At 65.0% G+C, this 55704-nt stretch carries 60 protein-coding genes (2 of these 60 only partly in view); 27 read left to right on the top strand and 33 right to left on the bottom strand.

What is annotated here, in order from left to right; genetic code table 11:
• From PAA8504_RS05920 to PAA8504_RS05875, 11 genes are all read right to left on the bottom strand, one after another.
• Positions 1–484 carry the 5' end (the start) of an ABC transporter substrate-binding protein gene (locus PAA8504_RS05920; protein WP_108893231.1) on the bottom strand. It extends 800 nt beyond the left edge of the window, so only the first 484 of its 1284 coding nucleotides appear in the window; the start codon lies at positions 482–484; its stop codon lies off the left edge, out of view.
• Between the two features lie 70 nt (positions 485–554).
• Entirely contained in the window at positions 555–1631 is a 1077-nt protein-coding gene (locus PAA8504_RS05915) for a branched-chain amino acid ABC transporter permease (RefSeq protein ID WP_108893230.1), read from the bottom strand.
• 2 nt (positions 1632–1633) lie between these two features.
• A complete protein-coding gene (locus tag PAA8504_RS22005) occupies positions 1634–1810 on the bottom strand; it encodes a hypothetical protein (RefSeq protein WP_181375709.1) in 177 nt (58 codons plus the stop codon).
• The gene (locus PAA8504_RS05910; protein ID WP_146190455.1) at positions 1807–2022 is read right to left on the bottom strand and encodes a hypothetical protein; all 216 of its coding nucleotides are present in this window, start codon (positions 2020–2022) and stop codon (positions 1807–1809) included. Before PAA8504_RS05910 ends, PAA8504_RS22005 begins: the two co-directional genes overlap by 4 nt.
• A gap of 58 nt (positions 2023–2080) precedes the next feature.
• The gene (locus PAA8504_RS05905; RefSeq protein WP_108893228.1) at positions 2081–3067 is read right to left on the bottom strand and encodes a branched-chain amino acid ABC transporter permease; all 987 of its coding nucleotides are present in this window, start codon (positions 3065–3067) and stop codon (positions 2081–2083) included.
• 145 nt (positions 3068–3212) lie between these two features.
• On the bottom strand, positions 3213–4250 hold the full coding sequence (locus PAA8504_RS05900; protein WP_108893227.1) for a DUF3618 domain-containing protein: 1038 nt from the start codon (positions 4248–4250) through the stop codon (positions 3213–3215).
• Positions 4247–4663, bottom strand: coding sequence for a phage holin family protein (locus PAA8504_RS05895; RefSeq protein ID WP_108893226.1), 417 nt, complete (start codon positions 4661–4663; stop codon positions 4247–4249). Before PAA8504_RS05895 ends, PAA8504_RS05900 begins: the two co-directional genes overlap by 4 nt.
• Positions 4663–5250 (bottom strand): hypothetical protein, encoded by a 588-nt coding sequence (locus tag PAA8504_RS05890; RefSeq protein WP_108893225.1) that lies wholly within the window; start codon positions 5248–5250, stop codon positions 4663–4665. The genes PAA8504_RS05895 and PAA8504_RS05890 overlap by 1 nt, the downstream gene beginning before the upstream one ends.
• Positions 5251–5388: 138 nt before the next feature.
• Positions 5389–5793 (bottom strand): hypothetical protein, encoded by a 405-nt coding sequence (locus PAA8504_RS05885; RefSeq protein WP_108893224.1) that lies wholly within the window; start codon positions 5791–5793, stop codon positions 5389–5391.
• A 193-nt stretch (positions 5794–5986) separates the two neighbouring features.
• Entirely contained in the window at positions 5987–6805 is an 819-nt protein-coding gene (locus tag PAA8504_RS05880) for an ABC transporter ATP-binding protein (protein ID WP_108893223.1), read from the bottom strand.
• Positions 6802–8802 carry an AMP-binding protein gene (locus tag PAA8504_RS05875; protein WP_108893222.1) on the bottom strand — a complete coding sequence of 667 codons (2001 nt, stop codon included), beginning with the start codon at positions 8800–8802 and terminating at the stop codon, positions 6802–6804. Before PAA8504_RS05875 ends, PAA8504_RS05880 begins: the two co-directional genes overlap by 4 nt.
• Before the next feature lie 149 nt (positions 8803–8951).
• Between PAA8504_RS05875 and PAA8504_RS05870 the strand changes: the two genes are divergently transcribed.
• The 3 genes from PAA8504_RS05870 to PAA8504_RS05860 are packed head-to-tail and all read left to right on the top strand — an operon-like array spanning position 8952 to position 11847.
• On the top strand, positions 8952–9587 hold the full coding sequence (locus PAA8504_RS05870; protein WP_108893221.1) for a histidine phosphatase family protein: 636 nt from the start codon (positions 8952–8954) through the stop codon (positions 9585–9587).
• 13 nt (positions 9588–9600) lie between these two features.
• Complete coding sequence (locus tag PAA8504_RS05865) at positions 9601–10662, top strand: saccharopine dehydrogenase (RefSeq protein ID WP_108893220.1); 1062 nt, start codon at positions 9601–9603, stop codon at positions 10660–10662.
• A gap of 54 nt (positions 10663–10716) precedes the next feature.
• Entirely contained in the window at positions 10717–11847 is a 1131-nt protein-coding gene (locus PAA8504_RS05860) for a saccharopine dehydrogenase family protein (RefSeq protein ID WP_108893219.1), read from the top strand.
• 41 nt (positions 11848–11888) lie between these two features.
• Here PAA8504_RS05860 and PAA8504_RS05855 read toward each other — a convergent pair whose 3' ends face one another.
• From PAA8504_RS05855 to PAA8504_RS05810, 10 genes are all read right to left on the bottom strand, one after another.
• Complete coding sequence (locus PAA8504_RS05855) at positions 11889–12443, bottom strand: DUF3833 family protein (protein WP_245897532.1); 555 nt, start codon at positions 12441–12443, stop codon at positions 11889–11891.
• 142 nt (positions 12444–12585) lie between these two features.
• Positions 12586–13752 carry a DNA recombination protein RmuC gene (locus PAA8504_RS05850; RefSeq protein ID WP_108893218.1) on the bottom strand — a complete coding sequence of 389 codons (1167 nt, stop codon included), beginning with the start codon at positions 13750–13752 and terminating at the stop codon, positions 12586–12588.
• Positions 13752–15593: a DNA mismatch repair endonuclease MutL gene (gene mutL / locus PAA8504_RS05845; protein WP_108893217.1), complete on the bottom strand. Its 1842-nt coding sequence runs from the start codon at positions 15591–15593 to the stop codon at positions 13752–13754. The genes PAA8504_RS05850 and mutL overlap by 1 nt, the downstream gene beginning before the upstream one ends.
• A gap of 86 nt (positions 15594–15679) precedes the next feature.
• On the bottom strand, positions 15680–16987 hold the full coding sequence (locus PAA8504_RS05840) for a M16 family metallopeptidase (RefSeq protein ID WP_370739681.1): 1308 nt from the start codon (positions 16985–16987) through the stop codon (positions 15680–15682).
• Entirely contained in the window at positions 16987–18378 is a 1392-nt protein-coding gene (locus PAA8504_RS05835) for a M16 family metallopeptidase (RefSeq protein WP_108893215.1), read from the bottom strand. Before PAA8504_RS05835 ends, PAA8504_RS05840 begins: the two co-directional genes overlap by 1 nt.
• 101 nt (positions 18379–18479) lie before the next feature.
• A complete protein-coding gene (locus PAA8504_RS05830; protein ID WP_108893214.1) occupies positions 18480–18995 on the bottom strand; it encodes a DUF3035 domain-containing protein in 516 nt (171 codons plus the stop codon).
• Between the two features lie 52 nt (positions 18996–19047).
• Positions 19048–19518 carry a signal peptidase II gene (gene lspA, locus PAA8504_RS05825; protein ID WP_108893213.1) on the bottom strand — a complete coding sequence of 157 codons (471 nt, stop codon included), beginning with the start codon at positions 19516–19518 and terminating at the stop codon, positions 19048–19050.
• Positions 19519–19564: 46 nt separating this feature from the next.
• Complete coding sequence (gene purH, locus PAA8504_RS05820; RefSeq protein ID WP_108893212.1) at positions 19565–21151, bottom strand: bifunctional phosphoribosylaminoimidazolecarboxamide formyltransferase/IMP cyclohydrolase; 1587 nt, start codon at positions 21149–21151, stop codon at positions 19565–19567.
• Positions 21152–21173: 22 nt separating this feature from the next.
• Positions 21174–22868: a heparinase II/III family protein gene (locus tag PAA8504_RS05815; RefSeq protein WP_245897531.1), complete on the bottom strand. Its 1695-nt coding sequence runs from the start codon at positions 22866–22868 to the stop codon at positions 21174–21176.
• 72 nt (positions 22869–22940) lie between these two features.
• Positions 22941–24194, bottom strand: a complete 1254-nt coding sequence (locus tag PAA8504_RS05810; protein ID WP_108893211.1) for an RsmB/NOP family class I SAM-dependent RNA methyltransferase — start codon at positions 24192–24194, stop codon at positions 22941–22943.
• A 73-nt stretch (positions 24195–24267) separates the two neighbouring features.
• On the opposite strand from PAA8504_RS05810, the gene PAA8504_RS05805 reads away from it, so the two are divergent.
• On the top strand, positions 24268–24441 hold the full coding sequence (locus PAA8504_RS05805; protein WP_108893210.1) for a DUF1674 domain-containing protein: 174 nt from the start codon (positions 24268–24270) through the stop codon (positions 24439–24441).
• Between the two features lie 22 nt (positions 24442–24463).
• On the opposite strand, the gene dapB is transcribed toward PAA8504_RS05805, so the two are convergent.
• On the bottom strand, positions 24464–25261 hold the full coding sequence (gene dapB / locus PAA8504_RS05800) for a 4-hydroxy-tetrahydrodipicolinate reductase (protein WP_108893209.1): 798 nt from the start codon (positions 25259–25261) through the stop codon (positions 24464–24466).
• A 99-nt stretch (positions 25262–25360) separates the two neighbouring features.
• Here dapB and rbfA point away from each other — a divergent pair, with 99 nt between their 5' ends.
• The 13 genes from rbfA to PAA8504_RS05735 all read left to right on the top strand — a co-directional run bounded on the left by rbfA (position 25361) and on the right by PAA8504_RS05735 (position 36996).
• Positions 25361–25771, top strand: coding sequence for a 30S ribosome-binding factor RbfA (gene rbfA / locus PAA8504_RS05795; RefSeq protein ID WP_108893208.1), 411 nt, complete (start codon positions 25361–25363; stop codon positions 25769–25771).
• A complete protein-coding gene (locus tag PAA8504_RS05790) occupies positions 25771–26496 on the top strand; it encodes a phosphodiester glycosidase family protein (RefSeq protein ID WP_181375727.1) in 726 nt (241 codons plus the stop codon). Before rbfA ends, PAA8504_RS05790 begins: the two co-directional genes overlap by 1 nt.
• A complete protein-coding gene (truB, locus tag PAA8504_RS05785; RefSeq protein ID WP_108893206.1) occupies positions 26496–27398 on the top strand; it encodes a tRNA pseudouridine(55) synthase TruB in 903 nt (300 codons plus the stop codon). The genes PAA8504_RS05790 and truB overlap by 1 nt, the downstream gene beginning before the upstream one ends.
• Positions 27395–27904, top strand: coding sequence for a DUF1643 domain-containing protein (locus PAA8504_RS05780; RefSeq protein WP_108893205.1), 510 nt, complete (start codon positions 27395–27397; stop codon positions 27902–27904). The genes truB and PAA8504_RS05780 overlap by 4 nt, the downstream gene beginning before the upstream one ends.
• Before the next feature lie 124 nt (positions 27905–28028).
• Positions 28029–28298, top strand: a complete 270-nt coding sequence (rpsO, locus tag PAA8504_RS05775) for a 30S ribosomal protein S15 (RefSeq protein WP_108893204.1) — start codon at positions 28029–28031, stop codon at positions 28296–28298.
• Between the two features lie 97 nt (positions 28299–28395).
• Positions 28396–29328 (top strand): NAD(P)H-binding protein, encoded by a 933-nt coding sequence (locus PAA8504_RS05770; RefSeq protein ID WP_108893203.1) that lies wholly within the window; start codon positions 28396–28398, stop codon positions 29326–29328.
• Positions 29329–29530: 202 nt separating this feature from the next.
• A complete protein-coding gene (pnp, locus tag PAA8504_RS05765) occupies positions 29531–31666 on the top strand; it encodes a polyribonucleotide nucleotidyltransferase (protein ID WP_108893202.1) in 2136 nt (711 codons plus the stop codon).
• A 185-nt stretch (positions 31667–31851) separates the two neighbouring features.
• Positions 31852–32331 (top strand): DUF411 domain-containing protein, encoded by a 480-nt coding sequence (locus PAA8504_RS05760; protein ID WP_108893201.1) that lies wholly within the window; start codon positions 31852–31854, stop codon positions 32329–32331.
• A 135-nt stretch (positions 32332–32466) separates the two neighbouring features.
• The gene (locus PAA8504_RS05755) at positions 32467–33033 is read left to right on the top strand and encodes a L,D-transpeptidase (RefSeq protein ID WP_108893200.1); all 567 of its coding nucleotides are present in this window, start codon (positions 32467–32469) and stop codon (positions 33031–33033) included.
• Positions 33034–33267: 234 nt separating this feature from the next.
• On the top strand, positions 33268–34683 hold the full coding sequence (locus PAA8504_RS05750; RefSeq protein ID WP_108893199.1) for a cytochrome ubiquinol oxidase subunit I: 1416 nt from the start codon (positions 33268–33270) through the stop codon (positions 34681–34683).
• A gap of 12 nt (positions 34684–34695) precedes the next feature.
• Positions 34696–35715: a cytochrome d ubiquinol oxidase subunit II gene (gene cydB / locus PAA8504_RS05745; RefSeq protein WP_108893198.1), complete on the top strand. Its 1020-nt coding sequence runs from the start codon at positions 34696–34698 to the stop codon at positions 35713–35715.
• A gap of 22 nt (positions 35716–35737) precedes the next feature.
• Entirely contained in the window at positions 35738–35836 is a 99-nt protein-coding gene (locus PAA8504_RS05740) for a DUF2474 family protein (RefSeq protein WP_108893197.1), read from the top strand.
• A gap of 32 nt (positions 35837–35868) precedes the next feature.
• Entirely contained in the window at positions 35869–36996 is a 1128-nt protein-coding gene (locus PAA8504_RS05735) for a transporter substrate-binding domain-containing protein (protein ID WP_108893196.1), read from the top strand.
• Here the strand turns inward: PAA8504_RS05735 and PAA8504_RS05730 are convergent.
• The gene (locus PAA8504_RS05730; RefSeq protein ID WP_108893195.1) at positions 36962–37861 is read right to left on the bottom strand and encodes a DMT family transporter; all 900 of its coding nucleotides are present in this window, start codon (positions 37859–37861) and stop codon (positions 36962–36964) included. The genes PAA8504_RS05735 and PAA8504_RS05730 overlap by 35 nt on opposite strands.
• A gap of 71 nt (positions 37862–37932) precedes the next feature.
• Complete coding sequence (locus tag PAA8504_RS05725; protein WP_108893194.1) at positions 37933–38589, bottom strand: peroxiredoxin; 657 nt, start codon at positions 38587–38589, stop codon at positions 37933–37935.
• A 240-nt stretch (positions 38590–38829) separates the two neighbouring features.
• Here PAA8504_RS05725 and PAA8504_RS05720 point away from each other — a divergent pair, with 240 nt between their 5' ends.
• Both PAA8504_RS05720 and PAA8504_RS05715 read left to right on the top strand, forming a co-directional pair.
• Complete coding sequence (locus tag PAA8504_RS05720) at positions 38830–39735, top strand: VOC family protein (protein WP_108893193.1); 906 nt, start codon at positions 38830–38832, stop codon at positions 39733–39735.
• A gap of 37 nt (positions 39736–39772) precedes the next feature.
• Complete coding sequence (locus PAA8504_RS05715) at positions 39773–40363, top strand: alpha/beta hydrolase (RefSeq protein WP_108893192.1); 591 nt, start codon at positions 39773–39775, stop codon at positions 40361–40363.
• Here the strand turns inward: PAA8504_RS05715 and PAA8504_RS05710 are convergent, their stop codons facing one another.
• Together PAA8504_RS05710 and msrC are read right to left on the bottom strand one after the other, a co-directional pair.
• On the bottom strand, positions 40364–41023 hold the full coding sequence (locus PAA8504_RS05710; RefSeq protein ID WP_108893191.1) for an RluA family pseudouridine synthase: 660 nt from the start codon (positions 41021–41023) through the stop codon (positions 40364–40366).
• Positions 41001–41450 (bottom strand): free L-methionine (R)-S-oxide reductase MsrC, encoded by a 450-nt coding sequence (gene msrC, locus PAA8504_RS05705; RefSeq protein WP_245897530.1) that lies wholly within the window; start codon positions 41448–41450, stop codon positions 41001–41003. The genes PAA8504_RS05710 and msrC overlap by 23 nt, the downstream gene beginning before the upstream one ends.
• Before the next feature lie 89 nt (positions 41451–41539).
• Here msrC and PAA8504_RS05700 point away from each other — a divergent pair, with 89 nt between their 5' ends.
• From PAA8504_RS05700 to PAA8504_RS05685, 4 genes are read left to right on the top strand one after another with little or no spacing between them, the layout of a single operon-like run.
• Positions 41540–41884 (top strand): STAS domain-containing protein, encoded by a 345-nt coding sequence (locus PAA8504_RS05700; protein ID WP_108893517.1) that lies wholly within the window; start codon positions 41540–41542, stop codon positions 41882–41884.
• Positions 41885–41909: 25 nt separating this feature from the next.
• The gene (locus PAA8504_RS05695; protein ID WP_181375708.1) at positions 41910–42359 is read left to right on the top strand and encodes an ATP-binding protein; all 450 of its coding nucleotides are present in this window, start codon (positions 41910–41912) and stop codon (positions 42357–42359) included.
• A 60-nt stretch (positions 42360–42419) separates the two neighbouring features.
• A complete protein-coding gene (locus PAA8504_RS05690; RefSeq protein ID WP_108893188.1) occupies positions 42420–43994 on the top strand; it encodes a gamma-glutamyltransferase family protein in 1575 nt (524 codons plus the stop codon).
• 10 nt (positions 43995–44004) lie between these two features.
• Positions 44005–44397, top strand: a complete 393-nt coding sequence (locus PAA8504_RS05685; protein ID WP_108893187.1) for a rhodanese-like domain-containing protein — start codon at positions 44005–44007, stop codon at positions 44395–44397.
• Positions 44398–44418: 21 nt separating this feature from the next.
• On the opposite strand, the gene hspQ is transcribed toward PAA8504_RS05685, so the two are convergent.
• Positions 44419–44745 (bottom strand): heat shock protein HspQ, encoded by a 327-nt coding sequence (gene hspQ / locus PAA8504_RS05680; RefSeq protein ID WP_108893186.1) that lies wholly within the window; start codon positions 44743–44745, stop codon positions 44419–44421.
• 80 nt (positions 44746–44825) lie between these two features.
• On the opposite strand from hspQ, the gene PAA8504_RS05675 reads away from it, so the two are divergent.
• Together PAA8504_RS05675 and PAA8504_RS05670 are read left to right on the top strand one after the other, a co-directional pair.
• A complete protein-coding gene (locus PAA8504_RS05675) occupies positions 44826–45707 on the top strand; it encodes an AEC family transporter (RefSeq protein WP_108893185.1) in 882 nt (293 codons plus the stop codon).
• Positions 45708–45778: 71 nt separating this feature from the next.
• On the top strand, positions 45779–46363 hold the full coding sequence (locus PAA8504_RS05670) for a transglycosylase SLT domain-containing protein (RefSeq protein ID WP_181375707.1): 585 nt from the start codon (positions 45779–45781) through the stop codon (positions 46361–46363).
• Between the two features lie 3 nt (positions 46364–46366).
• Here the strand turns inward: PAA8504_RS05670 and PAA8504_RS05665 are convergent, their stop codons facing one another.
• Complete coding sequence (locus tag PAA8504_RS05665) at positions 46367–46978, bottom strand: LolA family protein (RefSeq protein ID WP_108893515.1); 612 nt, start codon at positions 46976–46978, stop codon at positions 46367–46369.
• Between the two features lie 178 nt (positions 46979–47156).
• Between PAA8504_RS05665 and dps the strand changes: the two genes are divergently transcribed.
• Positions 47157–47648, top strand: coding sequence for a DNA starvation/stationary phase protection protein Dps (gene dps / locus PAA8504_RS05660; protein ID WP_108893184.1), 492 nt, complete (start codon positions 47157–47159; stop codon positions 47646–47648).
• A gap of 54 nt (positions 47649–47702) precedes the next feature.
• On the opposite strand, the gene PAA8504_RS22760 is transcribed toward dps, so the two are convergent.
• The 5 genes from PAA8504_RS22760 to PAA8504_RS05635 all read right to left on the bottom strand — a co-directional run bounded on the left by PAA8504_RS22760 (position 47703) and on the right by PAA8504_RS05635 (position 55453).
• Positions 47703–48191, bottom strand: coding sequence for a response regulator (locus tag PAA8504_RS22760; protein WP_108893183.1), 489 nt, complete (start codon positions 48189–48191; stop codon positions 47703–47705).
• Positions 48082–49641, bottom strand: coding sequence for a sensor histidine kinase (locus PAA8504_RS05650; RefSeq protein ID WP_108893182.1), 1560 nt, complete (start codon positions 49639–49641; stop codon positions 48082–48084). The genes PAA8504_RS22760 and PAA8504_RS05650 overlap by 110 nt, the downstream gene beginning before the upstream one ends.
• Before the next feature lie 116 nt (positions 49642–49757).
• A complete protein-coding gene (locus PAA8504_RS05645; protein ID WP_108893181.1) occupies positions 49758–52802 on the bottom strand; it encodes a DNA translocase FtsK in 3045 nt (1014 codons plus the stop codon).
• A gap of 10 nt (positions 52803–52812) precedes the next feature.
• On the bottom strand, positions 52813–53982 hold the full coding sequence (locus PAA8504_RS05640) for an aminotransferase class I/II-fold pyridoxal phosphate-dependent enzyme (RefSeq protein ID WP_108893514.1): 1170 nt from the start codon (positions 53980–53982) through the stop codon (positions 52813–52815).
• 115 nt (positions 53983–54097) lie between these two features.
• Entirely contained in the window at positions 54098–55453 is a 1356-nt protein-coding gene (locus PAA8504_RS05635; protein WP_245897529.1) for an amidase, read from the bottom strand.
• A gap of 34 nt (positions 55454–55487) precedes the next feature.
• Between PAA8504_RS05635 and PAA8504_RS05630 the strand changes: the two genes are divergently transcribed.
• On the top strand, positions 55488–55704 hold the 5' end (the start) of the coding sequence (locus tag PAA8504_RS05630; protein ID WP_108893512.1) for a UbiH/UbiF/VisC/COQ6 family ubiquinone biosynthesis hydroxylase. 992 nt of this gene lie beyond the right edge of the window; 217 of the gene's 1209 nt are visible here — the first part of the coding sequence; it begins with the start codon at positions 55488–55490; its stop codon lies off the right edge, out of view.

Raw genomic sequence — 55704 nt, 5'->3', positions numbered from 1 at the left:
CCGACAGGTCGCCGCCATTCTCGTCCATCAGGTACTTGATCGCGACCGAGGCGCCGTCCCAATAGGTCGCGGGATAGTTGAAGATCCACTTAAAGACTTCGCCCTGCGATGCGCTCGTCCGGCCGTATCCAAGCGTGTGCATCGGGATGCCGTCCGCCGAGACGCGGGGGATCAACTGATAGGTGATGCCCGTCGACAGCGGTTGATACAGCAACGCGCCTTGGCCTTTCGTCGACTCATAGCACTCCACACCCTTCTCGGTGTTATAGCCGGTTTCGCACTCGATCATGTTGATCATCTCACCGCCGACACCGCCGTCGCGCTCGTTGATCAGCGTGAAGTAATCGGCATAGCCGTCGGCGAAGGGGATGCCGTTGGCGGCATAGGGCCCCGTCCGGTAGCTGAGGTTGGGAAACACCAGCTCGGCCATCGCGGGGCCTGCAAGCGTGGCGGTCAAGGCAACCGCCGTGATCAGTCTTTTCATGTCTTTCCTCCCGGTTGCGCCCGTTGGCGGGCGTCTTTCCTGTGGACCGTTTCGGCCCGATGAACCGACCCTAGTGCGGGAACGGCCATATCCGCAATTTTTCCTTCGTCACGCGCCACAGCTGCGCCATGCCGTGCGGCTCGACCACCAGAAAGAAGATGATCAGGCCGCCGACGATCATGAACTCCAGATGCGCCGCCAAGTCGGTGGGCCAGCCCAGGCCGCCTACCAGCACGTTCTTCAAAAGCACCGGCATCAGCACCATGAACGCGGCCCCGAGGAAGCTGCCCAGGATCGAGCCCAGCCCCCCGATGATGATCATGAACAGCACCAGGAACGACTTGTTAATCCCGAACGCCTCGCCCACCTCGACCGCGCCCAGATAGACCGCGAAGAACAACGCGCCGGCGATCCCGATGAAGAAGGACGACACGCCGAAGGCCGACAATTTGGCGCGCAGGGGATCCACCCCGATGATCTCGGCCGCGATGTCCATGTCGCGGATCGCCATCCATTTTCGCCCAATCGACCCGCGGGTCAGGTTCCGGCAGATCCAGGCGCTGGCCAGCACGAAGACAAGGCAGAACAGATAGGTCGCCCAGGCTTGCGTCTCGGGACCGGTGATCCGGAACCCCGCCAGCGTCCGCTCGGGCGCGTTGATCTGCCCCGAGGCCGAGTAGTTGTAGAACCACGGCACCCGGTTGAACAGCCACACCAGGAAGAACTGCGCGGCCAGAGTCGCGACCGCCAGATAGAACCCCTTGATCCGCAGACTGGGCAGCCCGAACAGCATTCCCACCGCGGCGGTGACGAACCCCGCCAAGACAACATGAATGGCAATATTGATGTCCGGAAACGCAGTCATCAGCTTGTAGACGCTGTACGCGCCTACCGCCATGAACCCCCCGGTGCCAAGGCTGACCTGCCCGCAATACCCCGTAAGGATGTTCAACCCCAGCGCCGCGATGGCATAGATCAGAAGGGGAAGGAAAATCGCGTTCACCCAGTAATCGTTGACCACGAACGGCACCACGGCCAACGCGACGACCATCAGCGCCCAGTAGGCCCGCCGATCCAGCCGGATCGGGAACGTCTGGCTGTCGTCGGCGTAGCTCGTCTTGAAATCACCTGCCTCGCGATAAAGCATTCCTATCTCCCTCCCTTCACGCGGGCCGCGCCCCAAAAGCACAGTCCCGCGAATACCATCACGCCCAAGGCGTTCAGCCACGGAACCGTCCCTGCCCGGACCGCCTGCACGATCACCGCGATCAGCGCGGCCACGGCCAGAAGTCCCACAAGGCTCAGCGTCTGGCTCAGCATCTTCACGCGGGCGCCCTCAGACGTTTCCACGCCAGAATCGCCATGGATGCCATCACCAGCGCGACGAACCCCGCCTGTGTCAGCCCCGATTTCGCCGCTTCGCACTGGGCGCCCTCGCAGGCCGCCGCCACGATCAGCGCATCGACGGTCACCAACCCCGCCAATACCGCGCCCGCGCCGAACACCACCAGCCCCATCCAGGTCACGCCCCGCTTCATCCTTGTCCAAATACCCCCGCCGGAGGCCGGGTCGTCGCCCCAGCGACGATCCGCACCGTCAAACCCTTTCGATGATCTTTTCGCCGAACAGCCCCTGCGGGCGGAACACCAGGAAGATCAGCGCCAGCACATAGGCGAACCAGTTCTCGGTCGCGCCGCCCACAAGCGGCCCCACCAGAAATTCGAACAGCTTCTCGCCCACGCCAATGATCAGCCCGCCAACGATGGCCCCGGGGATCGAAGTGAAGCCCCCCAGCATCAAGACCGGCAGCGCCTTCAATGCGATCAGCGACAGGCTGAACTGCACGCCCGATTTCGCGCCCCACATGATCCCGGCAACCAGCGCCACGAAGCCCGCGATGGACCATGTCAGCACCCAGATGAAGTTGAGGCTGATCCCCACCGACAGCGCCGCCTGGTGGTCGTCGGCCACCGCGCGCAGGGCCCGCCCCTGCTTGGTGTATTGCGAGAACGCGACCAGCACCGTCACCAGCACGACCGCGATCAGCGTCGCCGCGATGTCGAGGTTGTCGATATAGAAGCCGTAGCCGAACATGTTGTAGGTCATGTCGTCGATGGTGGTGTTCAGACCTTGCGGCAGCCCGACATCCAGCGTCTTGATGTCCGACCCCCACATCATGTCGCCCAGCCCTTCCAGGAAATAGGCCAGGCCGATGGTCGCCATGAACAGGATGATCGGCTCCTGGTTGACCAGGTGCCGCAGCACCAGCCAGTTCACCGCCCAGGCGAACAGGACCATCACCACCATGGTCAGGATGATGGCGAACAGCGCGGGCACCGACCAGCCGAAGCCGTGGATCTCGGTGCCCAGCGTGGCGTTGATCAGATGCTCGAACGGCACCTGCCCTTCCATGATCCCCACCAGCGTCAGCGCTGCGAACAGGGCCATGACGCCCTGGGCGTAGTTGAAAATCCCCGACGCTTTGAAGATCAGCACGAACCCCAGCGCCACCAGCGCATAGAGAACACCCGCCATCAGGCCGTTCAGCGTCACCTCGATCGCGAACAACAACTGGTCCGGCATCGTTCGACTCCTCCCAAAGTCTCCTCCGGGGATCAGTGTTGCCGCGCCCTATCGCGTAATCAACCGGCAATTACGTCTTGGACGCGATGCCGCAACGGAAAGAGGGCGCCGAAGCGCCCTCTCCCCCACATTCATGTCGGCACCGTCAGGTCCGGGGGTTGCCCAGATCCTGACGCTCCGCCTCGTCCTCGGCCCGGTCCTTCACGCGGCGGGCGGCATCCTCGGCCTCCTTCCGCGCGGCCGAGGCAGCGGTCTCCTCGCCCGGTGCGGTCCGGTCGGCGGCGTCGCGCTCTTCGTTGGCGATGTCGCGCACTTCTTCACCAGCGGCCTGAGCAACCGACTTCGCCTTCTGCGACTCCTCGCGATAGATCCGCTCGGCCTCGTCCATCAGGTTGTCGCTCTGCTCGCCGAGATAACGGTCCTCGGTCCGCGACCGCGGCAGGCCACCCGCTAGCGCGGCCCCCAGCGCAAGGGCCAGCGCCCCGGCGACCAGCGGCTGCTCTTCAAAGAAGTCGGCGGCCCGGTCGGCGCCGCGCCGCGCACCACGACTGGCCGAGTCGCGCGCTTCCATCGCACGGCGGCGGGCGCGGATGACCCGCTCGCGGGAGGCATCGCCCAGGTGTTCGGTGCCCCGCGACAGACGCTCCTGCATCCGTTCGCTGCGCGCACGCGCCGCAGCGGCCCGCGCCGACGCGCCTTCACGCATCCGGTCTGCCCCATGCTGCATCCGGGCACCGGCATCATGGGCCGCCCCCTTCGCACGGTCGCCTTTGCTTGGGCCGTCGTCGAAATCGCCGGGCGTGACGAACTCGTCCGGGTCGGGACGGGTCCAGTCGGGCTCGGCCCGCATCTGCGGACGGGTGGCCGGGTGCAGCGGCTCGTTGACGTCCGACGCACGCGGCAGAGCATGGTCCACCGGCCTGCGGTCATCGGGGTCGCGCCCCTGACCGAAGATCAGCCAGCCAAGGCCCACGCCGGTGACCGCCAGCGCCAGCGGATTTTCCTTCACCGCGCGCTGCACGGACCGGCCGATCTCGCCGCCATTGCCGCGCAACGTGTCGGTGATCTGCTTGACGATGTAATTCGCGTCGAACCGATCCGTCAGTTCGCTCAGCGTGGAATCCAGCCCCGAGCGTTCCTCTTCGATCTCGCGTTCGATGTCTTTCGAGGATCTGTCGCTCATTTCGTCGCCTCCCGGACGGTGTTGGCATCACGCTGCACATTCGCGGCGGTGCGCGTCGGCGCGAGACTGCGCGCCTTCAGGTCGCTGCGCCCCTTGGACAGGAAGATCATCGCTATGATCGCGAACACGACCGCCACGATCAGCGACGCCCAGCCGGCGCCAAGGCCGGTCAGGTTGGCGACCCAGCCGACCAGCGCGGCCGACAGTGTGTTCAGCGCCACGATGGCGAAGACCAGCGCGACCGCCAGCGCGATCAGCGCGCCCACGGCCTTGTTGATGTTCTCGCTGACCTCGGTGCGGGCCAGGTCGACTTCGCTGCGCACAAGGCTGGACACATGGGTCAGCGCCTCGCGCACCAGCGTCATGGTCGACTGGTTCTCGGTGCGGGGGGTGGTGTCGTTATGGTCTGACATCACGGAAGCTCCCTCGTCGGGCCGCCGGTCGAGCCTGGCGGGTTGGGCGCGGCCGCCGGAACGGGGTCACGCGGCGGAAGGGGGGCGGCGCCGTGACGCGATCCCTCGTAGCTGCTGCCCGATCCGCCCATGCCGGATCCGCTGCCGTCGCCCACGTAATCGGTCTTGGGGCTACGGTGGCTGCTGGCTTTGGCGAACCGCGACGCAGCGAACCCAAGAAGGGCTGCACCGCCAAGGAAGGCCACCGGATTGCGGCGGGCGAAATCGCTCGCGTCATCCATCAGCTCTCCAAGGTCCTTGCGCTCGATCGCCTCCGAGACGTCGGCCATCGCATCGGCGACCTGCCCGAACGTCCGTTCCTGCGGCGATCCATCGCGGCTTGCCTCGGCCGCCTTGCGCAACGCATCGGCAACGTTGCCCGCTTCGGACGCCACGCGTCCTTGCGCGTGATCGGCCTGACGGCCGGCTTCGTCCCTGACGGTGCGGTACGCTTCGTTGCCCGCATCGCGCGCATCGTCAGCCATGGTGTGGGCCTGCCGTTGCGCCTCGTCGCGCCCGGTCTGGCCTCCTGAACTTGTATCACTCATCACTATCTCCTCTAGCCCGTTTACCCCGGCCGTCGGGAACTCGATAAAAATCGGGGTCGAATGGCGGCCCGGTACGCTATGATGGGGCAACCCGTCGCACCGGCACTTGTTCCGGCGCAGCGGATCACCCGGCGGAATTCAGTATTTTTCGGTGCCCGGCGTGCTGGTATCGCGGCCCGGATTGGGCCCGACGGCCGAGGGGCATTCGCAATCGCCCAGAAGCTCGGTCGCCTTGGCCGACCGCTCGCCCGGTGCCTGATCCTCCAGCGCGGCGCGCGCCGCTCGCAGGCCCCAATCGATATCGCCCTCGACCCAAGCAGGGCGGTTGTCGCCGCCCGAATGGAAATCGGTTTGCCGCGCATTGCGGCTTTCGCGGGCCTTGCGCCCGAACGCGGACATCACCGCCTCGCGCTCTTTCGGGTGCAACCCATTCAGGTCTTCTTGCGTGAACTTCGCGACCATCTCTCCCGCCCAGTCGGGCAGACCGCGATCTTCGCCCAGAATGTCGGCGAGGGTTTTCTTTGCCCAGGTCAGATCGGCCATTGTCGTATCTCCTTCGTGGTTCGAAGGGACAACGCATCGACGGGCCTGTTGCGTTCCGGGCGCAGGCCGCGGCGCGGCACCCTGTCCCGACAGATGTCCGACAAATGCCCGACGGGCGTCCGGCCGTTGCCCGGCAAAGGCCCGACGCAGGCCCGACGGATGTCCGACCCGCGCCCGGCGAAAATCCGACGGGTTATTCGTGCGCCACGCCCAGATAGGCGTCGATGACTTCCTGATTGTTGCGCACCTCGTCAGGGGTACCGTCGCCAATCTTGCGGCCATAATCCATCACAACGACCCGGTCCGACAGGTCCATGACGACGCCCATGTCATGCTCGATCAGGGCAATGGTCGTGCCCATTTCGTCATTCACATCAAGGATATAGCGGCTCATGTCCTCCTTCTCCTCGACGTTCATGCCGGCCATGGGCTCGTCCAGAAGCAGAAGATCGGGCTCGGCCGCCAGCGCGCGCGCCAGCTCGACCCGCTTCTTCAGACCGTACGGCAGCCGCCCCACCGGGACCTTGCGGATGTGCTGAATCTCCAGGAAATCGATAATCCTTTCAACACGTTCGCGGTTCTCGTTCTCCTCCCGCTCGGCCTTGCCGAACCACAGGGCCTGGCTCAGCATCCCAGCTTTCATGTCATTCAGCCGCCCGGTCATCACGTTGTCCAGAACGGTCATCCCCTCGAACAGGGCGATGTTCTGGAACGTCCGTGCGATCCCGTTGCGCGCCACCCGGAACGGCTTCATCGGCTTGCGTTTCTCGCCGCGGAACCAGACTTCGCCTTCCTGAGGCACGTAGAACCCGCTGATAACATTCAGCATACTGGACTTGCCCGCGCCGTTCGGTCCGATGATGGCGCGGATTTCGCCTTCGCGGACGTCGAAGCTGATGTTCTTGATCGCCTCCACCCCGCCGAAGCGCAGCGTGATGTTGCGCAAGTCCAGCATGGTGCCGCCGATGGTGCGGCCGTCCGCCGTGACATAGCTGTCCTGGGTGTCTTTCATTCCGCGGCCTCCCGCACATTCGTCCCCGTGGGGAAGGTCTTGGCGTCCTGGATCTTCAGCGTCGCCTTGATCTTGCCCTTGCGCCCGTCCTCGTAGGTCACTTCCGTCTCGGTGTAGATCTCGTCCTTGCCGGAATAGAGCGCGTCGACCAGCTCCTCGAACTTCTCGCCGATCACCTTGCGCCGGACCTTCTGGGTGCGCGTCAGCTCGCCGTCATCCGCATCCAGCTGCTTGTGCAGCACAAGGAAGCGGTGGATCTGGCAGCCTGACAGCATGTCGTCCTGGGCCACGCTTTCATTCGTCTCGGCCACGTGCTCGCGCATCATCTCAAGCACTTTGGGGTGCTGCGACAGCTCCTGATACGAGCCATAGCTGATATTGTTGCGCTCGGCCCAGTTGCCCACGGCCGCCAGGTCGATGTTGAGGAACGCCATGCAGCGGTCCTTCCCGGCGCCGAAGACCACGGCTTCTAGGATATTGGGGAAGAACTTCAGCTTGTTCTCGACATATTTGGGCGCGAACATCTGGCCCGTCGACAACTTGGCCACGTCCTTGGCGCGGTCGATGATGCGCAGATGGCCCGAACCTTCTTCGATGAAGCCCGCGTCACCGGTGGCGACCCATCCTTCGGGGTCCTTGGTGTCGGCGGTGGATTCAGGGTTCTTGTAGTATTCGACGAAGGTGCCGGGGCTGCGATAGAAGACCTCACCATTGTCGCCCAGCTTCAGCTCGACCCCGGGCGACGGCACGCCCACGGTATCGGACCGCACCTCGTTGTCGGGCTGCTGGGTGATGAACACCGTCGCCTCGGTCTGCCCGTAGAGCTGTTTGAGGTTGATCCCCAGCCCCCGGTAGAAGTCGAAGATCTCGGGGCCGATCGCCTCGCCTGCGGTATAGCCCACGCGGATGTTCGAAAAGCCCAGCGTGTTCTTCAGCGGGCCGTAGACCAGCGCCTCGCCGATCCGGTACTTCATCCGGTCGGACGCGCTGACCTCTTCACCGTCCAGGATCTTCGGCCCGACCTTCTGCGCGTGATCCATGAAGTAGTGGAACATCCGCCGCTTCAGCCCGCCTGCGTCCTCCATCCGGATCATCACGTTGGTCAGCTGAGTCTCGAACACGCGGGGCGGGGCGAAATAGTAGGACGGCCCGATCTCGCGCAGGTCCTGCTGCATCGTGTCGGGGCTTTCCGGGCAGTTCACGCAGAACCCCGCCCAATAGGCCTGCCCGACCGAGAAGATGAAGTCGCCCACCCACGCCATCGGCAGATAGGCCAGGATATCTTCCTTCTCGGTCAGCTTGTCGAAGGTGCAGGAATTCTTGGCCGTCTCGATCACGTTGCGGTTCGACAGGACCACGCCCTTGGGGCGCCCCGTGGTTCCGGACGTATACAGCATGATGCAGGTGTCGTCATAGCTTGGCGCGCTGCGCCGCTTGTCCAGTTCGGGCCCCAGACGATCCTTGGCATCGCGTCCGGCCTGCTGCACGTCGGTATAGGGCATCAGTTTGGCGTGGTCGTACTTCCGAAGGCCGCGGGGATCGAGGTAAACGATCTTGCGCAGGGGCGTGCCGTCCCCGGCCGCATCGGTGATCTTGTCCACCTGCTCCTGATCGCCGACAATGGCCATGACGGCGCCGGAATGCTCCAGCTGATAGCCGATCTCCTCGACGGCGGCGTCCTGATAGATCGGCACGGGGATGGCACCGGCGGATTGGACCGCGACCATCGCCCAGTACAGGCCCGGACGGTTCCGCCCCGAGATGATGACGTGTTCGCCAACCCCCAACCCCTGGTCGATCAGACCAAGTGCCAGGGCCTCGATCTCGGCCGCAGTCTCGGCCCAGGTCCAGCTTTGCCAAATCCCGAACTCTTTCTCGCGATAGGCCGCGCGCGTGCCATATCGCTGCGAATTCCGCGCCAGCAGCGCGGGGATGGAGACCTCTGCCTCGCTCACCTTAACTCCTCCCTCGACCGACGTTCCGGTCCTGCCCGCCATTTCGGCATCACTTCTGACAGCCTGCCGTTATTCCCCGCGCCGTCAAGCGCCGCGGTCGTCGTGCGACCCTACGGCACCCGATCGATGCAACCGCACCTTGGCAAGCCGTTCCATGCCGGATACCCCGCACCCATCCCAGAGGAGGCACCATGGGCGAGATCGTTCTGGTCCGGCACGGACAGGCCAACAGCCACGCCGACAACGAGGCGGATTACGACCGCCTGAGCCAGCTTGGCCATCAACAGGCCGCGTGGCTGGGCCAATGGATGCGTGAAAATGAAAGGCCGTTCGACAAGGTCGTCTGCGGCACCCTGCGCCGCCATCGCGAGACGGCCGACGGGATGGGCGTGAACGCCACGCAGGATGCTCGCCTGAACGAGATGGATTATTTCAACCTCGGGCAGGCACTGGAAGCCGCGCATGGCGTTCCGGTGCCAAGTCAGGCCGGGTTTCCCGAACATGTCCCGCAGGTCCTGCGCGCGTGGCACGCCGCCGAGATCCAGGGCGACGAGAGCTTCGCCAATTTCGAGGCGCGGATCACCTCCGTTCTGGTGGAGGCCGCCGAGCCGGGGCGACGCGTGCTGTGCGTGACCTCGGGCGGCGTGGTCGGCATGGCGCTGCGCCATGTCCTGGGGCTGGATACCGACAGGTTGGCGCATGTCCTGATGCCAATTTTGAACACCTCGATTCACCGCTTCCACGTTCGGCCTCAAGGCATGATGATGTCGCAATTCAACGTGGCACCGCACCTTGACGGGCGGCCGGACGCGCGGACGCATTACTGAAAGGTCGACGCCAATGCCCCACTTATGGATCCGGGCCGAAAGCCGTCCGAACGAGGATCGCGTCGGCATCACGTCCGACGGCGTCGCGCACCTGATCCGGCAGGGATTCCGCGTCACGGTGGAAGACAGCCCGTCCCGCACGCTTCCGCTTCGACCCTATCTGGACGCCGGGGCGGAGCGCGCCACGGCCGGGTCATGGCCGGACGCCCCCCGGGACGCCTACATCTTCGGCCTGAAGGAGCTGCCCGATGACGGCACGCCCTTGCCGCATACGCACATCATGTTCGGCCATGCCTACAAGGGCCAGACCGACGGCGCCCGGCTGCTAAGCCGGTTCGCCAATGGCGGCGGACGGCTACTGGACCTGGAATACCTAACGGACGAGGACGGCCGGCGCGTTGCGGCCTTCGGCTATTGGGCCGGCTTCGTGGGGGCCGCCGTGTCAGTCATGGCGTACGCCGCCCAGATGCAGGGCACCCCCTGTCCCCCGATCGCGCCCTATAGCTCGGCCGAGGCGCTGGTCGCCGAGCTCGACCACCTGCTGAACCGAGACGCGATCCCCCGCCCGGATGCCCTGATCGTGGGGGCGAAGGGGCGCGTCGGCACCGGGGCGGCCGATCTGTGCGACCGTCTGGGGATCGGAACGACCCTGTGGGATGTCGAAGAGACGCGACATGGCGGCCCCTTCCCCGAGGTTCTGGACCATGCGATCTTCCTCAACTGCATTCTGGCCGGGCCCGGCTGCCCGGTCTTCGTCCCCGAGGACACCCCGACGCGCCCCCGCACGCTGGGTGTGATCGGCGACATCGCCTGCGACCCCGCGTCGGATTTCAATCCGATCCGGGTCTACGACCGGGCGACTGACTGGTCCGCCCCCGTGGTGCGGGTGTATGAGACGCCCCCCCTGGACGTGATGGCGATCGACAACCTGCCATCGATGCTGCCGGTCGAAAGCTCGGTCGACTTCGCAGGCCAGCTTCTGAAGCATCTGGCGACTTTGGGGGTACCCGAGGGCGATGTCTGGGTCCGGGCAGACAAGACGTTTCGCGACCATGTCGGACGTCTGGCCCCGTAGAATCGCGGCCCTTCGGGGAGGGTATTTTTTACAAGGATGAAGAAGGGGAGCGACATGACCATCCACTGGTGCGGTACAGGGCTGTCGACGGTACCGGGATTGCGCAGGCTGATCCTGGACGGGCACGGGGTCACGGTATGGAACCGGACAGTCGACAAGGCGCAGGCCGCAGTCGGCGATCTGACCGATGCCATACGCCCCTTCGACATGGCTGATCTCACGGCGGCACTTTCCCCTGGGGACGTCGTGGTGTCGATGCTGCCGGCGGACCATCATGTCCCGCTGGCCACGGCCGCGATCGACGCCGGCGCGCATTTCGTCTCGTCTTCGTATATCGCACCCGAGATGCGTGCGCTGGACTCTGCGGCGCATGAAGCGGGCGTGGCGGTGGTCAACGAAATCGGCCTAGACCCGGGGATTGACCACTTGTTCGCGCATGACCTGATGCGGGACTATCACACCGATGCGACCTTCGATCCGGCGAACCAGTTGCATTTCCTGAGCTATTGCGGCGGCGTTCCAGCGGTCGCGAACGAGTTCCGCTATAAGTTTTCCTGGTCGCCGCTGGGCGTTCTGAAGGCCCTGCGCTCCCCCTCGCGATCGCTGAAAAACGGGCAGGTGCGGGACGTCGCGCGGCCGTGGGATGCCCTGTCGACCTTCGAGGCGCCGTTGCCCCGGCCCGAGACATTCGAGGTTTACCCCAACCGCGATTCCCTGCCCTTCCTGGCCGAATACGGCTTTGATCCAGCATGGGACACGCGCGATTTCGTGCGCGGCACCCTTCGTCTGGGGGGCTGGTCCGACGCGTGGCGCCCCATCTTCACCGAGGTCGAGACCGCGAGCGAAGATCGCCTGAGGGAAATGTCGTCCCAACTGTGGGCCGACCATTCCTACGGCGACGGCGAGGCGGATCGCGTGGTCATGGTCGTGGACCTCCGCGCGGCGCGAGACGGGCGGGATGTTTATCATAAGACATGGGTGATGGACGCCCACGGTGACTCACGCGGCAGTGCGATGTCGCGCCTGGTGTCCCAACCCGTTGCACGCGCGGTTGAGGGGGTCGCAGCGGGAACCTTCCCCCCAGGCGTTCAGGCGGCCCCGTCGGGGAAGGACGCGGTGGATGACTTCATCGCCTTGGTCCGTGAGAACGCGCAGCATGTGGACCGCGTAGACCGCTTAGCTTAGCGGACCGGGCGTCACGCGGACAACCGCCGGCCGGAACCATCCTAGTCCGGCCGGATCGTCGCAATCAGTTCGGCGACCAGAAGGCCGCCCTTGCGAAACTGGCTGCGGTTCAGAATTGTCCCCGCTTCGGTGAGGTACATCCAGTCGACAACCTTCAGCTTGTGACCGCCCGCATCTTGCGGAAGCACGATCGTGTACTGCATCTGCATGACCGGACCGACAATGCTACCCTTGCCGACGCCTTCGGTATCCTCGGCCTCAGCCTCGATCAGGCCGGTATCGGACAATCTGAGATGCCATTCACGGTGCTGCGCCGCCCCGCCGTCGAACATGAAGTCCAGCGCAATGAACCCCGCCTGACCCGTCCATGTGCCGTGCACCTCGCCCCTGAACCGCGAGGTCATGCGCCCGGTCGGACCGAAGATCGCGCCATCGCAGATCATCTTGCCGCTTAGATGGGTGCGTGGATCGAAATCCGGGCCCAGGCCCAGATACTCGTTCGGGCGTTGCCCCCCGAACGACAGAAATTTCCATCGCACGAACAACGCTGCCAGGACGAGGCCCAAGACAACAGTCAGGTAGACAAACGCTTCCATAGTGTCTCGGCGATCAGGGACAAATACGGGGTTGATTCAAGACGCATATGTCTAATGACATGAAGGGACGTTGTGTTCCCCGTGAACGAGAATTCCAGGTCGATCCGCCTTGGCACCCCAGCCGGCCCGACCTGCTCGCCCTTCAGTCGCGCGCCAGCGCAGTCGGTTGATCGCTGACAGAGTCCTCGAAATCGAAGTTGTGCAGGCGCCCGGCCCGCTTGCCGGCCTTCTCGGACGAGATCCGGATTTGCTCGACATCCTTGCGCGCCTGCTCGAAATGGCGGTCGAGATTGCCAACCCGGTCGCCCAGGCGGTCGATGTCGCCGTGCAAAAGCGCAAGCTCCTTGCGGATCGCGCCGGCCTGATCGCGCATCCGGGCGTCCTTCAGGATCGCGCGCATGGTGTTCAGGGTGGCCATGCAGGTCGTGGGCGACACGATCCAGACCCGCGCCTCGAACCCTTCGCGCACAACGGCAGGCAGGCGGGCGTGAAGCTCGGCATAGACGGCTTCGGAGGGCAGGAACAGAAGCGCGCCGTCCGCTGTGTCACCGGCGATGATGTACTTTTCGGCGATGTCGCGGATGTGCTTGCGCATGGCCTGACCGAACTGGGTCAGCGCGCGTTTTTGCGCATCCGGGGTCTCGGCGGAGACATAGGCCTCGTACGCCTCCAACGGGAACTTCGCGTCGATCACGATGGGGCCCGGGGGCTGCGGGAGGTGGATCAGGCAATCGGCGCGGGTGCCGTTGGGCAGCTTGGCCTGCCACGTATAGGCGTCCGGCGGCAGCGCCTTCGACACGATGTCGTGCAGCTGTATTTCCCCGAACGCCCCGCGGCTTTGCTTGTTGGACAGGATATCCTGCAACGACAGCACGTCGCCGGACAGTTTGGTGATGTTGTCCTGCGCCTTGTCGATGACCGCCAGCCGTTCCTGCAGCTGCGTCAGCGAGGTCGACGTGCGCTGCGTCTGTCCGTGCAGCGTTTCGCGCAGGCGCAGGTCGCTTTCGGCCATGCGTTCGCCCATCTGCCGCTGCACCTCGGCCAGGCGGCTTTCGACAGTCTGCAGCATCCTCAGCTGGGCCTGCGAGGTCGTATCGCTGACGGTCTGGAGGGATCCTGAAAGCTGCGACTGCCCCGCGCCCAGGGACTGCATGTCGCGGCCCATCCGGCGCAGCTCCTCGGCCAGCGCGTCAGCGGTCCGGGCCGAACGGCTGGCGCGCCAGATCGATGCGAGAAGGAGGAGGACGACCAGACCGAGGCCGATCACAAGGATCGGGTCTGCCAGTGCGCGGTCGAGCAGGGGCTGCATCAGGTGCGCCCGAACAGGCGTTCGATATCCGACAGCCTGAGTTCGACATAGGTGGGGCGGCCGTGGTTGCACTGCCCGGAATGGGGCGTGGCCTCCATCTCGCGCAGGAGGGCGTTCATCTCGTCCCCGCGCATCCGCCGCCCCGACCGGATCGAGCCGTGGCAGGCCATCCGGCTGAGCACCGCCTCGATCCGCTGGGTCACGCCGATCGACGCGCCCAGATCGTCCAGTTCGTCCACGATGTCGCGCAGGATGGCTTCGGCGTTCACTTCGCCCAGGATGGCAGGCGTTTCGCGCACCGCCACGGCACCGCCGCCGAACGGCTCGATCGTCAAACCGGCGCGGGACAGGTCGTCCGCGATTTCCAGCAGGCGGGCGGCGTCCCCTTCGCCCATGTCCACGATCTCGGGGATCAGCAGCGCCTGGGCCGGGACGCCATTCTCGGCCATCTGGCGCTTGAGCTTTTCATATACCAGACGTTCATGCGCCGCGTGCTGGTCGACGATGACCATGCCGTCGGCCGTCTGGGCGATGATGTAGTTCTCGTGCACCTGCCCGCGTGCGGCGCCCAGGGGGAACTCGGTGGGGTCGCGTTGCGGGGCGGCATCGGGGGACTTGGGCGGTTCGACCACGTCGTCCACGCGGGCGAAGACATTGGCGGTCTCGGCAAAGCCTTGCTGCGGCGCGGGCCTTGGGATCGAAGCGGATCGGGGGCGGTCCATCTGATAGACGCGCGGTTCGGACGGTTCGGGGCGGAAGGCCCCCAATGTCGCGGCCCCGACGGTGGTCGAGGCGCGGTGCCCCGCCTGCCCCAGCGCGTGCTTCAGGGCCGAGACGATCAGGCCGCGCACCACGCCGGGCTCGCGAAAGCGCACCTCGGTCTTGGCGGGGTGGACGTTCTGGTCGACGCGGGCCGGGTCGACCTCGACGAACAGGGCGGCGACGGGATGGCGGTCGCGGCTGAGGAAGTCGGCATAGGCCCCGCGCAGGGCCCCATACAGCAGCTTGTCCCGCACCGGGCGGCCGTTCACGAACAGGTATTGGTGTGTCGCCGCCCCGCGCGAGAATGTGGGCAGCGCGGCATAGCCCGTCAGCGTCACGTCCTCGCGCACCGCGTCGATGGGCAGCGCGTTCTCGGCGAAGTCGCGTCCGATGACCTTGCCCAGCCGGGTGTGCAGCGCGTCGAACAGGTCGCCCGTCGCGGGGTCGACGCGGAACACCTCGCGCCCCTCGCCCCCGCCCGAGACGTCGCGCAGGCAGAAGCCCACGAAGGGCTCGGCCATGGCCAGCCGCTTGATGACATCGCCAATGGCCTGCGCTTCGGCGCGGTCGCTGCGCAGGAACTTCAGGCGCGCGGGCGTCGCGAAGAATAGGTCGCGCAGTTCGACCACCGTGCCCTTGGTGATCGCGGCCGGCTTCACCGGGTCGGTCCGGCCGCCGGTGACGGACAGGCACGCGCCATCGCCCCCGGCCTCGCGTGATGTCACGGTCAGGCGCCCCACGGCGCCCAGGGAAGGAAGCGCCTCGCCCCGGAACCCGAAAGACCGGATGTTCAGCAGGTCCGACCCGTCGATCTTCGAGGTCGCATGGCGGCACAGCGCCATCGGCAGCTCATCCGCCCCCATGCCGCAACCGTCATCGCTGACGCGGATCAGGGTCTTGCCGCCATCCGCATAGTCGATGCCGATCCGGGTCGCCCCGGCATCCAGCGCATTCTCGACCAGTTCCTTCACGGCCGAGGCAGGGCGTTCGACCACCTCACCCGCAGCGATGCGGTTGATGGCCGATTCGTCCAACTGCCGTATGACAGGGCGGGAGATATTGCGGTCGTGAGCGGTCATGGCACTATCGATAGCACGCCTGAACGGACCGCGAAATGTGGAAAACTTTGGGTATGGCACCCGGGCCAAGCCGGGTGCACCGGGTGTCAGCCGTCTTCGCCCAGGCCCTCGGGCTGGCCGACGACGACGAAGGACAGGTCTTCGGGGCGATAGATCCGGGCCGCGACCCGGCGGATATCGTCCAGCGACACCGCCTCGATATTGTCGTTGCGGGTGTCGATATAGGACGTCGGCAGCCTGTCCATCTGCATCCCCACAAGAATCGACGCGATGTTCGCGTTGCCGTCGAAGCGCAGCGGATACGCGCCGGTCAGGTAGGTCTTGGCCTCGTCCAGTTCTTCCGCCGTGATCCCGACGGCAACGTTGCCCCATTCCGCCTGAACCACGTCGACCAGCTCGCCCACGCTGCTGTTGGCCGAAGCCGCGCGCCCGCCGACATATTCGGCGTATTCCATCGGGGCAAGGTAGGTGCCGATCCCGTAGGTCAGGCCACGTTTGACGCGCACTTCTTCCATCAGGCGGGAGTTGAAGCCGGAGCCACCGAAGATCTCGTTGGCGACATATGCGGCGAAGAAGTCCGGATCGTCGCGTTCTATCCCCTCGTGGCCGAAGACGACGACCGATTGCGGGGTGTCATAGCGCACGACCTCGACGCCCGGATCAATGTTCCAGCCGGCATCGCCCGGTTGCGCCACGTCCGACGATTGCGGCAGATCGCCCAGTAGGTCGTCCAGAAGCGTGCCCAGATCCTCGGCCGTGATATCGCCCACCGCCGCGACATAAAGGTTGTCCTTCACCAGCGTATCGCGGTGGGCCTGCACAACGTCTTCACGGGTCAGGGAAGCGGCCGTCTCCGCCGTGCCCTCGACCGGGACGGCATAGGGGTGATCGCCGAATGCCAGTGCGTCGAAGGATTGCTGCGCGATGGCGTTGGGATCGGTGGCGTCGCTGGCGATGGCGGACAGGACCTGGTCCTTGACCCGGGTGACGGCATCCTCGGGGAATGACGGCTCGACCAAGGACCGGCGCAGAAGGTCCACCGCCTCGTCCCGGTTCTCGGTCAGGAACCGCGCCGAGACACTGACCGCGTCGTCATAGGCGTTGTAACGGAACGAGGCCGCCAGCGCATCACGGGCGGCGGCGAAGCCCTGCGCATCCAGATCTCCGGTGCCTTCTTCCAGCAATCCCGCCATCAGGTTGACGGATCCACGCTTGCCCGCGCGGTCAAGCGCCGCGCCGGGCGAGAACCTGATTTCCAGCGCGGTGAAGGGGATCGAGGGTTCTTCGACCAACCAGGCGTCGATCCCGCCGGGCGAGGTGACCTCCTGCACGTCGACGGCGGCGAAGGCGGGCAGGCTGGCGACCGAAAGGGCCGCGGCCAGGACGAAACGGATCATTGCACGGTCTCCGTGGTGTCGGGTGTCGGGGCGGGCGCCTCGGAAGAGGTCTGGACGGGCTCGTCCGGCGCGGCGTCTGGGGCGGTCAGATAGCCGGTGACGGCGCGGTCGCGGTCGAACACGCGGCGCCCGGCCGCGACGATCTCCTCGCTCGTGATCTCATCAAGGATACGCGGCCAGTCTTCGATATCCTGCAAGGTCAGGCCAGAGGTCAGCGCACGACCGTACCGGTTCGCCAACGATTGTGGGCTGTCGGCCTCGTAGATCTCGCTCGCCCTGATCTGGGTCTTGATGCGTTCGAGCTGTTCGGGGTCGACCCCGTCTTCAAGGAAATCCGCGATTTCGCGGTCCAGCGCGGCCTCGGCCTCTTCCAGCGACACGCCGGGGGCGGGCACGATGACCAGTCCGAAGGTCGTGTCGTCCAGCGAAGTGCCGTTGTAGAACGCACTGGTGTAAAGCGCCTCGCCCGACCCGAATTGCAGGCGGCTGTTCAGCTCGGAGGACTGCCCCGACCCCAGCACCTGCGCCAGAAGCGTCAGCGCGGCGGCCTCGCGCTGATCGCCTGCGTCCCGTTCGGGGGCGAGGTAGGTGCGGATGACGTAAGGCTGCGCGATGCGCGGATCCTCGTAGGTCAGGCGACGCTCGGCCCTTTGCGGCGGCTCCTGCGGGCGGGTGCGCTCTTCCAAATCCGCGGATGGGTCGAGCGGGCCGTAATGCTCCTCGGCCAAGCGGCGCACCTCTTCGGGGGTCACGTCGCCCGCGACGATCAGGATCGCGTTGTTGGGGGCATAGAACCGCTCATAGAAGGACACCGCGTCCTCCAGTTCCAGCGACTCGACCTCGTCCATCCAGCCGATCACGGGGCGGCCATAGGGATGGTTGAGGTATTGCGCCGCGTCGCGCTGTTCCGAGAACAGGGCGGCGGGGTCGCTCTCAACCCTCTGGTTGCGTTCCTCCTGCACGACGCGAAGCTCGGTCGCGATGTCGCGATCGTCTAGCTGCAGGTCGCGCATCCGGTCGGCTTCCATCTCCATCATCAGTTCAAGCCGATCCGAGGCGACGCGCTGGAAATATCCGGTGTAATCGTAGCTGGTGAAGGCGTTGTCGGTGCCGCCCTGCTGGGCCACCACGCGGCTGAACTCGCCTGGCTCCAGGTCATCGGTGCCCTTGAACATCAGGTGTTCCAAGTAATGCGCCACGCCCGACACGCCCGGCTCCTCATCCGCCGAACCGACGCGATACCAGACCATGTGCACCACGACCGGGGCACGATGATCCTCCAGCACCACCACCTCCAGACCGTTGTCGAGGGTGAAGCTCGACACCTCGGCGGCCTGGGCCGTCAGCGTCGTCGTGGCAAGGGCAAACGGAGCAAGCAATCGCAACATCTGGAAAACCTCTCAGGGGACGTCTTCCTTGGCAGTTAGGTCTTTTCGCGCCCCCCTGAAACCCGGGCAACGCGGTCGTGAACCATGTGTCAGGCGCGCGCCTACTCGGCCCCCTCGGGCGGTGCCGCGGGTGTGCGGACGCCAGCCTGCCGCAGGCGCTGCAACTCGTCATACTGGTCCAGCGACTGACGCGCGTACGCCCGGAAATAGGTGTTCACGTTGAACACCTGCTCCAGCACGCGACCGGTGCGTTGGGTCCGAAACTCGCGATCTTCCAGCGCGAGTTGCCCGCGTATGTTCTCGTTCACGCCGAAGCGCGTTGCATACTGAATCAGCTGCGGGCCCTGCACCGGTCCAGCGGCGGCGCCGGGCCGCCCGCCAAGCGCCGCGACCGCATCGGCCACGGGGTTCTGGTCGCTGCGATTTGCACCGCCCGGGGTCGGAGGCGGCAGCGCGCTGAGGTTCTCGGGCTGTTCAAGCGGGCGGTTCGGGACGATCCCGAACTCGTCCGGTCCGGGGCCGTCGTTCGACAGACGCACAAGGTCCGGCTCTCCACTGCCGCACGCAGTCAAGGCAGCCAGTGCTACGAATGCCGCTATGCGGTTGAACGATCTCATGTCCGTCTCCCCTTGCCTCAGCACAGGGCTTTATCCGATCCGATCCCCAAGGTCACGCGGTCTTCGATCGGCCGGTGAACAGGATCAGCCCGAAAGCGCCTGCGAAAATTGCGATGTCGGCGACGTTGAAACTGTAGGGGTTCTCGATACCGCAGCAGGACATGTTGAGAAAATCAGCCACCGCCCCGTACAGCAGGCGGTCCACGATATTCCCCGCAGCGCCCCCGACCAGCAGCCCGCCCGAGGCCATACCCCACGAGCCCGGTCGTTCACGATACAGCCACACGACCACCCAGGCCGAGATCGCCAGCGCCACGCCGATCAGGATCCACTTCGTGGTCGCATCATCGCCGGCAAGCAGACCGAAATTCACGCCTTGGTTCCACGCCATCCGAAAGACCAGGAAGGGCGGCCAGACCTCGTATGTCCCGCGGGAGATCAGTCCCATCGCATGGACCACCAGGATCTTCGTAAGCTGGTCCAGCGCGAAGACGATCGCAGCGGTGCGCCAAAGAACCCTCATGCGCTCCCCCGCCCCGTGCCAAGGAGGTTTATCGAAGACCAGGGCATCAGTGCCGGAAATGCCTTTGCCCGGTGAAGACCATCGCAAGGCCCGCATCGTTCGCCGCCGCGATCACCTCTTCGTCGCGCACCGATCCGCCCGGCTGGATCACGGCGGTCGCGCCGGCCTCGGCCACGGCCATCAGGCCATCGGGGAATGGAAAGAACGCGTCCGACGCCACGGCCGACCCCTTGGTGCGCGGCACGTCGAGGCCCAAGGCCTCGGCCATGTCTTGCGCCTTGCGGGCGGCAATGCGGGTCGAATCCACGCGGCTCATCTGGCCGGCGCCGACGCCGACGGTCGCGCTGTCCTTGGCATAGACGATCGCGTTCGATTTGACGTGCTTCGCGACCGTCCAGGCGAACAGCAGATCCACCATCTGATCCTTCGTCGGCGCGACCTTTGTGACGACCTTCAACGCATCCTCGCTCATGCGCCCGGTATCGCGGTCCTGCACCAGATACCCGCCCGAGACCTGCTTCCACAGCAGCCCCCCCACCGTCGGATCGGCCAGCCCCCCGGTCGTCAGAAGGCGCAGGTTCTTCTTCTGCGCGAAGATTTCGCGCGCCGCATCATTGGCACCCGGAGCGATCACAACCTCGGTAAAGATGCCGGTGATCGCCTTGGCCGTCTCCTCGTCCAGGGCGCGGTTCAGGGCGACGATTCCGCCGAAGGCCGAGGTGCGGTCGCAGTCGAACGCGCTGGCATAGGCCTGGGCCAAGGTGTCGGCCTGCGCCACGCCGCAGGGATTGGCGTGCTTGACGATGACGCAGGTGGGCTTGTGGTCCCTGAACTCGCTGATCAGCTCGAACGCAGCATCGGTGTCGTTAATGTTGTTGTAGGACAGCTCCTTGCCCTGGTGCTGCACCGCCGTCGCAACGCCCGGACGGTCGCTTCCGTCGGTATAGAACGCAGCCGCCTGGTGCGGGTTTTCGCCATATCGCATGGTCTGCTTCAGCGTGCCCGCAACCGCGCGGCGGCGCGGCGCGGGATCGTCCAGCGCGCCGGCAAACCATGAAGATACGGCCGCGTCATAGGCTGCCGTGCGGGCATAGGCACGCTGCGCGAGCGTTTGGCGGAAGGACCGGCGGGTCTGGCCGTCGTTCTGCGAAAGCTCGGTCAGGAGGGCGTCGTAATCCTCGACATCCACGACGACCGAAACGTAGTCGTGGTTCTTCGCGCCCGCCCGGATCATCGCGGGGCCGCCTATGTCGATATTCTCGACCGCCTCGGCATAGTCGGCGCCGCGGGCGACCGTTGCCTCGAACGGATAGAGGTTCACCACCAGCAGGTCGATCGCGCCGATGCTGTGATCCTGCATCGCCTGCGCGTGGTCCGGATCGTCCCGCAGCGCCAGCAGGCCGCCGTGGATCGCCGGGTGCAGGGTCTTCACGCGGCCGTCCATCATCTCAGGGAAGCCCGTCGCGTCGCTGACGTCGCGCACCTCGATCCCCGCATCCCTCAAGGCCTTGGCCGATCCGCCGGTCGACAGGATCTCGACCCCGCGGTCGGACAGGGCACGGCCCAGATCGATCAGGCCGGTCTTGTCGGAAACGGACAGAAGGGCACGCTTGAGGGGGACGAGTTCGGGCATGGACGCTCCTTCTTCCCGGGGATCAGGCCAGCACGGGATAATCCCCGTGAACGATGTCGCGCACGGCATCGGGGGTTTGGCGCGCTTTTGCAAGGGTCCAGCTGATCCGCGTGGCGTAATCCATGGCCGTTGCGCGCAGGACGATCTGCGATGTCGGCGTCGGTTCAAGCTGTCCGACATCCAGATAGACCGACGGCACCAGCGACAGGGCGGCCGACCCGGTGTGCCGCAGGATCCACAATTCGCCCGATTTCAGCATCAGCTCGAAGGACTGCCCGTCCTCGGCGATCCGCGCCGCGACGTCGGGATGCAAGTGGAAGCGTACGCTGAACGGGATGCCGCCGCCGGTCTCGTCCAAGGCGCGGTCGAAGGCGCGCTCGTCCTCGCGCTCGACCGTGGCGATGACGTCCTCGCCCTGAAGACCGCGGCCGTCATGGCTGAGGTAGATCTGGCGCACATGGGTCAGGCCGTGGCTGGCGACATAACCGTCATGCCCCGCGATAAGACCGGTCGAAAGATCGCTGCGCCGCCTTTCCAGTCGGACGTCTCCGGGCGCCTCGACGATCAGGTCCCCCTCGCCCAGCCGGGCCGAGGACAGCCCGTCCAGGGCCAGTGTCGAATGGGACGGCGTCGCCCGCCCCGCCCGGCGCCACCGGTCCCCGAAGGTCCGCCCCGAGCCGCAATTGACGATCAGAGGTCGCCGGCCTGACGTCAGCTCGAACCCCAATGTCGAGGCATGGGCCTGCGGGGACATGGGTCCCGTGGTGGGCGGTGCGGCATCCAGGATCAGCGTTGTCCGAGCATGCGACAAACGGGCATATCCCATCGCGCGATCCGACAGCGGCGTCGGGCGAACCCCCGACATCGACAGCGCCTGATCCAGTAGCCCCGGCGCACCGCGTCCGCCACCGTGGAACCGCGCCAGCGTGCCGTCGGCATGGCGCAGGGTCCGCAGCACACCGGCCATCCGTTTCAGCGCATCCTCGAGCGCATCGGGGGGCGTGACTTCGGCCTGGAGAAGATCCGCCTTGATCCGCGCAAGCTGCGCAAAGACGCGCGCCAAGGCTTCAGGGTTGCGCGACGGGATGCCGCCCTCGGGCGTGACGGCGGACGCGATCTCAACCTCCAACGCAGCCAAGGCGGCCCCGCGCGACGGCGCCAGTCCTTCAAGCGTGACGGTCGCCAGAAGCAGCCCCGCCAGCGCCTCGAACCGGCGGGGGCCGGGCCGGACGCGCCGCCAACTGCGGGCCAGTTGCCGGGCCTGAAGACGAAGAAAGACCCGCGCAGTGCGGTCGCGCGGCTGATCGCCACCCATCAGCATCTCGGCATGGTCGATCCAGCGCATCACCCGCCGGCCAAGGGTATCGGACCGCCAGGCCGGGCCGTCCTGCTGGCCGAACCGCGCGATCCAATCGTCCAGCCAGCGTTGTGCGGGTCCCTCGCCCGCCCCGGTCGCGGCCAGATCGTCCAGCCACCCGAAGCCGTGCAGCAGATCGACGAAGGCCGGTTCGGGGATCGGCAGGTCCCAGATCGGGGTCTCGGGCGCCTCGACCGTATAGCCCAGGAACATGAATTCGCCCGCCAGCATCCTCTGGCCGCGATGGACGCGTCCGACGCTGCGCGGGCCAGGAATGTCGATGAAGCTCGCCGGAACACCCTGCAGACGCTCGGTCCACAGGCGCAGCCTGTCCAGTCGGGTCAGATGCGTGGGGGCCACGTCCTCGTGCCTTCTCTCACGTCGCTCGATGGTACGAGCGTATCGCGAAAGGTACGTCCTGTCATGGGTAGTTCAGTCCGGGCGGCGCAGAACCGCCACGAAAAAGCCGTCCATGCCCCCCAGTTCGGGCCAATAGTCGGGGCGAAGACGCAGACCCTCCGGCCCGATCCACGCGGGATCGATGCCCGGAAGGCGCAGTGCATCGGTATCCACGATCAGGTCGGGGTGGCGGGACAGGGCGTCGCGCACCTGCTCCTCTCCCTCGTCGATCAGAAGGGAGCATGTGCAGAAGACCACCCGTCCGCCGGGCCGCACAAAGGTCAGCGCACGGTCGATCAGACGTTCTTGCAGCTTGAACAGGGCCGGGAAGTCCTCACCCGTCTTGGCGGCCGGCAGGTCGGGGTGGCGGCGGATCGTGCCGGTCGCGGAACACGGCGCGTCCAACAGGACTGCATCGAACGGCCCGCCCTCCCACTCCAGCGCGTCGGCGACCACGGCTTCGGCCTGCAGCCCGCAGCGCGCCAGGTTCTCGGCTACGCGCGCCATGCGCCCCTCCGAGATATCAAGGGACGTAACCTCGGCCCCTGCGGCCGCGATCTGCAGGGTCTTGCCGCCGGGCGCCGCGCACAGGTCCAGAACCCGTTCACCGGCCTGCGGGGCCAAGGCCCGAACCGGCACCGCGGCGGCGGCATCCTGCACCCACCACGCCCCGTCCGCATAACCCGGCAGGGCCGAAACCTGCCCCGCCGCCTGCATCCGGACCGAGCCGGTGGGCAGAACCTGCCCCGACAGCCGCTCGGCCCATCCGTCCGCATCCTCCTTCACCGAAAGGTCCAGCGGCGCGCCGCGGGCGAACGCGACCTCCATCCCGGCAACGGCGTCTTTCCCGTAATCCGCGATCAGCGGCTTGCGCAGCCATTTCGGCAGGCGCGGCAAGGGCAGCTTGTCCCAGGCTTCCGGGCCTTGTCGCAGGACATTTCGCAGCACCGCGTTCACAAGGCCCGCCTGCCCTTCCTCGGACGCGCGGACCAGATCGACCGCCGCGCTGACGGCGCCATGTTCGGCACCGCCTTCGACCCGGATCTCGCACAGGGCCAAACGCAGGGCGTTCAGCGTGACAGGACGGGGCTTCATGCGCAGGAACGGTCCCAGCGCACGATCGGCCCGGTCCTTCCAGCGCAGGGTGGTCAGTGCCAGACGCTGAGCCCGCGCCCGCTCAGGGCCCGGCAGGGGGGCCAGCGTCTTGTCGGTGACTTCGGACATCAGGCGGCCGTTCTCGGTCACCTCCATCAGAAGCGTGAGGGCGGCATTCCGGGTGCGGTCCATGGGGCAGCCTTGTTGAGCGGATCGAAGCGCGTATATGACTTGGAACCGCCCGAAAGACCAGTGAGGCCCCGCCATGACTGACCGCGACACCCTTCCGCCCGAGGCCCTGCGCGCCCTGGAAGAAGCCGAGGCGCGCAAGAAAAAGCAGGGCGACCTGAACCTCCCTCCCGAACTGGGCGGGCGTGATGGCCCCGAGCCCGTGCGCTATGGCGATTGGGAAAAGAAGGGCATTGCCTACGATTTCTGAGCGGTCCTGGCTTTCGGCGGGCCTAGCGCAGGCCCAACACGTCCAGCATGTCGTAATGCCCCGGCGCCTTGCCTACGGTCCACAGGGCCGCGCGCAGTGCACCCTTGGCGAAAAGCTGGCGATCAGTGGCCGCATGGCTGATCGTGATGGTCTCGCCCGGGCCCGCGAAGATCACGTCATGGGCGCCGATGATGTCGCCGCCGCGGATGGCGTGAAAGCCGATATGCCCGGCCTCGCGCGGGCCGGTGATGCCGTCGCGCGCCCTGTCGGCCATGCCCGACAGGCTGATCCCCCGCCCCTCGGCCGCAGCTTCGCCTAGCATCAGCGCGGTACCCGAGGGGGCGTCGACTTTGTGGCGATGATGCGCCTCGACGACCTCGATGTCATATTCGACGCCGAGGCTGGCCGCGACCTGCCGAACGAGCTGCGTCAGCAGGTTGACCCCCAGGCTCATGTTCCCGGCCCTGACGATCGCGATACGATCCGCGCAGGCGTCGAGCTGGGCGATATGGCTGTCGTCGAAGCCCGTGGTGCCGATCACGTGTGCGACGCCGGCCTCAGCCGCGGATTTCGCAAGGGCCACGGTCGCATCGGGCGCGGTGAAGTCGATCACCGCATCCGCCCCCGCGATCCCCTTGGCGGGGTCGTCAGTCACCGTCACGCCCGAACCGGCCGGCAGGATCTCGCCCAGATCACGTCCGACCCAGTCATGCCCGGACCGTTCGATGGCGCCGTGCAGCGTTGCGTCCTCGGTCTCGGACACGGCGTCGACCAGCATCCGCCCCATGCGGCCCGATACTCCGGTAACGGCGATCTTCATGCGGCATTCCCTTCGATCCTTCGCCCCGCAGCTAGCGCGGATCCCGCGCATCCCGCAACGCCTGTTGCGCGTCGCGGTCCAAGCCAATATCTGCGCCCCATGGCCAAGAACCGATTTTCCGAGGGCGCAGGCCCGTCGCAACGTCAGCTTCGCGTGGGCGAGCTGATCCGCCGCACGCTGTCCGACGTGCTGAACCGGGGCGACATCCACGACCCCGACCTGAACCGCCTGTCGATCACTGTCAGCGAGGTGCGGACGTCGCCCGACCTCAAGATCGCGACCCTGTATGTCCTGCCGCTGGGCGGGAACAATCGAGAGGAAGCGATCCAGGGCTTGAAGCGTAACAAGCACGAGCTGCGCCGCGCCCTGTCGAAAGAGACCACGTTGAAGTTCACGCCCGATCTGCGGTTCCTGATCGACGAGACTTTCGATCGGCTGGACGAAACGCGCGAGTTGTTCGCCCGCGACGACGTGCGCCGAGACCTTGACGAGGGAGAGGACGAGGCATGATCCGCCTTGCACTTCTGTTTCTGCTGACCGCCCTTCCCGCTGCGGCCGGAACCTGCCGGGACGTAGCCTTCGACGGTGCGTCCTTCACGGTGTGCGAGATCGACCCGGCCGTCGAAGATGTGCAGTTGTTCCTGTATCAGGACGACGGATCGCCCTTTGCCAGCTTTCGCGCGGTCAACCGGGCGCTGGGGCAGGACGGCAAATCGCTGGGCATCGCGATGAACGCCGGGATGTATCACGCCGACCGCTCTCCAGTCGGGTTGTATGTCGAGGATGGCGCAGAGGCTGCGGGGTTGGTGACGAATGCCGGGCCGGGCAATTTCGGCCTGCTTCCGAACGGCGTCCTGTGCCTGACCGAGGGGGCTGCGCGGGTGATCGAAAGCCGTAGCTTTGCGGCCAGCGACCCCGATTGTCGCGATGCCTCGCAATCCGGGCCCATGCTGGTCCTCGACGGCGACCTGCACCCGCGGTTCATACCGGACTCGGATTCGACCTATATCCGAAACGGGGTCGGCGTCGGGGCGAATGGCACGATGTATTTCGCGATCTCGAATGAGAAGGTGAATTTCCACCATTTCGGTCGGCTGTTCCGCGATGGGCTGGACGTGCCGAACGCCCTGTATTTCGATGGCAACATCTCGCGGCTGTATGATGCCGATGGCGGTCGACACGATGCGGGCTGGCCCATGGGGCCGATCATCGGCACCGTGACCGGGGGGCGCTGATGGGACGGCGCAGGAAGGGACGCGAGATCTCGGGCTGGCTGGTCGTCGACAAGCCTGCCGGGATCGGATCGACCGACATCGTGAACAAGGTGCGCTGGGCCTTCGATGCCAAGAAGGCGGGCCACGCGGGCACGTTGGACCCGGATGCGACGGGCGTTCTGGTCGTGGCGCTGGGCGAGGCGACGAAGCTGGTCTCCTCGATCACGGACATGCTGAAGGCCTACGAGTTCGAGGTCCGTTGGGGCGCCGAAACCGCGACCGACGATGCTTCGGGCGAGGTTCTCGAGACGTCCGAGGCGCGCCCGACCGCAGACGCAATCGAGACCGCCTTGCCGACCTACCGTGGCGACATCATGCAGGTGCCGCCCGCGTTTTCAGCCGTGAAGGTCGACGGGCAAAGGGCCTATGATCTGGCGCGGGCCGGCGAAGAGGTGGAGCTAGAGGCGCGCGATCTTTACGTCGACGAACTGACGCTGGTCGAGACGCGGCCTGACGCGGCGACGCTGCGGTTGGTCTGCGGTAAGGGCGGCTATGTCCGGTCCATCGCGCGGGATCTGGGACGCGACCTGAGCTGTCTGGGGCATGTCGGCTGGCTGCGGCGCGTGTGGTCCGGACCGTTCGAGGTTGCGGACGGCGTGACCCTGGACCGGATCGAGGACCTGGCCCGCACCCCCGAGCTCGACGCGCTGTTGCTGCCGGTGGAAACGGGACTGGCCGATCTGCCGGAATGCCGCGTGACCGAGATGGCGGCGACGCGCATCCGCAACGGCAACCCGGCCGAGGTCATCAGCTCGGACGCCGAGTTCGGCGATCTGGCCTGGGCCTCGCAAGGGGGGCTGGCCGTGGCGCTGGGGCATTACCGGGCCGGGCATTTCCACCCGTCGCGTGTCCTGAACCGGTGATCGAACGGCATCACGTCAAGGACGACGCGGAAAGCGTGGCCACCTATTCGGACTGCGAACGGTATCGCTATGCCCTGACCCGCGTCTGGCGGCCAGAGGATGGCAAGGCGCTGTTCGTGATGCTGAACCCCTCGACCGCGACCGAGGTGCAGAACGACCCCACCGTCGAACGCTGCGAGCGGCGGGCGCGGGCGCTGGGGTTCGGGGCCTTCCGGGTCTGCAACATCTTCGCCTGGCGCGACACCGACCCCAAGAAGATGCGCCGCGCGGACGACCCCGTGGGCCCGGCGAACGACGCGGCCATCTTGGAGGGCTGCCGTTGGGCCGACACCATCGTCTGCGCATGGGGCACCCACGGCGCCCATATGGCGCGCGGCCCCGAGGTCGAAGCGTTGATGCGTGGCACCGGGCGGACCCTGCATCATCTGGGTCTGTCGAAGGACGGGCACCCCAAGCACCCGCTTTATATCCCCTACGCGACCCAGCCCGTGCCCTGGCGCGGCTAGATCGGGGGTTTTCACGGCGCGGGAATCAGGCTATGCGCCCGCTTCGCCGCGGTTGCGGCAAAGGGCCCGTGCTGGACGACATCCCGGCCGGTGCCGACACACCAGACCCGAAAGGAGACGCCCGATGTCGATTACGCAAGAAGACAAGCAGAAGGTCATCAGCGATTACGCGACGAAGTCCGGCGATACCGGCTCGCCCGAGGTGCAGGTCGCGATCCTGACTCACCGCATCGCCGCGCTGACCGAGCACTTCAAGACCCACAAGAAGGACAACCACTCGCGCCGTGGCCTTCTGAAGCTGGTCGCCCAGCGCCGCAAGCTGCTGGACTACACCAAGGCGAAGGACGAGGCCCGGTATCAGGACCTGATCAAGCGCCTGAACATCCGCCGCTGATCCGCGCGCGATGTCGACCCGAAGGCCGCCCCCCGTGGGCGGCTTTTTTCGTGTCTGGCCCATGGAACGGCGCGGGGCTTCGTGGAAGGGTCATGACATGACAAGGGTTCTGCTTCTTGGCGGCAGCGGCACCATCGGACGTGCGACGGCCGCCGAATTGCTGCGCGCGGCCCACGAGGTCCGCGCGGTCCTGCGGTCCGGCACCGTTCCGGGGTGCGAGGTCATCCACGCCGATGCAATGCGCGATGCGCTGCCCCTTGCCGGAATCGACGCGGTGATCTGCTGCCTTGCCTCGCGCACCGGGGCGCCGGACGATGCCCGCGCCGTGGATCGCGATGCGACGATCGCCGCCATCGACGCGGCCGAGCGCGCCGGGGTTGCCCAATTCGTCCTGCTGTCGGCGATCTGTGTCGAGCCCCCTGTACTGGCCTTTCACCACGCCAAGCTTGCCGCCGAAGCGAGGCTTAGAGCGTCGTCCATGAACTGGTCCGTCGTGCGGCCGACCGCCTTCTTCAAATCTCTGTCGGGTCAGGTCGCGCGTGTGGCGGAGGGCAAGCCGTTCCTCGTGTTCGGGGACGGGAACCTGACGGCGTGCAAGCCGATCTCGGACCGCGATTGCGCGGCGTTTCTGGTGGATTGCCTGTCTGATCCCGACAAGCGGAACCGCGTCCTGCCCGTGGGCGGCCCCGGACCGGCGATCACCCCCATGGACCAGGCTGCGATGCTGGGCCGGCTTCTGGGCCGCGAGGTTGCGGTGCGCCGCGTGCCGGTCGCGCTTCTGGATGGCGTGGCAAGCGGGCTGTCGCTGATGGGGCGGGTATCGCCCCGGCTTGCCGCCAAAGCCGAACTGGCGCGGATCGGGCGGTTCTATGCCACCCGGTCGATGCTGGTACATGACGGCGACCGCCCCGCGCCCGAGTTGACGCCGGAATATGGGGACGACCGGCTGGAGGATCACTACGCCGCCCTCCTGAAGGGCGAAGTCTCCGACGGGCTTGGGGCGCATCGGGTTTTCGGGCGGGGAACGTAAGTCTGCCGTTCCCCGCCGTGTATCAAGTCATCCCGGATCACACCTGCTAGCGTTCAGCGCCGTTTTGATGTAGGGGCGGCGCATCTGAGACGTGACGCTTCGATCCCGGCGCATGAGATGATGGAGGGATCGGCGGCAATACGGCCGCCATGCAAACGGACCGCCGGAGAGGGCTCCGGTCGGCCCAGACAGGATACGACAGATGTTCAACGAGACAAAGAAATCGATGCAGTGGGGCGAAGAAACCCTCACGCTCGAGACAGGAAAAGTTGCGCGCCAGGCCGATGGGTCTGTGATCGCGACGCTGGGCGAGACCAGCGTCATGGCCAACGTGACCTTTGCGAAGGAACAGAAGCCCGGACAGGACTTCTTCCCGCTGACGGTTCATTACAACGAGAAATATTACGCTGCGGGCAAAATCCCCGGTGGGTTCTTCAAGCGCGAAGCGCGTCCGACCGAGAAAGAGACGCTGACCTCGCGCCTGATCGACCGCCCGATCCGTCCGCTGTTCGCGCCGGGCTTCAAGAACGAAGTCCTCGTGATCTGCACCGTGCTGAGCCACGACCTTGTCAACGATCCCGACGTGGTCGCGATGATCGCGGCCAGCGCCGCGCTGACGCTGTCGGGCGCGCCTTTCATGGGCCCGATCGCCGGCTGCCGCGTGGGCTATGAGGGCGGCGAATACGTCCTGAACCCCGAGATCGACGACATGCACAAGCTGCGTGAGAACGTCGATCAGCGCCTCGACCTTGTCGTCGCGGGCACCAAGGACGCCGTGATGATGGTGGAATCGGAAGCCTACGAGCTGACCGAAGAAGAGATGCTGGGCGCCGTGAATTTTGCCCACCAGCAAATCCAGCCGGTGATCGACCTGATCATCGACCTGGCCGAAGACGCCGCGAAAGAGCCCTTCGATTTCCAGCCGCCCGACTACTCGGCGCTGTATGACACCGTGAAGGCCGCGGGCGAGGACAAGATGCGCGCCGCCTTCGCGATCACCGACAAGCAGGAGCGGACGACCGCCATCAGCGATGCGCGCGCCCATATCCGCGGACAGCTGACCGAAGAGCAGTTGGCCGACGAGAACCTCGGCTCGGCGTTCAAGAAGCTGGAATCCTCCATCCTCCGCGGCGACGTGGTGAAGGGCGGCAAGAGGATCGATGGCCGTGCGACGGATCAGGTCCGCCCAATTGTTGCCGAAACCGGCCTTCTGCCGCGGACGCATGGCTCGGCCCTGTTCACCCGGGGCGAGACCCAGGGTCTGGTCGTGACCACGCTGGGCACTGGCGACGACGAGCAGATGATCGACGCTCTTCAGGGCACCTACAAGTCGAACTTCCTGCTGCACTACAACTTCCCCCCTTACTCGGTGGGCGAAGTGGGCCGCTTCGGACCTCCGGGCCGTCGCGAGATCGGTCACGGCAAGCTGGCGTGGCGTGCGCTTCAGGCGGTTCTGCCGGCGCCGACCGACTTCCCCTACACCATCCGCGTCGTGTCCGAGATCACCGAATCGAACGGCTCCTCTTCCATGGCGTCGGTCTGCGGTGGGTCGCTGTCGATGATGGATGCGGGCGTGCCGCTGAAGGCCCCCGTGGCCGGTGTGGCGATGGGTCTGATCCTGGAAGATGACGGCGACTATGCGATCCTGACCGACATCCTGGGCGACGAGGATCACCTCGGCGACATGGACTTCAAGGTTGCCGGCACCGAGAACGGGATCACCTCGCTTCAGATGGACATCAAGGTCGCGGGCATCACCCCCGAGATCATGCAAAAGGCGCTGGCGCAGGCCAAGGCCGGCCGGATGCACATCCTGGGCGAGATGAACAAGGCGCTGTCCTCCGCGGCCGAGTTCAGCCAGCACGCTCCCCGGATCGAGACGATGCAGATCCCCGTGGACAAGATCCGCGAAGTCATCGGCTCGGGCGGCAAGGTCATCCGCGAGATCGTCGAGACGTCCGGCGCCAAGGTCGACGTCAACGACGACGGCGTGATCAAGATCGCCAGCGCAAATGGCGACGCGATCCAGCGGGCCTACGACATGATCTATTCGATTGTGGCCGAGCCGGAAGAGGGCAAGGTGTACAAGGGCACGGTCGTGAAGATCGTGGACTTCGGCGCCTTCGTGAACTTCTTCGGCAAGCGCGACGGCCTGGTCCATGTCAGCCAGATCGAGAACCGCCGCCTGAACCATCCTTCGGACGTCCTGAAGGAAGGCCAGGAGGTTTGGGTCAAGCTTCTGGGCTTTGACGACCGTGGCAAGGTGCGCCTGTCGATGAAGGTCGTGGACCAGGAGACCGGACAGGAAGCCAAGGCGGAAGAAGAAGCCGAAGGCTGATTCTTCCGCCTTGTGGAACGACAAGCGGCCGGCCCCCGAACAGGGGCCGGTCCTTTTTCTATCGGCGATAGCCGACCGAAACGTGATCCCGGCGGAGGTGAGGCCCGCTTGCCGGTTTCCGGGACGGCCTTTATCCCTTCACCAGCGCCAGGTATTCGAACAGGCCCGTGAAGGAGAAGACCGATATGAGACCCAGCACGACGACACGCCGCGCCCTTCTGGGCAGCCTCGCCGCGCTTGGTGGCGCCGCTATCCTGCCACGGCTCGGTGCCGCGGCCGTTCCATCCATGCACGTCGTGAAGGACCCGAATTGCGGGTGCTGTTCGGCCTGGATCGACATCCTCGAGCGGGACGGCTTCAAGATCACCACCGAACCGTCGACGGGTACTGCTTTGAGCCGCTACAAGCTGGAAAACGGGATCCCGGCAGATATGGCCTCGTGTCACACCGGAAGGATCGACGGATACATGATTGAGGGGCACGTTCCCCCGTCCGATATTCGCCGCCTTCTGAACACGCGTCCCGACGCGGTGGGACTGGCAGTGCCGGGGATGCCCTATGGCTCTCCGGGGATGGGACCGGAAACGGCGCGCGATGCCTACGATGTACACCTGATCCGCACAGGGGGCGAGACCGAGGTTTTTGCCCGTTATTCGGCCGCCTGACCGCAAACCGGATAGCGGCACTGCCCGGCCGTACCATTTCAGATGCAGGCTTCACGTTTTCGTGGCAGATGTCCTGCAACCGGGACGCATGGTTTACGTTGCATCCAAGGGCTTAACGACAAAGGGACGATCCATATGAACAGGCGTGACTTCGTTTTGACGGGACTTGCCACCTTCGGCGCGGCCCTGGTGGGCGGCCCCGCCATGGCGCAGCAGCTTCCGCCGCATCTGCAGCCCGCTTTCGTGACGCTGCGCCATTCGCTTCCGCCTGGGGAAGTGCATGTTTTCCCCGATCACTTCCAGCTTTTCTGGACGATGCCGAACGGTCAGGCATGGCGCTACGGCATCCGGGTCGGCCGTGAAGGCCTGTACGAGCCGGGGCAGTATTACGTCGGCGCAAAGAAGGAATGGCCCTCGTGGACGCCCACGCCGGACATGATCAGCCGTGAGCCCGAGAAATACGCACAGTACTCCGACGGAATGCCCGGCGGCCCGGACAACCCGCTTGGGGCCCGCGCGCTTTACCTCTTCCAGGAAGGCCGCGGCGATACCTATCTGCGAATTCATGGGACGCCCGACATCAACACTATCGGGCGCGCCGTCTCGAACGGCTGTGCTGGCCTGACCAACGAGCATATCAAGCTGCTATACGAGCAGGTGCCAATGGACGCGCGTGTCGTTCTTTATCCGAAAATGGTCTGAACGATCCGGAATTTTCGGGCGGTCAGCATCGTCGAGTAGGGCCGGCACAACAGCACGTGTCGGCCTTTTCCATTTCCGGGTTCTCCGGAAAACCCCTTGCCCTCGTGTCAATCCGCGCAAGAACAGCAGGGAAAACCCGACACGGTGTGACATTGCGCGCCGCAAGGTGCTGTTGGACGGAACGCCCGGGCCGCATAAGTATTCCGTGTTCCCATTCGTGAAGCAGGTAAGTCCATGGATACATTTCTCGGTCTCGACGCACTCGTTCTGGCCCGCATCCAGTTCGGCTTTACCGTCGCTTTCCACTTCATCTTTCCGGCGTTCACCATCGGTCTGGCCAGCTATCTGGCCGTCCTGAACGGCATGTTCCTTTGGACGAAAGACGAGGCGTATCTGCGCCTGTTCAAATTCTGGGTGAAGATCTTCGCGATCTCGTTCGCGATGGGCGTCGTGTCGGGCATCGTGATGTCGTATCAATTCGGCACGAACTGGTCGGTGTTCTCGGATCGGGCGGGCCCGGTGATCGGCCCCTTGATGGCATACGAGGTTCTGACGGCGTTCTTCCTAGAGGCGGGGTTCCTGGGGATCATGCTGTTCGGCCGCGACAAGGTCGGACCCGGCCTGCACATGACGGCGACCTGCCTCGTCGCGTTCGGAACGGCTGTATCGGCCACGTGGATCCTGTCGGTGAACAGCTGGATGCATACCCCTGCGGGCTTCGTCATGGGCGAGAATGGGCAATTCCTGCCGGACGACTGGCTGGCGGCGATCTTCAATCCGTCCTTTCCCTATCGTCTGGCGCATACACTGACGGCGGCATTCCTTGGCACCGCGTTCGTCGTCGGCGGCGTCGGAGGGTGGCACTTGCTGCGCGGGCGGCACGACAACCGTGGCGTGCGCACGATGTTTTCGATGGCCATGTGGATGGCCGCCGTCGTCGCCCCGCTGCAACTGGTTCTGGGACACGAGCAAGGTCTGAACACCTACGAATACCAGCCGACCAAGGTACTGGCGATGGAAGGTCACTTCGAAAGCTATGATGACGGCATCCCCCTGATCCTGTTCGGCATCCCGGATCAGGAGGCGGGCGAGATGCGCTACGCGGTCGAGATCCCGCGGATTGGAGGGCCGATTCTGGGAAAGGGCCTGGATGCCTCGATGGATGGCCTGGACACAGTGCCGCGCAGCGAAGAGCCGCCCGTCGCCATCGTCTTCTGGTCGTTCCGCGTAATGGTGGGTATCGGCATGGTCATGATCGGCGTCGGACTTTGGTCCCTGTGGTCGAGGTGGCGGGGTCGGCTTTACGACGACAGATGGCTTCATCGCGTATCTGTCCTGATGGCCCCGTCGGGGATCGTCGCCATCATCGCGGGCTGGATCACGACCGAGGTCGGCCGACAGCCCTATACCGTCTACGGCCTGATGCGAACGTCCGAGTCGATGTCGCCCATCGGGGCGCAGGCAGTCGGCACCTCCTTGATGGCGTTCATCGTGATCTATTTCGCTGTGTTCGGGGCCGGCATCATCTATCTGCTGAAGCTGATGCTGAAAGCGCCCGAGAAGGGCGAGTCCGAAAAGGACAGCGACGGCCCGATCCGTACCGCGGGCATCACGCCCGGCACCACGCCTGAAGTCAGCCCGGCCGAATAAGGAGCGCACGGAATGGAGATCAGCTTTGACTTGACGGTCGCATGGGCCCTGCTTCTGGCCTTCGCCGTCTATGTCTACGTCGTTCTGGACGGGTTCGACCTGGGGATCGGGATACTCTACCCCGCCTTCCCGAGGAAAGAAGATCGCGACCTGATGATGAACACGGTCGCGCCCGTCTGGGACGGGAACGAGACGTGGCTTGTCTTGGGCGGTGGCGGCTTGTTCGCCGCCTTCCCACTGGCCTACGCCATCATCATGCCCGCGCTGTACCCGCCGATCATCGCGATGCTTCTGGCGCTGGTCTTCCGCGGTGTCGCGTTCGAGTTCCGCTGGCGTGCGGGTAACAGGTTTTCGGAAAAGTTCTGGGACTGGGCGTTCATCGGCGGGTCAACCGTCGCGGCGATGGCGCAGGGGATCGCCCTCGGCGCCCTGCTGCAGGGGATCGAGGTCGACGGCCGGGCCTATGGCGGCGGCTGGTGGGACTGGCTGACGCCGTTCACGCTGACCTGCGGTCTGGCCGTGGTGTTCGGCTACGGCCTTTTGGGGGCGTGCTGGCTGAACTGGCGGACCGAGGGGTATGTCAGGAAGCATTCGCGCAACATCGCACGGATCCTTGGGTTCGTGACCGTGGGCTTTATCGGGATTGTGTCCCTGTGGACCCCGTTCCTTGAGGCTGCGTATTTCGAACGGTGGTATTCCTGGCCGCAGATGCTGCAAGTGGCGCCGGTGCCGATCCTGGTCGTGCTGTTCATCCTGTTCCTGGGCAAGGAACTGTACAACGAAAGCAACGACTGGATGCCCTTCGTGTTGACGCTGGGTCTGTTCCTTCTGTGCTTCATCGGGCTTGGCGTGTGCATGTGGCCCTATGTCATCCCCACAAGCGTCACGATGTACGATGCCGCAAGCCCGTTCAAATCGCAGCTTTTCATGTTCGTGGGGGCGATCATTCTGGTGCCCATTATCCTGGGCTATACCGCGTTCGCTTATTACGTGTTCCGCGGGAAGATCAAACCGGGGGAAGGCTATCACTAGGCGCTTTGGAAAGAAGCCTGCCATGTGGTGGAAACGGATCGCGTGGTTCGCAGCGCTATGGACCGCTAGCGTCGCGGTCCTGGGGGTGATCGCCTATTTGATCCGGCTGATGATCCTCTAGCAAGGGACGCGGGGCGCCCTAGGTCGGGGCGAATGATAAAGCTGTTCGCCCGTGCCGCCGCCCTTCTGTTTCTTCTGACCGTGCCGGTTTCGGCGCAGGACGAGACCCCGTCGGACACTCAACCCCAGTTGGCCGAGGCCGTCGAGAGTGCGGCCGGCGCGAGCCTGATCGTGGCCACCCGCGAGGCGCCGCCCTTCGCGTTGCGCGGGCCAGACGGCGAATGGACCGGCATCGCCATCGAGATGTGGGAGGCACTGGCCGACGAGCTGGACCTGGCCTATGATCTGCGCGAGACGACCCTGGCGGACATGATCGAAGGGACGGCAGAAGGGCAATATGCCGCTTCCGTCGCCGCCCTGTCGATCACCGCGGATCGTGAGTTCCGGGTGGATTTCACTTATCCCTATTACAGCACGGGCCTTGGCATTGCGATCAATCCGATCTCGACCGGGGGATGGTTGCAGGTCGCGCGCAATTTCTTCTCGTGGCAGTTCATGGTGGTCTTGGCGGGCCTTTCGGCGGTTCTGCTGACAGCCGGCGTCGCGATCTGGTTCTTCGAACGCAAGGGCAACGAGGAAGAGTTCAGCCGAAAGCCCGTGAAGGGTCTGGGCGACGGGTTCTGGTGGGCCGCCGTGACGATGACCACCGTGGGCTATGGCGACAAGAGCCCGCGGACGATCGGCGGTCGGATTGTCGGGCTGATCTGGATGTTCACCGCAATGATCATCGTGGCCAGCTTCACCGCTGCCATCGCCGCATCCCTGACCGTCGGACAGCTTGGCAGCGGGATAGAGGGGGCGTCCGATCTGGACAGCGTGCGCGTTGGCGTCGTGGAAAGCTCGACCGGCGCCGAGGAGCTTGCCCGCCGCCGGATCGATGCCCGCGGGTTCGAGTCCGTGGCCGAGGGATACGAGGCGCTGCTCGAGGCGCGGCTGGACGCCTTCGTTCATGACCGCCCGGTCCTGTCCTACGTCGCGCGGGACCAGTTCGACGGGCAGGTTCGCGTACTGGATCAGGACATCGGGCGCGAGCAGTACGGGATCGCTTTGCCCGAAGGCTCGGACCTGCGCGAACCGCTGAACCGCGCCCTGCTGTCATATATCAACTCGCCCCGGTATGAGGAGCTTATAAGGCGCTACCTCGGATCGGACGGCGGGTGACCCGTGACAATGCCCGCCGCCGTTGGTCCCATAGGTAGACGGCCAGGGTGACGACCACGATGGCGCCGCCGATCAGTCCGCGGGGGCCCACCGCCTCGCCCACGCCGATCCAGACGACAATGGGGCCCAGCACCGTTTCCAGAAGCAGGACCAGGCTGACATTCGCCGCGACCGTATAGCGTGAGGCCAGGTTCATCGTGGTGAACGAGATCGGCAGGATCACGGCCCCCGTGACCCAGATCGCCGGTAGCCAGCCTTGGGTCTGCGTCATCGAGTCGGTCAACAGGAAGGCCACAACGCCCGAAAGGCTGGCCCCGAGGCCAACGGTCAGGAAGATCGACAGGTCGGGCCGGGCACGAAACAGCGTGAAGCTGCCCGACAGGGACACCGCCACAGCCAGACCGCAGAGCGCCCCCAGAAGCGCCGAGCCTTCGGTGGTGAACTCGGCCGAGACCGACAGGCCGATGCCCAGCAGCACGACGAAGGCGGCGATCAGAGTCGCTTTTTCGATCCGGTCTCCGAGGAAGATCACCCCGAACAGGGCTGCGACCAAGGGGACCATCGCCACGGCGAACAGAACCACGGCCACCGGCGCGATGGCGATCCCGGTGGCGAACAGCGCGGCGTTCGACGCTTGCAGTAGCGCCGCCAGAACCCCGGTCCCGGTTGCAAGGGCGGCCACATCGGCACGGTGGCGGCGAGAGAGGACGATCCACAATGTCAGCAGGACGGCGGCCTGTAGCAGACCGCGCCACGCGACCATCTGCGTCGCCCCCAGACCCGAAATCCGCATGAACAGCGTATCGGGCACGATGACCAGGGCGCCGAAGAGGGCCAGCGCCAATCCCTTGTTCGTGGTGTCCATCCATGGCCCTTACGCGACACGCCGACCCCCGGACAGGGGACGGCGTGCAAAATCGAGGCGTCGTTGTCGGATCAGCCGGGCATCTTGGCCGTGCGGATGTAGGGCAGCTTTTGCTCGAACCCGCCGAACTTTTCGCGCGCTTCGTCGTCCGAGATGGCAGGGGTCAGGATAACTTCGCCACCCTTCTGCCAGTTGGCGGGCGTCGCGACCTTGTGCTCGGCATTCAACTGGATGGAATCGAGGGCGCGCAGGATCTCGTCGAAGTTCCGGCCCGTGGTCATCGGGTAGGTCATCGACAGCTTCACCTTCTTGTCCGGCCCGATGATGAACACGGTGCGGACGGTGGCGTTGTCGGCCGGGGTGCGGCTACCGGGTTCGCCATCGGCCTCGGCGGGAAGCATGTCGTAGGCCTTGGCGATCTTCATCTGGGGGTCGGCGATCAGCGGATAGCTAACGCTGTTGCCCGTGTAGGAGGCGATGTCGGACTTCCACTTGTTGTGGTCCTCGATCGGATCGACGGAAATGCCGATGATCTTGGCGCCACGCTTTTCGAACTCGGGCGCCAGACCGGCCATCGTGCCAAGCTCGGTCGTGCAGACCGGGGTGAAGTTCTTGGGATGGCTGAACAGGACGGCATAGCCATCGCCGATCCAATCGTGGAAATTGATCTCGCCCTCGGTCGTGTTGGCGGTAAAATCGGGGGCAGTGTCGTTGATACGCAGGGCCATTTGGCACCTCCTTCTCGAATGATCTGTTTCTCAGATAGCCACGGCCTGTCGCTCAGACAGGGGCAGCGGCAGGATAAAGACGGCTGTTTTGCCTTGCGGTCATGGGTTGGACCGGGCGTTCGGCATAGTGTTGTGAAAGTAAACTTCATTCTGCGCGGTCACGCACCAAGTCCCTGCCGACAGCGGCATTTCGTGCGCAGTTCAGGCGGCCTATCTGAGACCTGAACAAAGGAGGCTGCCATGCTGGATCAGATCAACGGATTGCACCACGTCACGACCATCGGCGCCGACCCGGTGGCGATCGACCGTTTCTGGACGCACGACCTGGGATTGCGGCGGGTGAAGAAGACCGTGAATTTCGACGCACCCGATGTCTATCACCTGTATTACGGGGACGATCTGGGGCGGCCGGGCACTGCGATGACCTACTTTCCGTTCCCCGGCGCGGGCAAGGGAACGCGCGGCGCGGGCGAGGTGCACGAGGTGCGTCTTGCGATCCCCCAAGGCGCGGCGGCCTTTTGGGCCGACAGGCTGGGCACCAAGGTCGAGGTCGACGCGTTCGGCACGCCGGTCGTGCACGTGGCCGCCCCCGATGGCGACTTGTTCGCGCTGGTCGAGGATGACGATCCCCGCACGCCCTTCACCGGAACGGTCAGCACCGATCATGCGATCCGAGGGTTTCACTCGGTCGCCCCGCTTGTGAACGACGCCGCCCCGACCGCCGAACTTCTACGCTTCATGGGCTATGAGGAAACGGCGCGCGCCGGCGATACGATCCGGATGACCCGCCCTGGCGGGGTGGCGAATGTGGTCGACCTGATCGAACACCCCAACGCCCCTGCGGCGCGGCAAAGTGCCGGCTCCGTCCACCACATCGCCTTTTCCGTCGACGACCGGGCCGCGCAGCAGGCCGTGCGCACAGCCTTGGCTGAACAGGGCTTTCAGGTGACCCCGGTGATCGACCGCGACTATTTCTGGGCGATCTACTTCCGCACCCCCGGCGGCATCCTGTTCGAGGTGGCCACGAACGAGCCCGGCTTCGACCGTGACGAGGACCCCGCATCCCTTGGACAGGCCTTGAAGCTGCCACGTCAGCATGAACACCTGCGGCCTCAACTTGAACGACATCTCGTTCCCCTCGATTGAGGCACTAGGTCGCGGATTTGAACAGAGGGGGACAACCATGAGCTATGAGGCACTCCGCGACGCGGGCACCGCGCCGAAGCTTGCACTGACGTTTCACGGAACCGGCGCCGATGCATCGCAATTGCACGGCGTTGCGCGGACTTTCCTGCCGGAGACGCATATAGTCTCCCCGCAAGGGGACGTGGACGAGAACGGCGCCGCACGCTTCTTTCGACGGACCGGAGAAGGCGTCTATGATATGGAGGATCTGGCGGTCCGCGTCGCCGCCATGGCCGAATTCGTTCGCGGCGAGGTCGAGCGGACCGGCGCGGTTCACGTAACCGGGCTGGGGTATTCCAACGGGGCCAACATCTTGGCCGCCACAGCGATGGCGCATCCCGACCTCTTCGACACCATGGTCCTGATGCACCCCCTGATCCCGTGGCGCCCCGAACCGCAACCCGACATCGCGATGACACGCGTGCTGATCACCGCGGGCCAGAAGGACCCGATCTGCCCCGCCCCGTTCACGCAGTCGCTGGCGGAATGGTTCACCGCCCAAAAGGCGGATTGCATCCTGGCTTGGCATCCGGGCGGTCACGAAATCCAGCAGTCCGAGATCGACGCCCTGCATGATTTTCTGGTCTGACTAGAACGGCGCGGCGTCCTCGAAGGTCATCCATCGCCCGCCTGTGGGGTGACGTACCTCGAGGCGTTCGGCATGCAGCATCATGCGGGAATGATCCCGCGCCGCGCCTTCGGCATAAAGGGTGTCGCCCAGTATCGGGTGGCCCAGGGTCAGCATGTGGACCCGAAGCTGGTGGGACCGGCCGGTCAGCGGGGTCAGCGCCACGCGCGTTTCGGCGACACCACGCGTGACAACGGACCAGTCGGTCTGTGCTGCGCGCCCCTCCTCGTGATCGACGCGCTGCCGGGGACGGTTTTCCCAATCGACGCGAAGCGGAAGGTCGATCCGCCCCTGATCCTCGGGAATGACGCCCGCCACCCGCGCGACATACAGCTTGCGGGTCTGGCGATTTTCGAACTGCAGTCCCAGATGCCGTTGCGCGTTCGGATTTCGTGCGAAGATCATCACGCCCGATGTGTCGCGGTCCAGACGATGGACGAGCAATACGCCGGAATACTCGGCCTGCAGGCGCGCGATCAGGCAGTCTGCCAGCGCGGGCCCCCGACCGGGGACGGACAGAAGCCCGTCAGGTTTGACCACTGCCAGAAGATCATCATCGACATGCAGAACGTTCAGGGGATCGGTGGGCGGGTCGTACTCAGGCGCGGGCAAAGGTGGCATCGAGAATACCCTGCAAAGCCTCCGAATCGGCATGGGTGAAGGCGTCGATCCGGTTGCTGTCGATGTCGAAGACGGCGATCACTTGCCCATCAGCGTCGAAGACCGGCAGGACCAGCTCGCTTTTCGTGGAAGAGGCGCACGCGATGTGACCGGGGAAAGCCTCGACATCCGGGACAAGCTGAACCTGTCTCGTACGGGCGGCGGCCCCGCAAACGCCCCGATCGAATGTGATGGTCAGGCATCCGTGGCCGCCCTGATAGGGGCCGATCTTCAAAAGCTCAGGGGCAACGACGCGGTAGAAGCCCGTCCAGTCGAAGCGGTCGTCCGAATGATGCACCTCGCACGCAACGGTCGCCATGAGCGCGACCGGATCGGTCTCGCCCTCTGTCAGGCTTGCGATGCGGCGCGCCAGATCAATATAATCCACTGCTTCTTCCAGAAATCCGTATTCAGTTAAGCTGCCGTTAGCATGATCTACGCATGATTGGCCATGCGGGACATATTCCGGAGAATGGCATGAAACTAGAAACGGAACCGATGCAGGAGGCGCTGATCGTTCGTGCGCTCGAACCTCGGCTCGACGCGGCGGTCGCGGTGCAATTCAAGGACGCGATCCGGGGCATCGCCGGGGACGCGCCTGACCGCGTCATCCTGGACCTGGAACGCGTCACATTCTTAGACTCGTCGGGCCTGGGGGCGGTCATCGGGGCGATGAAGCTGCTTTCCCCCGACCACAGGCTGGAACTTGCGGCGCTGAACCCGGCGGTCGCGAAAGTCTTCAAACTGACGAAGATGGACGCCCTTTTCACGATCCATGAAACAGCGCCGAAAGGCCCGGCAGAGCCTTTCCATGCGAGCTGAGCAGCATTTGCGGATTCGCCAGCGAATGTCATCCAAAACCCCCGGCAAACACTTCGAACTGCGGGTCCTTTACCCCAACCGGACCTTTGCGGTCCGCGAGGCGCTGGCGACAACCATGCAGGCGCTTGAAGGGTACGGCCTTTCGCCCTGCGACAGCGTCAACGTAGAACTCGTCCTTGCCGAGGCACTGAACAATATCGCCGAACACGCCTACAAGGATGACACCCGCGGGATGGTCGAACTTCAGATCGCCCATCGCGACAATTCGTTGGTGTGCGTCATCATCGACGACGGTGCGCCGATGCCCAACGCGACACTGCCCGCATGCACCCTGCCCGAGGACGATATGCCCGAGGGGGGATTCGGTTGGTTCGTCATCCAGTCGCTCAGCCAGTCCGTCCAGTATCAGCGGGTGAATGACCGCAACCACCTTGTGATCGAAATGGCGCTTGACCGATCCATGACATCAAGCTGATCCTACCCTTCCCTTTTCGCGGACAAGCCCATAGCGTCGCGCGAAAACAAGGGACAACAGATGCGAGACCTTCACCTGCCAGGCCGGTCTCCGGTCTATGCCGAGAACGGGATGTGTGCGACGTCCCACCCGCTGGCCGCCAAGGTCGCGATCCAAACATTGGAAGCCGGCGGCAACGCGGTTGATGCCGCGATCGCCGGCGCTGTTCTTCTGGGGATCGCCGAGCCGCAGATGACGGGCATCGGTGGCGACTGCTTTGCCCTGATCGCCAGCCCCGATGGGACGGTTACCGCGCTGAACGGATCGGGCCGTGCACCGCGCGCGCTGGACGCCGAGGCGCTTCGGGACCGCGGATTGTCGGCAATGCCTCTGAGCGACGCAGCCGCAGTCACCGTACCGGGGGCCATCGACGGGTTCTGCCGGCTGTCCGAGGACTTCGGCAGCGCGGGCTTGGCCATGTCCCTTGCCCCCGCGATTCACTATGCTGAAGCCGGAATTCCCGTAGGCGACCGGGTGGCCTTCGACTGGGCGCTCGATGCCGGGACGCTGACCGGGGCAGCGCGCAGGCACTATCTTGTCGATGGCGCAATCCCAACACCTGGCACCGTCTTCCGCGCGCCTGCGCAGGCTGATGTCCTGCGCCGGATCGCGATGGACGGCCGCGACGCCTTCTACGAGGGTGAGATTGCCGAGGATATGGTCGACAGCCTGCGCGCCCTTGGCGGCACGCATACGCTGGACGACTTTGCCGCCTGCAAGGCGGAGTATACCACCCCGGTCTCGGGACAGTATGGCGGATACGACCTGGTCGAGCATCCACCCAACGGGCAAGGCGCGACTGCGATCCTGTTGGCGAACATTCTGGCCCATTTTGACATCGCCGGAATGGATCCCCGCGGCGCCGAGCGCGCGCATATCGAGGCCGAGGCCGCGAAACTGGCCTATGACGCGCGCAACCGGTTCATGGCGGATGCCGATTACGTCACCCGGATGGGCCACATGCTGTCGCCTGAAACGGCCGAAGCGCTGGCCAAACTGATCGAACCGAACCGCGTCCTGCCCGACGCACGCGCGGCCAGCGGGGCCGTCCACAAGGACACGATCTACATCACGGTGGTCGACAAGGATCGCATGGCGGTGTCCCTGATCTATTCGATTTTCCACGGGTTCGGGTCGGGCTTGGCGTCGGACAAATTCGGCATCCTGTTTCAAAACCGCGGCGCTGGTTTCACCCTGGAACGCGGTCATCCGAACGAGGCGGCCGGCGGCAAGCGGCCCATGCACACGATCATCCCAGGTCTTCTGAAGCACGCAGGACGGGTAGTTGCCCCGTTCGGCGTCATGGGCGGTGCGTATCAGCCCACTGGGCATGCGCGTTTTGTCAGTAATCTGGTCGATTTCGGCATGACACCGCAAGCCGCCATAGACGCCCCGCGCAGCTTCGCGGACGGGTCGGTCCTGAATGTGGAACGTGGATACAGCTCGGACGTTCGGCAGACGCTGGCCGAACTGGGTCATACCGTCCAGGTGCCAGAGGTGCCGTTGGGCGGGGCGCAGACGATCCTGCTGCGCGAGGATGGCGTGCTGGAAGGCGGGTCAGACCCGCGCAAGGATGGCTGCGCCCTGGGGTATTGAGGAGGATCGGATGGCGATCACATCTGTTTCCGAACTCGTGGCGCAAGCGAAAGCGCAGATTGAAACTCTCCCCCCCGATGCAGCCAAGGCCATGGCCGACTCGGGCGACGCGATTCTCGTCGACATCCGTGATATTCGCGAGTTGGACCGCGAGGGGCGCGTTCCAGACGCGGTCCATGCCCCGCGCGGCATGCTGGAATTCTGGATCGATCCCGAAAGCCCGTATCACCGCCCCATATTCGCCACCGAAAAGCGACTGATCCTGTTTTGCGCCGGGGCCATGCGATCCGCTTTGGCGGCGAAGGCCCTGATCGACATGGGCGTTGCGAACGTAGCCGAGATGGACGAAGGGTTTTCCGGTTGGCGGGACCGCGGCCTGCCGATCGAGCGCAAGTCGGAATAGTCTTCCGACTGCGCGCCCGCGTCAGTTCAACTGGTAGTGCAGGGGATAGGTGCCGTCCTCGATCTCACCAAAGAAATCGGGCAGATCGGGATGCCCCACGGGTTCGCCCGAATAGTCCGCTTCGAGGTTCTGCTCGGAAACGTAGGCGACGTAGTAGCTTTGGTCGTTCTCGGCCAACAGGTGATAGAATGGCTGATCCCGGGCAGGACGCGCTTCCTCGGGAATGGATTCGTACCATTCCTCTGTATTCGCGAAGGTGGGATCGACATCGAAAATGACACCCCGAAAGGGGTGCTTGCGATGGCGGACGATCTGCCCGAGATGGTAGCGTGCACGTGTCTTCAACATGGCGTATCCCCTAGCCCATGAAGATGGAGAACACCAATCTGGATGTCCAATAAATCCCTTGGTATCGCCGGAAACACACTGTGAACCTCGTTCTTACAGTCGGCGAAGTGGTCGCACCCGTCTTCATCCTGGCCGCAATCGGTTTCGTCTGGGTAAAGATGGGTTTCGAGTACGAACTGGAATTCGTCACCCGCATGTCGATGACGCTGGGGGTGCCCTGCCTGATCTTCACGTCCCTCATGCGGACAGAGATCGACCCGACCGCGCTGACCGCCGTGTTCATGGCGGCTGCCGTCGCCTACGCGGGCGTGACGATCACCATGCTTGCCTTGGCGCTGCTTCTGAGGCTGGACATTCGGACCTATCTTGCGCCGCTGATCTTCGGGAACACCGGTAACCTTGGCTTGCCGCTTGCCCTGTTCGCGTTCGGAGACGAGGGGCTGGGTTATGCGGTCGTGATCTTCGCCGTCATGGCCGTCTATTCCTTCACCGCAGGCGTCTGGATCGTGTCGGGCGGTGGATCGCTGACCCGGGTCCTGCGCGAGCCGATGGTCGCGGGCACGCTTCTGGGCGCGCTGTTCCTGTGGCAGGGGTGGGAAACACCGGTCTTTCTGACCAACACCTTGGCCCTCATCGGCCAATTGGCGATCCCCCTCATGCTCATCACGCTGGGGGTCGCCGTCGCCCGCCTTGCCCCGCAAAGCTTCGTCCGTCCGACGCTTCTGTCGGTCGTCAAGGCCGGGGCTTGTATCGGTATCGCCGTCGTCGTGGGGCGGACGTTCGATCTTCCGCCGGTCGCTTTTGCCGTCCTCGTGATACAGGTCGCGACACCCGTGGCTGTGACATCGTATCTGCTAGCCGCGAAATACGGCGCCGATTCCGACGCGGTCGCTAGCCTTGTCGTGGTCTCGACGCTGGCCTCCGTCATCTATTTGCCGCTCGTTTTGGGCTGGACCATCTGACGGGGTAGGCGCGCGCGCCTACCAGTGCTATAATTGTCTAAAAAAGACCAACAAGCATCGAGCGGTTTTACATGAGCAAACACATCCGTGCGCTCGTCCTTTTGCTGTTTGTCGCGTCATGCGGCAGCACCGAAAGCACGGCGCCCCGCAATCTCGAGAACGCATGCGATATCGTGTCCGAGCGTCCGCATTACCTGCGTGCCATGCGCAGGACCGAGCGCCGCTGGGGCGTGCCCGTTCCCGTTCAAATGGCGACCATCCACCAGGAATCGAAGTTCATCGGCAATGCCCGAACACCGCTTCGGTTTACCCTCGGGGTCATTCCCATGGGGCGGCAAAGCTCGGCCTACGGCTACAGTCAGGCGCTGGATGGGACGTGGGAAGAGTACAAGGATAAACAGGATCGTCGCCGCGCCAAGCGCGACGACATCGACGATGCGACCGATTTCATGGGCTGGTACATGGACCAGACCACGAAAAGCCTTGGGATCTCCAAGTCCGATGCCCGCAATCAGTACCTCGCCTATCACGAGGGGCGGACCGGGTATTCCCGCGGCAGCTACAACGCGAAGCCTTGGCTTTTGACGGTGTCCCAGAGGGTTCAGTCGCGCGCCCAACTTTACGAAGGCCAATTGCGCAGCTGCCGCAGACTTTGAGCGTTATTGCCCGCCGCGCGACTGGACCTCTGTCGGGATCGAGAAATAGCTGGCGGGCAAGCTGCTGACGCGTTGCAGGCTGCCCAAGGCAGTCGTCGTGCGATTCCCCTGCCCATCGATTACCACCCACTGGCGCAACGTCAGCGGGTCGCCGGTGAACACCAGTTCCAGTTGGCCGTATTGCGGGCGCTGGGGGTCCTGAGCGGTGACGATCGTCTTGTTGCCGTCCTGACGGTGGCCCTGGACCATCCCCGCGCGCCCAAGGTTCACGTTCCGGTCGAGGATGATCGACAGCGGCGTCTGGCTCAGAGGGTAGGTTTCGGGGTTCACGCTGTTCGATTTCCCGTCGAAGATTGCGACAGATCCGCCACCCGCCATCACCAGCGTTTCCTCGGGCGGATCATAATCGAAGCGCATCCGGCCGGGGCGGTTGATGTACAGCGTGCCGGTGGAGATCGTTCCATCCCCGTTGATCTGGGTGAACTGCGCCTGCGCAGCGGACAGGCCGTTCAGGTACTGGGAGAGCTGCGACAGAGGGATCGGCGCGGCTGCGGCTGGAGCCGCAATCAGGGCCGATGCGCCAGCGGCGGCAAGGAAGGTTCTGCGGTCGAGCATGTGTGGGCTCCGTTCGTTGGATTGGCCCTCGATATAGGCGGCCTGCGCCGGGACGCCAAAGGTCATCGCATAACAGCCACCCGTCATGGGACGGAACCGAAGCCCGGCCTTCGATTTAACAAGACGAAGGACGCGTCATTTTACGCGCCCAACCGAATTCAAATCGTAGGAGGCAAACATGCCTGAAGCATTCGTTGCTGGTCTCAACGACAACACCCGCTCGAAGATCATCGACCTTCTGAACGCCCGGCTGAGCGACGTGATCTCGCTTGCCCTCGCCACCAAGCAAGCACACTGGAACTTGCGCGGGCCTGGTTTCATCGGCGTCCACGAGCTTCTGGACGACGTGGCCGATCGTTTGCGGGAATCCTCGGACCTGATCGCCGAGCGTGCGGTCATCCTCGGCGGGTTCGCCGACGGGACCGCCGAAGTGGTGGCCGAGAAAACGACGATGACGCCGTATCCGCTGGGGGAGAAGGACATCCAGATCCATCTCGAGGCTCTGCGCGAACGGTTCCTAGATGTGGGCGAGAAGATCCGGGGTGCATTGGAAGAGGCCGGTGAAATCGGTGACGACGACACCGAGGATCTGTTCACCGAGGTCTCGCGTCAGATCGACAAGGACGCGTGGTTCATTGCGGCCAATATGCCCGAGCCGTCCGACGCTTGATCGAACATATGCCCGGTGCACTCCGTGCCGGGCATACTGGCTGGCGGCAGCACGTCAGGCTGGCGCCAGACCCAAGGCGGATTTCAATGCCTCTAGGCGGACCGGTTTGGGGACGAAATCTGCAAATCCCGCATCTCTGCATTCCCGACGTTGTTCCATCGAGACGTTCGCAGTCACCGCGATCACACGCGGCGGTGCCACCGGGCGCAACTCAACGTTCTTGCGCATGGCCTCGACCCCGTCCATGCCCGGCATGTGAATATCCATCAGCACGACGTCGTGTTGACCGGATTTGGCCATCTCTATGCTTTCACGCCCGTTTTTCGCGATGTCGCAATCCATCCCGCAATCCGCAACAGCTTTTGCAGGACCATCGCATTGATGTCCGAATCGTCGACCACCAGGATCCGCAGGCGCTGAGGGACCGAAGATCTCATGCGGCAAGGTCTTCGCCGGAATTGCGCTCCGATGCTTTTGCCAAACGTGCCGGAAGGGAGAGCGTGAAGGTCGAGCCTTCTTCCGGTCGGCTGTGCAGTGCGACATCGCCACCAAGATCGCGGGCGATACCGCGGGCGATAGCAAGTCCCAACCCTGTACCGCCCGTTCGGCGGCTGGATGACCCGTCGACTTGGGTAAACCGTTCAAATATCCGATTGCGATGTTCATACGCGATGCCGGGCCCGGTATCAGTCACGTCGATACGGACGGTCACCGCGCCGCTTTCCCCGGACAGGACGCGAACACCCACCGCTACCTGACCTGCATCGGTAAACTTAACCGCATTTTCCACCAGGTTCCCGACGATTTGGTGCAATCGCTCCCCGTCGCTTTCTATCATCGGAAGATCTGCGGGCATATCGGTCCTGAGCATCAGTCCCTTTTGGTAAGCGTTTAGGGCAACCGAGCCCAACGCGTCCCTCACGACCTTCGCAAGGTCGACGGGTGAGGTTACCGGTCGAACGACGCCGGCCTCGATCTCACCAAAAGTCAGGAGTTGCTCTATCAGCAACATCTGGCTTTCCGCGCAATCGCTCATGATTTGAACCGTTTCGCGGTCGGACTCGGACAGGTCGGACGCCTCAAGAAGCTGGATACCCCCAATAATCCCGTTCATCGGCGTGCGGAGTTCGTGGCTGACGGAGGCGAGAAATTCCGTTTTGGCCCTGTCGGCGGCGTGGGCAGCCACCGCCTCCCGCGCCAAGGCGCGCTGAATCCGCCCCACTCGCTTGATCAGGGGGCGGATGACCGCCATCCATGCGAAAGCCACCCCCATCAACGCAATAACCAGAACTACACAAGCAAGCACAACCGGCGCCTGTCCGGCGACACGAGAGCTCTCCTGCAGGACTTTCGATACCCCTTCGAGTTCTCTGTGAGATATTTCGGTAGAGGCCGCCCAGTATTGCGCAAATTCGTTCTCGTCGCGTCCACCGTCCAACAGGATAGGGGCGGCCGCTATGAGGATTTCGCCAAATTTCTTTTCAAGTGCGCTGACCCGACTATCCGAAAATTCCGGACCTGCTTCCCAAACCTTCTTCAAACTATCGGGCATATCGTACCCCGCCAAACCGGCCTGAACGCTCAACTCGAACGGGTCCAATCCTACGTCGACCTTTCGGCGCATCAACGGCTGCAAATCATCGTCGCCGGTCGTATCCATGATCTCGCCACCATCCGGATCGGCAGCCCGGATCGCACTGAAAAGGCCGAGGGCGCTTATGAACTCTTCGCGCCAAATCTCCGGGTCTTCATCGCGCCCCGATTCCGCCCTGGCGACTTCGCGATCGAGATGCGAGATGCGGCCCAAAAGTTCACTGAATGCCACCGCATAGCGGGCATTGATTGCAGATGTTCGATGGTAGGCTACCGAGGCCACGCTGGACAGGACAAGCGGAACCAGAAGCACGATCATCGCGGTGGCAACGCGACGCCGCAGATACGGACGTTCCGGCAAGGCGGGTCGTTCTTCTCCGCTTTTGATCCTGCCTTCCATACCGTCCGCTCGCCTTACTCAGGACAGGACAGCCGCATGGTCGCGGCAATCCCCGGCATCAAGGAAAGCCGGGAATCTCTTACGTTTCCCCTAACGGCAGACGTAATAAGCCTGCCTCAGCCTACTTCAGGCACCAGTACCTCGCGCTTGCCGACGTGATTGGCGCTGCTGACGACGCCCTGGTCCTCCATCTGTTCGACCAAGCGCGCAGCCTTGTTGTAGCCGATGCCAAGCTTGCGCTGGATGTAGGACGTCGAACACTTGCGGTCCTTCGCGACGATCTGGACCGCTTCATCATAAAGCGCATCCTCGCCCCCGGTATTTCCGCCCAGGCCGAGGACCGCATCGATATCGCCGCCCTTCTCGTCATCCGGCCCTTCGACGACGCCAGACTTATAGTCGGGCGGCCCGAAGGACTTGAGATAGCTGACGATTTCCTCGACCTCCTCGTCCGAGCAGAAGGGCCCGTGCACGCGGGTGATCTTCGACCCCCCCGCCATATACAGCATGTCGCCCATGCCCAGAAGCTGCTCGGCCCCCTGCTCCCCCAGGATAGTGCGGCTGTCGATCTTGGATGTCACCTGGAAGCTGATTCGGGTGGGGAAGTTCGCCTTGATCGTTCCGGTGATGACGTCAACGGACGGGCGCTGCGTGGCCATGATCAAATGGATACCGGAGGCCCGCGCCATCTGTGCCAGACGCTGGATGCAGGCCTCGATCTCTTTGCCGGCCACCATCATCAGGTCCGCCATCTCGTCCACGATGACGACGATGAAGGGCAGGATTTCGGGCTGCATCTCTTCGGTCTCGAAGATCGGCTCGCCCGTCTCGTCGTCGAAGCCGGTCTGGACCGTGCGCTCGAACATCTCGCCCTTGCCCAGCGCATCGCGCACGCGACTGTTATAGCCCTCGATGTTGCGCACGCCCATCTTGGACATCTTGCGATAGCGGTCCTCCATCTCGCCCACGGTCCATTTGAGGGCGACGACAGCCTTTTTGGGGTCCGTCACGACAGGCGACAGCAGATGCGGGATGCCGTCGTAGACTGACAGTTCCAGCATCTTGGGGTCGATCATGATCATCCGGCATTCTTCCGGCGTCAGCTTGTAGAGTAGTGACAGGATCATGGTGTTGATCGCCACGGATTTGCCCGAGCCGGTCGTCCCCGCGATCAGCAGGTGGGGCATCTTGGCCAGGTTCGCGACCACCGGGTCGCCTCCGATATCCTTGCCCAGCGCCAGGGGAAGGCGCTGGTTGCCGTCGCCGAAATCGCGGGCCGACAGGATCTCGCGCAGGACGCACATCTCGCGCTTTTCGTTGGGCAGTTCGATGCCGATGACCGACCGGCCCGGAACGGTCGAGACGCGGGCGGACAGGGCACTCATCGACCGGGCAATGTCGTCGGCCAGACCAATCACGCGGCTGGCCTTAAGACCCGGTGCCGGTTCCAGCTCGTACATGGTGACGACTGGGCCGGGACGGACGCTGACGATCTCGCCCTTGACGCCGTAGTCGTCCAGCACGGTTTCCAGCATCCGCGCGTTCTCTTCCAGCGCCTCGTCCGAGAGGACGTGGCGTTCGACCGTCTTGGGATCGGTCAGAAGGTTCAGCGGGGGGTGTTCGTAGCCGGTGTCGTTGTCCTCGAATGCCAGGTTCGGTTGCGCCTCGGCCACAGCGCGCGACGAGGGGCGTAGGGGCTTTTTCTGGACATGCTGGACCTTGGGCTTCGGCGCCTCGCGCTTGACGGTGGGGGCGAAGCGCGGGGTGCGCGACGGCTCTGCCGCGGCCAGTTCCGAGCTGGGCATGTCGTCCTCGGACCAGTCCTCGTCGTCTGGCACGTGTTCGGACAAGTTGCGGTCGTCTATGTCGTCATACACCGCCTCGTCGGCGTAGACGTCGTCGGCCATGTCCTCGGGCGCTTCATGGAACGGGGCCTTGGGCGCGGGGGCCGAGATCGGCGGCTCCTGTTCGGCGGTCGACAGGCGCGGCTCCTTCGGCAGAAGGATCGGTTGCGGCCCGCGCGGGTGCTTCTTGCGTTTGACAGACGGAATGGCGCTGCGCGATCCGGTCAGGACGGGCTGCGTGCGCGCGCGCTGACGGATGGCGTCCGAGATCTTCGACCGGACCCGATCGTCACCTTCTTCGGACTGCATCTCGACTTCGGGAATGAAGTCCGGATGATCGGGCTGCGTGAGGCCAAGCTTGCCCCCGATACGGGTCAGGAAGCTTGGTGCCGGAGCGGGTTCCGCGTCGAGGTCGAAGTCGGGGAACGGCCGGTCGTCATCCTCGACCTCCGTGTCGCCCGTGTGGTCCCACTCCGGGGTGTGGCGCGATGCGCGCAGGACCGGACGGGCGCGCGGGGCTGGAGCAGGCGCAGGTTCTTCCTCGTCATCGAAGGCGATTTCGTCGTCGTCTTCATTGTCGAAGGCACGTTCCGCCCTGCGGACCCGCATGGTGTCGATGCGTTCGGCGGCGGCCCGCGCGCTAGCTGTCATACCCTTGGCCACACCGCGTTGCCCGAAGCCCAGGACCGCGACAAGCCCCGCATAGCTCAGGACCGAACCACGCAGAAGCCAGGTGGCGATGCCCGTCACCTCGTCGCGGGTGAACCCCAGGACAAAGCCCCCGACAGCCAGCGTCAGGATCATGATCCCGAGGGCGGTCATCTTCAGGCCGAACGCACCGCTTACCCCGAAGAGGCCAAGAAGCGTCCCCAGCGCGGTATCGCCGAACAAGCCGCCAAGGCCGAAGCTCTGCTCCCACGATGGGCCGGGCGCATGGGTCGAAAGGTAGACGGATAGAAGCGCCACGCCGATCGGCACGAAGACAGCACGCGACACGGCACGGTCTGCCCCGGTGTGGAACAGGAATCGCCCGCCCCAAAGCGCCAGGGCCGCAGGCAGTCCCCAAGCCCCAAGGCCCGCGATTATGATCATAGGCGAGGCTATGGACGCCCCAAGCCGGCCCATCATGTTCTGCGCAGGCTCTGACGTGGCGGCCAGCCACGAGGGATCGTCGGGCACATAGGTCGCCAGCATCAGCCCCAGCACGGCGCCGATGCCCAGAAGCACCAGCCCGACCAGCTCTCGCCCGCGGCGTTCGAGGATCGCCTGCGTGTCGCTGTCGAAGAGTGGGTTCCGCCCCCGTGTCTGGTACGCCATGTGCTTCCTCTTACCCATAAAGACAGTCGCGGAGTTGGATCAGCCCGCGCTGCAAGTCCTGTTCCGGGGCGACGAGCGCCGCCCTGAGATACCCCTTACCGGGGTTTTGGCCGTTCACGTCCCGGCTGAGATAGGCGCCCGGCAATGTCCGGATCCCCGTCTGCTGCCACACCTTCAGCGCCGCGGCTTCACCGTCCTCGACCGGCAGCCAAAGAAAGAACCCGGCTTCGGGCGCGGCGCAGCCGTCGATGCCGTCGAACACCGTATCGACCATGGCGAACTTAGCGGTATAGCGGCGGCGCGAGGCCTCGACATGCGCCTCGTCGGCCCAGACGGCCGCGCTGACGGTCTGGATCGGCCCTGCCAACGGCGCGCCGGCATAGTTGCGCAGCTGTTTCATGCGCGCCATCGTCTTCGGCCCCGCGGCCGCGAAGCCGGAGCGCAGGCCCGGAAGGTTCGACCGCTTGGATAGCGAGTGGAAGATCACAACGCGCTCGGGGTCGGCGCCCATGCTTTTTGCCACCTGCATCGCACCGGGGGGCGGGGTGTCGCGATAGATCTCGGAATAGCATTCGTCAGCGAAGATGCGGAAATCGTGCTTTTCGGCCAGCGCGATGAGGTCGCGCCAATACCCATCGTCCGCCACGGCGCCCTGCGGGTTCGAGGGCGAGCAGATATAGGCGATCGCGGTGCGGTCCAGGATTTCGGCCGGAAGACCGGCATAGTCGGGCAAGAAGTCGGTGGCCGCGGTGGCGGGCACATAGACGGGCTCGGCCGCCATGGCCAGCGCGGCGACGGCATACACCTGGTAGAACGGGTTCGGCGTCAGCACGACCGGCGCCCCCTCGGGGCAAAGGGCGACGGCGGCGTTGAACAGCCCCTCACGCGTGCCGTTCAGGGGCAGGATCTGGTTCGCGTGGTCCAATGCGACGCCATAGCGGCGTCCGACCCAATCGGCGATGGACTGGCGCAGCGCATCCGTGCCGTCATTCGCAGGATAGCGTCCGAAATCGTCAACCGCGTCCGCCAGAACCTGCGCGACAAAGGCCGGCGGATCGTGGCGCGGCTCTCCGATGGACATGTGCAGCACCGGGCCCCCGGCCTCGTGATGATCGAGGAGGGCGCGCAAACGCGGAAATGCGTAGTCGGGCAGAGCCTCGAACCGCTGGGGATACTGCATCATGTGCCTCAAGCTGGGGTCTATCGCCCCTTTGCGCCGACCGTAGCCCGAGCGCCCCGGAAGGGTCCAGAAATTGCCGCCCCTTCGACGGGGCGACAGGGCTTGCCTGTGGCTTTTACGCCAAGGCCGATTCGGCCGCGGCCCCCAGACGCAGAAGCCGACCTTCAGTCATCGGCGGGGTCTGCATCAGCAGTCCGACCGAGGGGGTGCCGGTTGGTAGCGTCAGGCCCGGCAGTCCCATCAGGTTGCCGATCCGCGTGTTCCGAAGCGTCATCAGGTTCCGCTCGACATAGTGATCCACGTCGGTTTCCAGGCGGGCGCGTGCGGGGGGAAGGATCGGGCAGGTCGGCAGAAGGACGGCATCGTAACCGGCGGTCTCGCGCAGATAATCCGCGCGCAACTCGTCCAGTCGCCGCCACGCCCCGATATAATCCGAGGCGAGCACATCACGCCCGCCGCGGAACCGCTCGCGGACATTGGCGAACATCAGGTCGGGGCGCGCCTCGATAGTGTCGCGCCAGACGCCATAGGCCTCGGCGGCAAAGAGGATGGCCGAGAGGGGCATGGCCTCGGCCACCGCAGGAACGCGGTGACGCTCGATCCGGGCGCCCGCGGCCTCCAGCTTGCGGATCGCGGCGTCGAACGTGTCGCCGATCGGCCCCTCCAGATCGTCGAGGGCCGATGTCTCGAGCACCATGAGCCGCGTTCCCTGAAGCGTGGCGCCCGACAAGTCCGTCCTGCGCCCGCCCATCGCGGCGAACAGCAGGGCCGCGTCCTCGACCGTTCGGGTTAAGGGACCCAACGTGTCGAACCGGGGGCAAAGCGGCACGACGCCCCCCATCGGCAGCGCGCCCGAGGTCGCCTTCAACCCCACCAGATCGTTCCACGCGGCGGGCAACCGGATCGAGCCACCGGTATCCGATCCGATGGCCCCCGCCGACAACCCGAACGCCACCGACGCCGCCCCGCCCGAGGACGAGCCGCCCGACACCGCGTCGGGGTCGTTCACACAAGGTGGGGTGGCGGTCATGGGGTTGAGGCCCAGCCCCGAAAAGGCCAGTTCGCTCAGATGCGTCTTGCCCAAGCAGACGAGTCCCTGCGCCGACGCGGCGGCCAGCACTTCCGCGTCCGCGTCAGGTACCCGCCCTTCCAGCAGGCGCGATCCGGCCTCGGTCGCCGTACCGGCGCTGTCGTACAGGTCCTTCCACGAGATCGGCACCCCATCGAGCGGCCCCTTGCGCACGCCGTCGCGGGCACGCTGCGCGGCGGCCTTCGCCTCGGCCCGGGCCCGGTCGGGGGTGGTGCGGGCGAAGATGCGGCCGGCCAGATCGTGATCCGCGATGGCATTGAGAAACCCGTCGCAAAGCTCCACCGGGTCGAGGCGTCCCGCGCCGATTTCCCGCCCCAGCCGAGCCGCACCCATCTTTTGCCAGTCGTTCACACCGCTCTCCCTCGCGTCCTTGAATCGCATGGACATCGCCCGCGCCCGCGCCATAGTCCCGCACATGAAAACAGATGTCATCATCGCCGGCGGAGGCCTTGCCGGAACGGCCCTTGCCATCGCCCTGTCGCAAGGTGGCCTGCGGGTCGCGCTTGTCGATCCCGTTCCCGCCGCCGACCGCGGCGCAGCCGGGTTCGACGGACGCAGCTATGCGCTGTCGGTAGGGTCGCGAAACCTTCTGCGGGCCATCGGCGTGTGGGATGCCGTGGCCGGGGACGCCC

It is taken from the genome of Palleronia abyssalis (genome assembly GCF_900302445.1).
Classification (GTDB): domain Bacteria; phylum Pseudomonadota; class Alphaproteobacteria; order Rhodobacterales; family Rhodobacteraceae; genus Palleronia; species Palleronia abyssalis.
The sequence above is the reverse complement of the archived record's forward strand: the minus strand, read 5'-3'. Positions and strand labels throughout refer to the sequence as shown.

Excerpts from the sequence above, each read along its gene's own strand:
- PAA8504_RS05915 (WP_108893230.1), bottom strand. The coding sequence starts at position 1,631 with ATGCTTTATCGCGAGGCAGGTGATTTCAAGACGAGCTACGCCGACGAC.
- PAA8504_RS05910 (WP_146190455.1), bottom strand. The coding sequence starts at position 2,022 with ATGAAGCGGGGCGTGACCTGGATGGGGCTGGTGGTGTTCGGCGCGGGC.
- PAA8504_RS05905 (WP_108893228.1), bottom strand. The coding sequence starts at position 3,067 with ATGCCGGACCAGTTGTTGTTCGCGATCGAGGTGACGCTGAACGGCCTG.
- PAA8504_RS05900 (WP_108893227.1), bottom strand. The coding sequence starts at position 4,250 with ATGAGCGACAGATCCTCGAAAGACATCGAACGCGAGATCGAAGAGGAA.
- PAA8504_RS05895 (WP_108893226.1), bottom strand. The coding sequence starts at position 4,663 with ATGTCAGACCATAACGACACCACCCCCCGCACCGAGAACCAGTCGACC.
- PAA8504_RS05890 (WP_108893225.1), bottom strand. The coding sequence starts at position 5,250 with ATGAGTGATACAAGTTCAGGAGGCCAGACCGGGCGCGACGAGGCGCAA.
- PAA8504_RS05885 (WP_108893224.1), bottom strand. The coding sequence starts at position 5,793 with ATGGCCGATCTGACCTGGGCAAAGAAAACCCTCGCCGACATTCTGGGC.
- PAA8504_RS05880 (WP_108893223.1), bottom strand. The coding sequence starts at position 6,805 with ATGAAAGACACCCAGGACAGCTATGTCACGGCGGACGGCCGCACCATC.
- PAA8504_RS05875 (WP_108893222.1), bottom strand. The coding sequence starts at position 8,802 with ATGGCGGGCAGGACCGGAACGTCGGTCGAGGGAGGAGTTAAGGTGAGC.
- PAA8504_RS05870 (WP_108893221.1), top strand. The coding sequence starts at position 8,952 with ATGGGCGAGATCGTTCTGGTCCGGCACGGACAGGCCAACAGCCACGCC.
- PAA8504_RS05865 (WP_108893220.1), top strand. The coding sequence starts at position 9,601 with ATGCCCCACTTATGGATCCGGGCCGAAAGCCGTCCGAACGAGGATCGC.
- PAA8504_RS05860 (WP_108893219.1), top strand. The coding sequence starts at position 10,717 with ATGACCATCCACTGGTGCGGTACAGGGCTGTCGACGGTACCGGGATTG.
- PAA8504_RS05855 (WP_245897532.1), bottom strand. The coding sequence starts at position 12,443 with ATGGAAGCGTTTGTCTACCTGACTGTTGTCTTGGGCCTCGTCCTGGCA.
- PAA8504_RS05850 (WP_108893218.1), bottom strand. The coding sequence starts at position 13,752 with ATGCAGCCCCTGCTCGACCGCGCACTGGCAGACCCGATCCTTGTGATC.
- mutL (WP_108893217.1), bottom strand. The coding sequence starts at position 15,593 with ATGACCGCTCACGACCGCAATATCTCCCGCCCTGTCATACGGCAGTTG.
- PAA8504_RS05835 (WP_108893215.1), bottom strand. The coding sequence starts at position 18,378 with ATGTTGCGATTGCTTGCTCCGTTTGCCCTTGCCACGACGACGCTGACG.
- PAA8504_RS05830 (WP_108893214.1), bottom strand. The coding sequence starts at position 18,995 with ATGAGATCGTTCAACCGCATAGCGGCATTCGTAGCACTGGCTGCCTTG.
- lspA (WP_108893213.1), bottom strand. The coding sequence starts at position 19,518 with ATGAGGGTTCTTTGGCGCACCGCTGCGATCGTCTTCGCGCTGGACCAG.
- purH (WP_108893212.1), bottom strand. The coding sequence starts at position 21,151 with ATGCCCGAACTCGTCCCCCTCAAGCGTGCCCTTCTGTCCGTTTCCGAC.
- PAA8504_RS05810 (WP_108893211.1), bottom strand. The coding sequence starts at position 24,194 with ATGGACCGCACCCGGAATGCCGCCCTCACGCTTCTGATGGAGGTGACC.
- PAA8504_RS05805 (WP_108893210.1), top strand. The coding sequence starts at position 24,268 with ATGACTGACCGCGACACCCTTCCGCCCGAGGCCCTGCGCGCCCTGGAA.
- dapB (WP_108893209.1), bottom strand. The coding sequence starts at position 25,261 with ATGAAGATCGCCGTTACCGGAGTATCGGGCCGCATGGGGCGGATGCTG.
- rbfA (WP_108893208.1), top strand. The coding sequence starts at position 25,361 with ATGGCCAAGAACCGATTTTCCGAGGGCGCAGGCCCGTCGCAACGTCAG.
- truB (WP_108893206.1), top strand. The coding sequence starts at position 26,496 with ATGGGACGGCGCAGGAAGGGACGCGAGATCTCGGGCTGGCTGGTCGTC.
- rpsO (WP_108893204.1), top strand. The coding sequence starts at position 28,029 with ATGTCGATTACGCAAGAAGACAAGCAGAAGGTCATCAGCGATTACGCG.
- PAA8504_RS05770 (WP_108893203.1), top strand. The coding sequence starts at position 28,396 with ATGACAAGGGTTCTGCTTCTTGGCGGCAGCGGCACCATCGGACGTGCG.
- pnp (WP_108893202.1), top strand. The coding sequence starts at position 29,531 with ATGTTCAACGAGACAAAGAAATCGATGCAGTGGGGCGAAGAAACCCTC.
- PAA8504_RS05760 (WP_108893201.1), top strand. The coding sequence starts at position 31,852 with ATGAGACCCAGCACGACGACACGCCGCGCCCTTCTGGGCAGCCTCGCC.
- PAA8504_RS05755 (WP_108893200.1), top strand. The coding sequence starts at position 32,467 with ATGAACAGGCGTGACTTCGTTTTGACGGGACTTGCCACCTTCGGCGCG.
- PAA8504_RS05750 (WP_108893199.1), top strand. The coding sequence starts at position 33,268 with ATGGATACATTTCTCGGTCTCGACGCACTCGTTCTGGCCCGCATCCAG.
- cydB (WP_108893198.1), top strand. The coding sequence starts at position 34,696 with ATGGAGATCAGCTTTGACTTGACGGTCGCATGGGCCCTGCTTCTGGCC.
- PAA8504_RS05740 (WP_108893197.1), top strand. The coding sequence starts at position 35,738 with ATGTGGTGGAAACGGATCGCGTGGTTCGCAGCGCTATGGACCGCTAGC.
- PAA8504_RS05735 (WP_108893196.1), top strand. The coding sequence starts at position 35,869 with ATGATAAAGCTGTTCGCCCGTGCCGCCGCCCTTCTGTTTCTTCTGACC.
- PAA8504_RS05730 (WP_108893195.1), bottom strand. The coding sequence starts at position 37,861 with ATGGACACCACGAACAAGGGATTGGCGCTGGCCCTCTTCGGCGCCCTG.
- PAA8504_RS05725 (WP_108893194.1), bottom strand. The coding sequence starts at position 38,589 with ATGGCCCTGCGTATCAACGACACTGCCCCCGATTTTACCGCCAACACG.
- PAA8504_RS05720 (WP_108893193.1), top strand. The coding sequence starts at position 38,830 with ATGCTGGATCAGATCAACGGATTGCACCACGTCACGACCATCGGCGCC.
- PAA8504_RS05715 (WP_108893192.1), top strand. The coding sequence starts at position 39,773 with ATGAGCTATGAGGCACTCCGCGACGCGGGCACCGCGCCGAAGCTTGCA.
- PAA8504_RS05710 (WP_108893191.1), bottom strand. The coding sequence starts at position 41,023 with ATGCCACCTTTGCCCGCGCCTGAGTACGACCCGCCCACCGATCCCCTG.
- PAA8504_RS05700 (WP_108893517.1), top strand. The coding sequence starts at position 41,540 with ATGAAACTAGAAACGGAACCGATGCAGGAGGCGCTGATCGTTCGTGCG.
- PAA8504_RS05695 (WP_181375708.1), top strand. The coding sequence starts at position 41,910 with ATGTCATCCAAAACCCCCGGCAAACACTTCGAACTGCGGGTCCTTTAC.
- PAA8504_RS05690 (WP_108893188.1), top strand. The coding sequence starts at position 42,420 with ATGCGAGACCTTCACCTGCCAGGCCGGTCTCCGGTCTATGCCGAGAAC.
- PAA8504_RS05685 (WP_108893187.1), top strand. The coding sequence starts at position 44,005 with ATGGCGATCACATCTGTTTCCGAACTCGTGGCGCAAGCGAAAGCGCAG.
- hspQ (WP_108893186.1), bottom strand. The coding sequence starts at position 44,745 with ATGTTGAAGACACGTGCACGCTACCATCTCGGGCAGATCGTCCGCCAT.
- PAA8504_RS05670 (WP_181375707.1), top strand. The coding sequence starts at position 45,779 with ATGAGCAAACACATCCGTGCGCTCGTCCTTTTGCTGTTTGTCGCGTCA.
- PAA8504_RS05665 (WP_108893515.1), bottom strand. The coding sequence starts at position 46,978 with ATGCTCGACCGCAGAACCTTCCTTGCCGCCGCTGGCGCATCGGCCCTG.
- dps (WP_108893184.1), top strand. The coding sequence starts at position 47,157 with ATGCCTGAAGCATTCGTTGCTGGTCTCAACGACAACACCCGCTCGAAG.
- PAA8504_RS22760 (WP_108893183.1), bottom strand. The coding sequence starts at position 48,191 with ATGTCGCACTGCACAGCCGACCGGAAGAAGGCTCGACCTTCACGCTCT.
- PAA8504_RS05650 (WP_108893182.1), bottom strand. The coding sequence starts at position 49,641 with ATGGAAGGCAGGATCAAAAGCGGAGAAGAACGACCCGCCTTGCCGGAA.
- PAA8504_RS05645 (WP_108893181.1), bottom strand. The coding sequence starts at position 52,802 with ATGGCGTACCAGACACGGGGGCGGAACCCACTCTTCGACAGCGACACG.
- PAA8504_RS05640 (WP_108893514.1), bottom strand. The coding sequence starts at position 53,982 with ATGCAGTATCCCCAGCGGTTCGAGGCTCTGCCCGACTACGCATTTCCG.
- PAA8504_RS05635 (WP_245897529.1), bottom strand. The coding sequence starts at position 55,453 with ATGCGATTCAAGGACGCGAGGGAGAGCGGTGTGAACGACTGGCAAAAG.